This window comes from uncultured Bradyrhizobium sp. (genome assembly GCF_936928535.1).
Lineage (GTDB): Bacteria > Pseudomonadota > Alphaproteobacteria > Rhizobiales > Xanthobacteraceae > Bradyrhizobium.
The window spans coordinates 1-55,888 of the sequence record NZ_CAKZHY010000121.1; the positions used below are offsets into that span (position 1 = coordinate 1).

At 64.0% G+C, this 55,888-nt stretch carries 51 protein-coding genes and 1 pseudogene (1 of these 52 cut by a window edge); 25 read left to right on the forward strand and 27 right to left on the reverse strand.

Annotation, left to right across the window (positions count from 1 at the left end; genetic code table 11):
• Positions 1–86: 86 nt before the first annotated feature.
• From Q0687_RS24625 to pqqA, 7 genes are all read right to left on the reverse strand, one after another.
• Positions 87–764 carry a DUF4286 family protein gene (locus tag Q0687_RS24625; protein ID WP_298882621.1) on the reverse strand — a complete coding sequence of 226 codons (678 nt, stop codon included), beginning with the start codon at positions 762–764 and terminating at the stop codon, positions 87–89.
• Between the two features lie 27 nt (positions 765–791).
• Positions 792–1,778: a prolyl aminopeptidase gene (gene pip / locus Q0687_RS24630; RefSeq protein ID WP_298882623.1), complete on the reverse strand. Its 987-nt coding sequence runs from the start codon at positions 1,776–1,778 to the stop codon at positions 792–794.
• Positions 1,768–2,961, reverse strand: a complete 1,194-nt coding sequence (gene pqqE, locus Q0687_RS24635; RefSeq protein ID WP_298882625.1) for a pyrroloquinoline quinone biosynthesis protein PqqE — start codon at positions 2,959–2,961, stop codon at positions 1,768–1,770. Before pqqE ends, pip begins: the two co-directional genes overlap by 11 nt.
• Positions 2,958–3,269 (reverse strand): pyrroloquinoline quinone biosynthesis peptide chaperone PqqD, encoded by a 312-nt coding sequence (pqqD, locus tag Q0687_RS24640; RefSeq protein ID WP_298882627.1) that lies wholly within the window; start codon positions 3,267–3,269, stop codon positions 2,958–2,960. Before pqqD ends, pqqE begins: the two co-directional genes overlap by 4 nt.
• A gap of 12 nt (positions 3,270–3,281) precedes the next feature.
• Positions 3,282–4,061 (reverse strand): pyrroloquinoline-quinone synthase PqqC, encoded by a 780-nt coding sequence (gene pqqC / locus Q0687_RS24645; protein ID WP_298882629.1) that lies wholly within the window; start codon positions 4,059–4,061, stop codon positions 3,282–3,284.
• A complete protein-coding gene (gene pqqB, locus Q0687_RS24650; RefSeq protein WP_298882631.1) occupies positions 4,058–4,987 on the reverse strand; it encodes a pyrroloquinoline quinone biosynthesis protein PqqB in 930 nt (309 codons plus the stop codon). Before pqqB ends, pqqC begins: the two co-directional genes overlap by 4 nt.
• 134 nt (positions 4,988–5,121) lie before the next feature.
• The gene (gene pqqA, locus Q0687_RS24655; protein WP_045002119.1) at positions 5,122–5,202 is read right to left on the reverse strand and encodes a pyrroloquinoline quinone precursor peptide PqqA; all 81 of its coding nucleotides are present in this window, start codon (positions 5,200–5,202) and stop codon (positions 5,122–5,124) included.
• A 249-nt stretch (positions 5,203–5,451) separates the two neighbouring features.
• Between pqqA and Q0687_RS24660 the strand changes: the two genes are divergently transcribed.
• The 5 genes from Q0687_RS24660 to tarD all read left to right on the forward strand — a co-directional run bounded on the left by Q0687_RS24660 (position 5,452) and on the right by tarD (position 9,329).
• Positions 5,452–5,709 carry a hypothetical protein gene (locus Q0687_RS24660; RefSeq protein WP_194479875.1) on the forward strand — a complete coding sequence of 86 codons (258 nt, stop codon included), beginning with the start codon at positions 5,452–5,454 and terminating at the stop codon, positions 5,707–5,709.
• Between the two features lie 184 nt (positions 5,710–5,893).
• Positions 5,894–7,294 (forward strand): amidase family protein, encoded by a 1,401-nt coding sequence (locus Q0687_RS24665; RefSeq protein ID WP_298882642.1) that lies wholly within the window; start codon positions 5,894–5,896, stop codon positions 7,292–7,294.
• Between the two features lie 2 nt (positions 7,295–7,296).
• Complete coding sequence (locus tag Q0687_RS24670) at positions 7,297–7,773, forward strand: glutathione peroxidase (RefSeq protein ID WP_298882644.1); 477 nt, start codon at positions 7,297–7,299, stop codon at positions 7,771–7,773.
• Entirely contained in the window at positions 7,770–8,027 is a 258-nt protein-coding gene (locus Q0687_RS24675) for a DUF3297 family protein (RefSeq protein WP_092237479.1), read from the forward strand. The genes Q0687_RS24670 and Q0687_RS24675 overlap by 4 nt, the downstream gene beginning before the upstream one ends.
• Positions 8,028–8,159: 132 nt before the next feature.
• Entirely contained in the window at positions 8,160–9,329 is a 1,170-nt protein-coding gene (gene tarD, locus Q0687_RS24680; protein WP_298882656.1) for a D(-)-tartrate dehydratase, read from the forward strand.
• A gap of 169 nt (positions 9,330–9,498) precedes the next feature.
• On the opposite strand, the gene Q0687_RS24685 is transcribed toward tarD, so the two are convergent.
• Both Q0687_RS24685 and Q0687_RS24690 read right to left on the reverse strand, forming a co-directional pair.
• A complete protein-coding gene (locus tag Q0687_RS24685; protein WP_298882658.1) occupies positions 9,499–10,851 on the reverse strand; it encodes a malonyl-CoA decarboxylase in 1,353 nt (450 codons plus the stop codon).
• Between the two features lie 279 nt (positions 10,852–11,130).
• Positions 11,131–11,928, reverse strand: a complete 798-nt coding sequence (locus Q0687_RS24690) for a helix-turn-helix transcriptional regulator (protein ID WP_298882660.1) — start codon at positions 11,926–11,928, stop codon at positions 11,131–11,133.
• Positions 11,929–11,988: 60 nt separating this feature from the next.
• Here Q0687_RS24690 and Q0687_RS24695 point away from each other — a divergent pair, with 60 nt between their 5' ends.
• On the forward strand, positions 11,989–13,161 hold the full coding sequence (locus Q0687_RS24695; RefSeq protein ID WP_298882662.1) for an MFS transporter: 1,173 nt from the start codon (positions 11,989–11,991) through the stop codon (positions 13,159–13,161).
• 94 nt (positions 13,162–13,255) lie between these two features.
• Here the strand turns inward: Q0687_RS24695 and Q0687_RS24700 are convergent, their stop codons facing one another.
• Positions 13,256–14,104: an SDR family NAD(P)-dependent oxidoreductase gene (locus Q0687_RS24700; protein ID WP_298882664.1), complete on the reverse strand. Its 849-nt coding sequence runs from the start codon at positions 14,102–14,104 to the stop codon at positions 13,256–13,258.
• 269 nt (positions 14,105–14,373) lie between these two features.
• A complete protein-coding gene (locus Q0687_RS24705) occupies positions 14,374–15,633 on the reverse strand; it encodes a hypothetical protein (protein ID WP_298882666.1) in 1,260 nt (419 codons plus the stop codon).
• Between the two features lie 418 nt (positions 15,634–16,051).
• On the opposite strand from Q0687_RS24705, the gene Q0687_RS24710 reads away from it, so the two are divergent.
• Positions 16,052–18,304, forward strand: a complete 2,253-nt coding sequence (locus Q0687_RS24710) for a cation:proton antiporter (RefSeq protein ID WP_298882669.1) — start codon at positions 16,052–16,054, stop codon at positions 18,302–18,304.
• A gap of 232 nt (positions 18,305–18,536) precedes the next feature.
• On the opposite strand, the gene Q0687_RS24715 is transcribed toward Q0687_RS24710, so the two are convergent.
• Positions 18,537–21,689, reverse strand: coding sequence for a multidrug efflux RND transporter permease subunit (locus tag Q0687_RS24715; RefSeq protein WP_298882673.1), 3,153 nt, complete (start codon positions 21,687–21,689; stop codon positions 18,537–18,539).
• A 10-nt stretch (positions 21,690–21,699) separates the two neighbouring features.
• Positions 21,700–22,893, reverse strand: a complete 1,194-nt coding sequence (locus tag Q0687_RS24720; RefSeq protein WP_298882676.1) for an efflux RND transporter periplasmic adaptor subunit — start codon at positions 22,891–22,893, stop codon at positions 21,700–21,702.
• A 386-nt stretch (positions 22,894–23,279) separates the two neighbouring features.
• On the opposite strand from Q0687_RS24720, the gene Q0687_RS24725 reads away from it, so the two are divergent.
• Positions 23,280–24,980, forward strand: a complete 1,701-nt coding sequence (locus tag Q0687_RS24725; RefSeq protein ID WP_298882678.1) for an alkaline phosphatase family protein — start codon at positions 23,280–23,282, stop codon at positions 24,978–24,980.
• Between the two features lie 16 nt (positions 24,981–24,996).
• Entirely contained in the window at positions 24,997–26,340 is a 1,344-nt protein-coding gene (locus Q0687_RS24730) for a cytochrome c peroxidase (protein ID WP_298882680.1), read from the forward strand.
• An 8-nt stretch (positions 26,341–26,348) separates the two neighbouring features.
• On the opposite strand, the gene Q0687_RS24735 is transcribed toward Q0687_RS24730, so the two are convergent.
• Both Q0687_RS24735 and Q0687_RS24740 read right to left on the reverse strand, forming a co-directional pair.
• The gene (locus Q0687_RS24735) at positions 26,349–26,990 is read right to left on the reverse strand and encodes a glutathione S-transferase family protein (RefSeq protein ID WP_298882683.1); all 642 of its coding nucleotides are present in this window, start codon (positions 26,988–26,990) and stop codon (positions 26,349–26,351) included.
• 35 nt (positions 26,991–27,025) lie between these two features.
• Positions 27,026–28,090, reverse strand: coding sequence for a hypothetical protein (locus Q0687_RS24740; RefSeq protein WP_298882686.1), 1,065 nt, complete (start codon positions 28,088–28,090; stop codon positions 27,026–27,028).
• A gap of 362 nt (positions 28,091–28,452) precedes the next feature.
• Here Q0687_RS24740 and Q0687_RS24745 point away from each other — a divergent pair, with 362 nt between their 5' ends.
• A complete protein-coding gene (locus Q0687_RS24745; protein WP_363323987.1) occupies positions 28,453–28,737 on the forward strand; it encodes a pilus assembly protein TadG-related protein in 285 nt (94 codons plus the stop codon).
• A 43-nt stretch (positions 28,738–28,780) separates the two neighbouring features.
• Here Q0687_RS24745 and Q0687_RS24750 read toward each other — a convergent pair.
• Positions 28,781–30,274: pseudogene (locus Q0687_RS24750) on the reverse strand (NAD(P)/FAD-dependent oxidoreductase).
• Between the two features lie 105 nt (positions 30,275–30,379).
• A complete protein-coding gene (locus Q0687_RS24755) occupies positions 30,380–30,829 on the reverse strand; it encodes a cupin domain-containing protein (RefSeq protein WP_298882689.1) in 450 nt (149 codons plus the stop codon).
• A 186-nt stretch (positions 30,830–31,015) separates the two neighbouring features.
• Here Q0687_RS24755 and Q0687_RS24760 point away from each other — a divergent pair, with 186 nt between their 5' ends.
• On the forward strand, positions 31,016–32,041 hold the full coding sequence (locus Q0687_RS24760) for an AraC family transcriptional regulator (RefSeq protein WP_298882690.1): 1,026 nt from the start codon (positions 31,016–31,018) through the stop codon (positions 32,039–32,041).
• An 18-nt stretch (positions 32,042–32,059) separates the two neighbouring features.
• Here the strand turns inward: Q0687_RS24760 and Q0687_RS24765 are convergent, their stop codons facing one another.
• Entirely contained in the window at positions 32,060–33,919 is a 1,860-nt protein-coding gene (locus tag Q0687_RS24765) for an ATP-binding protein (protein WP_298882691.1), read from the reverse strand.
• Between the two features lie 237 nt (positions 33,920–34,156).
• Between Q0687_RS24765 and Q0687_RS24770 the strand changes: the two genes are divergently transcribed.
• On the forward strand, positions 34,157–35,485 hold the full coding sequence (locus tag Q0687_RS24770; protein ID WP_298882693.1) for an FAD-binding oxidoreductase: 1,329 nt from the start codon (positions 34,157–34,159) through the stop codon (positions 35,483–35,485).
• A gap of 7 nt (positions 35,486–35,492) precedes the next feature.
• Positions 35,493–36,419: a glyoxylate/hydroxypyruvate reductase A gene (locus Q0687_RS24775; protein WP_298882696.1), complete on the forward strand. Its 927-nt coding sequence runs from the start codon at positions 35,493–35,495 to the stop codon at positions 36,417–36,419.
• A 14-nt stretch (positions 36,420–36,433) separates the two neighbouring features.
• Here the strand turns inward: Q0687_RS24775 and phaZ are convergent, their stop codons facing one another.
• On the reverse strand, positions 36,434–37,657 hold the full coding sequence (phaZ, locus tag Q0687_RS24780; RefSeq protein ID WP_298882698.1) for a polyhydroxyalkanoate depolymerase: 1,224 nt from the start codon (positions 37,655–37,657) through the stop codon (positions 36,434–36,436).
• Positions 37,658–37,778: 121 nt separating this feature from the next.
• Here phaZ and Q0687_RS24785 point away from each other — a divergent pair, with 121 nt between their 5' ends.
• On the forward strand, positions 37,779–38,435 hold the full coding sequence (locus Q0687_RS24785) for a glutathione S-transferase family protein (protein ID WP_298882699.1): 657 nt from the start codon (positions 37,779–37,781) through the stop codon (positions 38,433–38,435).
• A gap of 278 nt (positions 38,436–38,713) precedes the next feature.
• Here the strand turns inward: Q0687_RS24785 and Q0687_RS24790 are convergent, their stop codons facing one another.
• Positions 38,714–38,938, reverse strand: a complete 225-nt coding sequence (locus tag Q0687_RS24790; protein WP_298882701.1) for a hypothetical protein — start codon at positions 38,936–38,938, stop codon at positions 38,714–38,716.
• A gap of 186 nt (positions 38,939–39,124) precedes the next feature.
• On the opposite strand from Q0687_RS24790, the gene Q0687_RS24795 reads away from it, so the two are divergent.
• The 5 genes from Q0687_RS24795 to Q0687_RS24815 all read left to right on the forward strand — a co-directional run bounded on the left by Q0687_RS24795 (position 39,125) and on the right by Q0687_RS24815 (position 43,982).
• Positions 39,125–39,478: a hypothetical protein gene (locus Q0687_RS24795; protein ID WP_298882704.1), complete on the forward strand. Its 354-nt coding sequence runs from the start codon at positions 39,125–39,127 to the stop codon at positions 39,476–39,478.
• Between the two features lie 186 nt (positions 39,479–39,664).
• Positions 39,665–40,510 (forward strand): AraC family transcriptional regulator, encoded by an 846-nt coding sequence (locus tag Q0687_RS24800; RefSeq protein WP_298882707.1) that lies wholly within the window; start codon positions 39,665–39,667, stop codon positions 40,508–40,510.
• Positions 40,511–40,644: 134 nt separating this feature from the next.
• Positions 40,645–41,571, forward strand: coding sequence for an SMP-30/gluconolactonase/LRE family protein (locus Q0687_RS24805; RefSeq protein ID WP_298882710.1), 927 nt, complete (start codon positions 40,645–40,647; stop codon positions 41,569–41,571).
• A gap of 154 nt (positions 41,572–41,725) precedes the next feature.
• On the forward strand, positions 41,726–42,319 hold the full coding sequence (locus tag Q0687_RS24810) for a GNAT family protein (RefSeq protein ID WP_298882714.1): 594 nt from the start codon (positions 41,726–41,728) through the stop codon (positions 42,317–42,319).
• A gap of 16 nt (positions 42,320–42,335) precedes the next feature.
• Positions 42,336–43,982: a GMC family oxidoreductase N-terminal domain-containing protein gene (locus Q0687_RS24815; protein ID WP_298882717.1), complete on the forward strand. Its 1,647-nt coding sequence runs from the start codon at positions 42,336–42,338 to the stop codon at positions 43,980–43,982.
• Between the two features lie 185 nt (positions 43,983–44,167).
• On the opposite strand, the gene Q0687_RS24820 is transcribed toward Q0687_RS24815, so the two are convergent.
• On the reverse strand, positions 44,168–45,010 hold the full coding sequence (locus Q0687_RS24820; RefSeq protein WP_298882720.1) for a MoxR family ATPase: 843 nt from the start codon (positions 45,008–45,010) through the stop codon (positions 44,168–44,170).
• Between the two features lie 94 nt (positions 45,011–45,104).
• Positions 45,105–45,350 carry a GlsB/YeaQ/YmgE family stress response membrane protein gene (locus Q0687_RS24825; protein WP_298882723.1) on the reverse strand — a complete coding sequence of 82 codons (246 nt, stop codon included), beginning with the start codon at positions 45,348–45,350 and terminating at the stop codon, positions 45,105–45,107.
• A 123-nt stretch (positions 45,351–45,473) separates the two neighbouring features.
• Here Q0687_RS24825 and Q0687_RS24830 point away from each other — a divergent pair, with 123 nt between their 5' ends.
• From Q0687_RS24830 to sseA, 3 genes are all read left to right on the forward strand, one after another.
• The gene (locus Q0687_RS24830) at positions 45,474–46,649 is read left to right on the forward strand and encodes a VWA domain-containing protein (RefSeq protein ID WP_298882725.1); all 1,176 of its coding nucleotides are present in this window, start codon (positions 45,474–45,476) and stop codon (positions 46,647–46,649) included.
• A gap of 139 nt (positions 46,650–46,788) precedes the next feature.
• Complete coding sequence (locus Q0687_RS24835) at positions 46,789–47,202, forward strand: rhodanese-like domain-containing protein (RefSeq protein ID WP_298882728.1); 414 nt, start codon at positions 46,789–46,791, stop codon at positions 47,200–47,202.
• Positions 47,203–47,334: 132 nt separating this feature from the next.
• The gene (sseA, locus tag Q0687_RS24840; protein ID WP_298882731.1) at positions 47,335–48,186 is read left to right on the forward strand and encodes a 3-mercaptopyruvate sulfurtransferase; all 852 of its coding nucleotides are present in this window, start codon (positions 47,335–47,337) and stop codon (positions 48,184–48,186) included.
• 3 nt (positions 48,187–48,189) lie between these two features.
• Here sseA and Q0687_RS24845 read toward each other — a convergent pair whose 3' ends face one another.
• Positions 48,190–48,969 (reverse strand): hypothetical protein, encoded by a 780-nt coding sequence (locus Q0687_RS24845; RefSeq protein ID WP_298882733.1) that lies wholly within the window; start codon positions 48,967–48,969, stop codon positions 48,190–48,192.
• Positions 48,970–49,335: 366 nt separating this feature from the next.
• Between Q0687_RS24845 and Q0687_RS24850 the strand changes: the two genes are divergently transcribed.
• The gene (locus Q0687_RS24850) at positions 49,336–50,508 is read left to right on the forward strand and encodes a L,D-transpeptidase (RefSeq protein ID WP_298882735.1); all 1,173 of its coding nucleotides are present in this window, start codon (positions 49,336–49,338) and stop codon (positions 50,506–50,508) included.
• Between the two features lie 67 nt (positions 50,509–50,575).
• On the opposite strand, the gene Q0687_RS24855 is transcribed toward Q0687_RS24850, so the two are convergent.
• Complete coding sequence (locus Q0687_RS24855) at positions 50,576–51,538, reverse strand: D-2-hydroxyacid dehydrogenase family protein (RefSeq protein ID WP_298882737.1); 963 nt, start codon at positions 51,536–51,538, stop codon at positions 50,576–50,578.
• A gap of 132 nt (positions 51,539–51,670) precedes the next feature.
• Complete coding sequence (locus Q0687_RS24860; RefSeq protein WP_298882740.1) at positions 51,671–51,880, reverse strand: hypothetical protein; 210 nt, start codon at positions 51,878–51,880, stop codon at positions 51,671–51,673.
• Between the two features lie 234 nt (positions 51,881–52,114).
• Between Q0687_RS24860 and ettA the strand changes: the two genes are divergently transcribed.
• Together ettA and Q0687_RS24870 are read left to right on the forward strand one after the other, a co-directional pair.
• Positions 52,115–53,764 (forward strand): energy-dependent translational throttle protein EttA, encoded by a 1,650-nt coding sequence (gene ettA / locus Q0687_RS24865; RefSeq protein ID WP_298882743.1) that lies wholly within the window; start codon positions 52,115–52,117, stop codon positions 53,762–53,764.
• A 7-nt stretch (positions 53,765–53,771) separates the two neighbouring features.
• Positions 53,772–54,998: a lytic murein transglycosylase gene (locus Q0687_RS24870; protein WP_298882746.1), complete on the forward strand. Its 1,227-nt coding sequence runs from the start codon at positions 53,772–53,774 to the stop codon at positions 54,996–54,998.
• A gap of 183 nt (positions 54,999–55,181) precedes the next feature.
• On the opposite strand, the gene Q0687_RS24875 is transcribed toward Q0687_RS24870, so the two are convergent.
• Together Q0687_RS24875 and Q0687_RS24880 are read right to left on the reverse strand one after the other, a co-directional pair.
• Positions 55,182–55,466, reverse strand: a complete 285-nt coding sequence (locus Q0687_RS24875; RefSeq protein ID WP_298882748.1) for a hypothetical protein — start codon at positions 55,464–55,466, stop codon at positions 55,182–55,184.
• A gap of 239 nt (positions 55,467–55,705) precedes the next feature.
• Positions 55,706–55,888 carry the 3' portion of a hypothetical protein gene (locus Q0687_RS24880; RefSeq protein WP_298882751.1) on the reverse strand. 144 nt of this gene lie beyond the right edge of the window, so the window shows 183 of its 327 coding nt (coding positions 145–327); the start codon falls outside the window, past its right edge — the gene reads right to left on this strand; the stop codon is at positions 55,706–55,708.

The following is a 55,888-nucleotide window of genomic DNA, read 5'->3' on the forward strand; positions in this document are numbered from 1 at the left end:
TTGACGTGTCAACCATGTCTCCGAACACCTGTCAGTCATGTCTCCGGACTGAACACTACGCCGGCAATGACGACGTTGGCCCCGCGTCAGCTGTGCGCGATATCGCTCTTGGCGAGGTCCCACATCAGGTTGTAGGTGCCGACAGAGACCGGCAGCGGGAAGGGCGCGGCCGCGGGGCCGGTGAAGCGTTCGGCGATCACGGCGGAGACCGCGCCGACATGCGTGCCGTCGATCAGCACGAACCAGTCGCGCGCGCCTTCGTTGCGCACTGCCGGGATATCGCCGGTCGCCTCCGACAATTCCGGCTCGGTCTCGAGCAGATGCATCGAGATGATGCCTTCGCGGTCTTGCGGCGCCAGCTTTTCTTGCAGTGCGTCACGCCACGCCCCCGCATTATCAGGCGTGGGGCGCAGCCGCACCAGGCCGAGCGCGGCGCCGCGGCCGGTACCCTTGCTGATGGTGATGCGTGCGACCACGCGCAGCATGTTCTTGAAATGCGCCATGGTCCGCCGCGACCATTCGGTCTGGTTGGCAAGCCGCGCGCGGTAGGCCGGACTGTCGAGCACCTCGAGCGTCGCGGTCGAGTAGAGCGAGAGATATTTGGGATTGGCCGCGTGCGCGACGTAGCGCCGTGCTTCGAGAAAGCCCTCGATCGCGACGCGCTCTTCCAGATGCTCGCGATCGTACCAACGGTTGAAATCGGCTTCATCTGATGCGTCGATGTTCATCGACGTCAGCAACATGCCTGTCCCGGCGAGCGGCATTGTTCTTGTTGTCCTTGCTTCCGCGCGTTAGCGCGTGGCCTTCGAGGCGAGGTCGGCGATCGACTTCATGACCGCATCTCGTACGCCGGCATCATAGAGCGAATGTCCGGCTTCTTCCACGATCCTGATCTCGGAGCCCGGCCAAACCTTCGCGAGGCGCGCGGATGTCTCAGGAGGGCACAACAGGTCGTAGCGGCCTTGCACGATAATGCCGGGAATGCCGGCGAGCAGGTGAGCGTTTCGCAACAACTGATCTTCGCTCATGAAGGAGTCGCTCGCGAAATAATGCGCCTCCATGAACGGCGTCGCCGGCAGCGTGCGCCAGACATTCAGTGACGCAAGATCAATGCGCGTCTTGGCCGCCTTGTGTTCGGATAGCGCCCGCTCGGTGTCGTGCCACGCCCGCGCCGCCGGACCATGCACGGCGGGATCGGCATCGAGGATGCGGCGATAATAGGCCTGCACCGGTCGCGCGCGTTCCTCCGGCAGCAGCACGCTGAGGAAATCCTCGTGCAGCGCCGGATAGAATTGCGCGAGGCGCGAGGTGAAGGCGGTCTCGACATCGGCCTGCGTGCCCAGGAAGGTCGCGCGGAGCGCAATGCCGCAGACGCGCTCGGGATGGGCCTCTGCATAAGCCAGCGCCAACGTGGCGCCCCAGGAGCCGCCCACGACCATCCAGCGTTCGAACCCGAACTTTTCGCGGATGTTCTCCATGTCGGCGATCAGATGCGCCGTCGTGTTGCACTCCCGCGATCCCTTGGGACGGCTGCGGCCGCAGCCGCGCTGGTCGAACAGCACGGCGTGCATGCGCTCGGGATCGAACAGCCGGCGATGGTCGGGTTGGCAGCCGGAGCCCGGCCCGCCATGCAGATAGATCGCAGGAATGCCGCCTTCGCGGCCGACGCTCTCGACGTAGAGCTCATGGCCGTCGCCGACGTCGAGCATGTCCGATGTCAGCGGTGCAAAGGGATCGGCGCGCCTGGCGGCGGTGCCTGCGTCGGCGTCAGGCGTCATTCCCGGATTCCAGAGTGCCGCCGGCGAAGTTGCGATAGAGGAAGCGGTTGGTCTCGCCCTCGGCCTCGCGCTCGGCCTGCTTGAAGATGGTCTCGTGCAGCGGCGACAGCGCGCAGGCCGGATCGGTGTTGGCGGCGTCGCCCGTCAACGCAAAGGCCTGGCAGCGGCAGCCGCCGAAATCGATCTCGCGGAACTCGCAGCTCTTGCACGGCTCCTTCATCCAGCCGGTGCCGCGATAGCGGTTGAAGGCGTCGGAGTTCTGCCAGATCCAGGCGATCGAATGATTGGAGCGCACGGATTCGAAGTCGAGCCCGGTGATGCTCTCGGCGGCGTGGCAGGGCAGCACCTTGCCCGCTGGGGAGATATTGAAGAACTGCCGGCCCCAGCCGCCCATGCACTTCTTCGGCCGCAGCGCGTAATAATCAGGGACGACGTAGTCGATCGCGAGCGTGCCCTTGAGCCGCTCGCGTGCCTCCTCGACGAGGCGGGTGCACTCGTCGAGCTGCGCCACGGTCGGCATCAAGGCGGCGCGGTTCTTCAGCGCCCAGCCGTAATATTGCACATTGGCGACCTCAAGCCGGTCGGCGTCGAGATCGACAGACATCTGAATGATCTCAGGGAGCTGGTGCAAATTCTGACGGTGCATCACCGCGTTCACGGTGAGCGGCAGGTCCAGCTCGCGCGTCCACTTCGCCACTTCGAGCTTCTTGCGATGGCCGCCCTTGTAGCCGGCGACGCGATCGGCGAGGCCTTCCTCGATGCCCTGGAACGAGATCTGCACATGGCAGAGCCCGGCATCGGCGAGCTCGCTCAGCTTCTCGCGCGTCAGCAGCACGGCCGAGGTGATGAGGTTGGTGTAGAGGCCGACGTCGCTGGCATGTTTCACCAGCTCGACGAGGTCCTTCCGCGCGGTCGGCTCGCCGCCGGAGAAGTGCACCTGGAGCACGCCGATCTCGGCGAGCTCGCTCAAGACCTTCTTCCACTCGTCGGTGGTGAGCTCCTTGCCCGAGCGGTCGAGCTCGACCGGATTAGAGCAATACGGGCATTGCAGCGGGCAGCGATGGGTGATCTCGAGCAGCACCGCGAGCGGAATGCCGAAGCTCTCCGCCGTCGAGCGCTGTTTCTCCAGCACCGCGAGGCTGTCGCTGGCGTCAGGCGGAATGGTCGGGAGCACATCGCTCATGGCGTCTTCTCCCTGACCTCAGTCAGGAAGCCCTTGTCGGCGAGATCCTGCAGCATCACGATGACATCGGCCAGGATCGCCTCCCGCGGCGCGGCGTATTTCGCCGCCAATTGGTCGGCAATTTCTCCGACATTGCGCTCGCCATTGCAGAGCTGCAAGACCTCGACGGCAATTTCGTCCGGCGCCAACACGCGTTCCGGCGCCAGGATCACCCAGACCTTTCGCGTCTCGTCATATTTCAGCTTGGCATGCCGCGGCAGCACGGGGCGGCTTGTCTCGCTGACGCTGATGTTCCGCGGCCCGGCCATGGCTTGAGTTCCTCAGCTCGCTTTGGGCACGAACGCGCCCGGCGGAATGTTGCCTTCGACATAGGCGTGCTGGAGCGCATCGAGCTGCACCCACAGCACGTTGGTCTTGAAGATCAGCGCGTTGCACACCTGCGCGCGCTGCTCCGGGGTCGTCGCATGCATCTTGACATAGTCGAGCGCGAAGTTGGCATCACGCGGCGCCTGCGTCAGGCGGCGCTTGAAATAGCTCATGATGTCAGGATTGACGAAGTCGTAGTGCGCCAGCATGCCGGAGATGCGCTCTTCGTGCAGGTTCGGCGCGAACAATTCCGTGAGCGAAGAGGCGATCGCCTCCAGCGGGCTCTTCTCGCGGCAGTAATGGACATAGGCCTCCACTGCAAAACGCGTGGCCGGCAAGATGCCCTCGGTCGATTCCACATAGGCGGTGTCGAGGCCGAGGCCTTCGGTCAGTTTCAGCCAGCGCTCGATGCCGCCCTCGCTGCCGACATCGCCGTCATGGTCCTCGATGCGGTGACGCCACTCCAGCCGCGTGGCGCGATCGCGGAAGCGCGAGATCACCACCGCGTCCTTGATCGGGATCGTGCTCTGGTAATAGTAGCGGTTCAGCGCCCAGGCCTGCACCTGGCCCTTGTTCAGCTTGCCGCCGTGCAGCAGCTTATGGAACGGATGCAGGCTGTGATAGCGCGTGGCGCCGATATGGCGCAGCGTTGCCTCGAGTTCCTCGGCCGAATTCAGCCTGATGTCCCTGCCGACAGAGAGCGCAGTCATTCCAGTCATGGACGCAGCATTCACAGCACGATCTCCGTTCCGTCGGCCGGTATCTGCCATCCTGCCGCCTCTGACGTCTTGCGTTCAGGCGAGGAGGGCAGCAGCGCCGGGTTCGAGTTGTTGATATGCAGAAACATCTTCCTGTCGATATTGAGATCTGCCAACCGTGCAATCGCACCATCGTCGCCCGACATCGCCACGTGACCCATGCTCTTGCCGGTCTTGTGGCCGAGGCCGGCTTTGATCATCTCGTCGTCCCGCCAGACCGTGCCGTCGAAGAATACCAGCGCAGCGCCGTCGATCTCGGCCTTCAGCGCATCGGTGACCTCGGCGCAGGCGGCGATGAAATAAAAGTACTTGCCTGACGATTTGTCGGTGACCTTGAGGCCCAGCGTATCGCCATCGCCGCTCTCGCCGCCCGGATGCGCCTTGCCTTCGAGATACCAGGCCGATTTGCCCGGCACAGCGAAGGGCCGCACCTCGAGCCCTGAGCGCGCCCCATCAGGCAATCGCGGCTCAAAGGGCTCGCCGATTTCGATCGGCTGGCGCTTGACGGTCTTCTCGTTGAGCACGTTGAAGATGCTGTTGCTGGCAAGGATCGCCAGCACCTTCTCATGTGCGTAAACCGTGAAGGGCGAGCCCTCGCGCATCGAGAGCAGGCCGGCGACGGCATCGACTTCGCTGTTGGTCAGGATCACGCCCGCAACGGGCGAGTGGCGCAGCGCGCCCGCCTTGGGATGCAGCTGCGGCGTGGCATTCAATTGCTGGCGCAGATCTGGGGAGGCGTTGATCAGGAACCAGTGCTCGCCATCGCCGCTGAAGGCGACCGAGGCCTGGGTTCGAGAAAGCTCTTGGCCGTTTTCACGGGCCGCGCGGCAGCCCTCACACCCGCAATTCCATTGCGGGACTCCGCCGCCGGCCCCGGCGCCCAGGACGACGACGCGAAGCATTGATACGTCTCCTGGAAGCAACGTCGCGAGGTGGATCCTCAGATCAAACAGGCTTGGACGACACAGTTTCCATCGACCAGAAACTGATCGTGACCGAAAGACCCACCTGCGCAGAACGCTTGACTACCAACCGCTTACTTGCGGGTGGCGCTCACATACATGTTGATTTCCATGCCGCAGGGCACTTCGACGATCTTGGGGGTTTTCCAGGCCATTTTGGCTCTCCATTTTCGCGATTTCGGACGTGTCCGCCCGGGGTTAAATTACTGCGGGCGTAAAAGTTCGCCAGTGAAATTTTCCCGAGCACAGCCATATTGCGCCGCGACATACAGGGCGGGAACAGTACTTTCTGGTGATACGGCCTTGCGTCTGGCGCATTCGGTCGCGAACCCTGTCCTGATAAAGCAGTTGTGAGTGCAGTGCAGCTTTCAATCCGGTACAGGCCGCTTTAGCTGGATCTCGTGATGCCCAAATATTTCTTCAATACCCGTATCGGCGATGAGCTGATCGTGGACCCCGACGGTGAGGATCTGCGCAATCCCGATCGCGCCTGGGAGGTCGCCCGCCAGATGATCCTGGAGGTGGTGAAATCCGAAGGCGCCCAGCCGGCACTGCTCGAGGCGGTCATCGAGGTGACGGACGACGATGGCGAGATCGTGCTGGAGTTTCCCTTCAGCGAAGCGCTGCTGGACATGCCGGACGAGTCCGCGACAAGGCATTAGGGCCCCCAACTCTCTCCCCGTCATTGCGAGGAGCCTTTGCGACGAAGCAATCCAGCCTGCCTCCCCGGGAACATTCTGGATTGCTTCGCTTCGCTCGCAATGACGGGGAAGGTTATCCCTGCGAAATCCGCATGGCTTTGCTGCGTTCCCGGCGCTAAAAGACGCCGGTCACACGGAGCAAGTCATGCAAGATCTCTGGCGCCTGTCGGCCGCCGACCTCGCTACCCTCGTCAGGTCCAAAAAGGTCTCCGCCCGGGAGGCGGCCAAGGCTGGTCTCGACCGCCTGGATGCCGTCAATCCCAAGCTCAACGCCGTGATCGACCATCGGCCGGAGGACGTGCTCAAGCAGGCCGACGCCGTCGATGCCGCCATTGCCAGGGGCGAGGACCCCGGCGTGCTCGCGGGCGTCCCCGTCACCATCAAGGCCAATGTCGACCAGGAGGGCTTTGCCACCACCAATGGCCTGAAGCTTCAGCGGGACCTGATCGCGCGCGAGGACAATCCTGTCGTCGCCAATTTCCGCAAATCCGGCGCGGTTCTGCTTGGGCGCACCAATTGCCCGGCCTTCTCCTATCGCTGGTTCACCACCAACCTCGTCCATGGCGACACCAAGAACCCGCGCGATGCCGCGCTGACCCCGGGCGGCTCGTCCGGCGGCGCCGGCTCGGCGGTTGCGGCCGGCATCGGCGCCATCGCCCACGGCACCGACATCGCCGGTTCGATCCGCTATCCCGCCTACGCCTGCGGCGTGCACGGCCTGCGCCCGACCCTCGGCCGCATCCCCGCTTTCAACCCCGCGCTGCCGGAGCGCCCGATCGGCCCGCAGATCATGGCGGTCTCGGGTCCGCTGGCCCGCACCGTGAATGACTTGCGCATTTCGCTTGCCGCGATGTCGGCGCGCGACGTGCGCGATCCCTGGTATGTGCCGGTGCCGCTGGAAGGCCCCGCGCGCGAGAAGCGCGCCGCGATCTGCCTCAACCCGGACGGCCTTGCCACCACGCCCGAGGTGAAGGCCGCTGTGAGCGACGCCGGCAAGCGTCTCGAGCGCGCGGGATGGACCGTCGAAGTGATCGAGAACACCCCGCCGATGCGCGAAGCCGTCGAGTGGCAGCGCAAACTCTGGCTCGGCGATGCCTTTGAGGCGCAGCTCGAAATGGCGGAACGCGAAGGCGATCCCGGCGCGCTGGCGTGCCTGCGCGGTATCAGAGCCAAGGTCACGCCGATGGACCAGGCAAACTACGCGAAGGCACTCACGCGTCGGGCCACGCTGACCCGCGACTGGATGCTGTTCTTCGAGACATACGCCGTGGTGCTGACGCCCGTGTCCGGCGAGCTGCCGTTCCCGGATCATCTCGATCGCAAGGACACGGCGTCCTTCGAACGCGTCTGGGAAGCGCAGCTGCCGCAGATCGCCATTCCCTTCATGGGCCTGCCGGGCCTCGTGGTCTCCACCGGCCTCGTCGGCAAGACACCGGTCGGCGTGCATATCGTCTCCGGGCGCTACCGCGAGGATCTCTGCCTGCTCGCCGGCGAAGCGATCGAGGCGGGCGGTGTGCCGGCCTCGCCGATCGATCCCGTAGGTTAGCGATGCCAGAGATTTACGACTTCAAGGCCAATTCGCTTGCCGGCGAGGAGGTGTCGATGCGCGCCTTCGAGGGGCAGGTGCTCTTGATCGTCAACACCGCGAGCAAATGCGGCTTCACGCCGCAATATCGTGGCCTCGAGGATCTGCACCGCGACCTGTCGCCACGCGGCTTCTCGGTGCTGGGCTTTCCCTGCAACCAGTTCGGCGCGCAGGAGCCGGGCCAGGCGAACGAGATCCAGGCGTTCTGCTCCACGAATTACGACGTCACCTTCCCGCTGTTCGAGAAGATCGACGTCAACGGCGCCAATGCGCATCCCCTGTACGAGTACCTGAAACGTCAGCAATCCGGATTGCTCGGTTCCTCCATCAAATGGAATTTCACCAAATTCCTGGTGGACCGTGCCGGCAAGGTGATCGCGCGCCATGCGCCGACCGCCCGTCCCGAAGGATTGCGGAAGCAAATCGAGACCCTGTTATGAGCGAGACATCCATGAGCGACGAATTTCCGGACCGCCTGTCGGTCGACCCCAACAGCCCCTATTACAACGCGGACATCCTGTCGCGCGACGTCGGCATCCGCTTCAAGGGCATCGAGAAGACCAATGTCGAGGAATACTGCATCAGCGAAGGCTGGGTCCGCGTCACCGCCGGCAACGCCAAGGACCGCTACGGCAATCCGCTGACCATCAAGGTGCATGGGCCCGTGGAGCCGTATTTTAGGGATAAGAAGTGACGGCGAAGCCGTCATTCCGGGGCTCGCGAAGCGAGAACCCGAAATCTCGAGATTCTCAGGTGCGCAACTGCGCACCGTAGTTCGATGCTGCGCATTGCCCCGGAATGACGCATTAAAAATAAGGCCACGCCCATGTCCGTCCGCATCGTCGACGTCCGCGAGATCACCAAGCCGATCTCATCGCCGATCCGCAACGCCTATATCGACTTCACCAAGATGACGACCAGCCTCGTTGCGGTCGTCACCGACGTGGTGCGCGAGGGAAAACGCGTCGTCGGCTACGGCTTCAACTCCAACGGCCGCTACGGCCAGGGCGGCCTGATCCGCGAGCGCTTTGCCTCGCGCATCACGGAGGCCGATCCGAAGTCGCTGCTCAACGCATCAGGTGACAATCTCGACCCCGACAAGGTCTGGGGTGCGATGATGACCAACGAGAAGCCGGGCGGCCATGGCGAGCGTTCGGTCGCGGTCGGCACCATCGACATGGCGGTGTGGGATGCGGTGGCGAAGATCGCGGGCAAGCCGCTGTTTCGCCTGCTCGCGGAACGCCACGGCGTCGCAGCCAATCCGCGCGTCTTCGTCTACGCCGCCGGCGGTTATTACTATCCCGGCAAGGATCTCTCGATGCTGCGCGGTGAAATGCGCGGCTATCTCGATCGCGGCTACAACGTCGTGAAGATGAAGATCGGCGGTGCCCCGATCGACGAAGACCGCACGCGCATCGAGGCGGCGCTGAAGGAGATCGGCAAGGACGCGCAGCTCGCCGTCGACGCCAATGGCCGCTTCAATCTGGAAACCGGCATCGCCTATGCCAAGATGCTGCGGGACTATCCGCTGTTCTGGTACGAGGAGGTCGGCGACCCCCTCGACTATGCGCTGCAAGCCGCGCTCGCCGAATTCTATCCCGGCCCGATGGCCACGGGCGAAAACCTCTTCAGCCACCAGGACGCCCGCAACCTCATCCGCTACGGCGGCATGCGTCCGGATCGCGACTGGCTGCAATTCGATTGCGCGCTGTCCTATGGTCTGTGCGAATACCAGCGCACGCTGGAAGTCTTGAAGACCTATGGCTGGTCGCCGAGCCGCTGCATTCCGCATGGCGGCCACCAGATGTCGCTCAACATCGCAGCCGGCCTGGGGCTTGGCGGCAATGAAAGCTACCCCGACCTGTTCCAGCCCTATGGCGGCTTCCCGGACGGCGTCCGCGTCGAGAACGGCCACATCACTATGCCCGATCTCCCCGGCATCGGCTTCGAGGGCAAGTCCGATCTCTACAAGGAGATGAAGGCGCTGGCGGAGTAGCGAGTCGCGTTGAGACGCGACGGCCGCGCCAATTCCTCGGTGTCGTCCCGGCGAAGGCCGGGACCCATAACCCCAGCGAGGTGTTATCGCGCGAGCCGGCAACTCCGAGTCTTCGACAAACCCAATTCGGTGGCTATGGGTCCCGGCCTTCGCCGGGACGACACTGCGCCTACGACAGCCGCATATCCAGCAGCCTGCGCCCCTCGCTCTTGAGCAGCTTCTTCACCGCGCTCGAGGCCACGACCTCGCCGTCATTGGCGTAGGCTTCGTGGTTCTTCTCGATGTCGTCGAGGCGGTAGAGGTAGTTGACCATCACGCCGGCGGATTCGCGCAGGCCCTTGGGCGAGAGGTCGCCCAGCCAGTTGATGCGCTCGAGCCGCGCGCCGTTGCCGAGGTGGAAGCGGGCGACGGAATCGATCAGGCGGCCCTTCGACGTGCGCGCCTTCAGGAAGTAGTGGGCGGCGAGCGGCTCGATCAGGCCGCGCAACTGCGTCGTCGATTCCGGGTTCTCATACCATTTGGGATCGTCGAGGCGCTTGAGGATCTCGCGGTCCTCGTCCGTCACCGGCAAATCCTTGTCCTGCTTGATCCATGGCATGAAGCCGGGCACCGGCGACAGCGTCACGAAGGTGTCGAGCTTCGGTGTTTCGCGACGCAGCTCCTCGACCACCTGCTTGATCAGGAAGCTGCCGAAGGAGATGCCGCCAAGGCCACGCTGGGTATTCGAGATCGAATAGAACACGGCGGTGCGGGCCTTCTCGATCGGCAGATACTGGCGATCGACCGCGAGCAGCGGCGCGATCGCGCCGGGAATGGTCTCGGTCAGCGCCACCTCGACGAAGATCAGCGGCTCGTCGACCATCGCGGGATGGAAGAAGGCGTAGCAGCGGCGGTCGACCGGATCGATGCGGCGGCGCAGATCGTCCCAGTCCGAGATCTCGTGCACGGCCTCATAGCGGATGATCTTTTCGAGGATGTTGGCCGGGGTCGACCAGTCAATCCGGCGCAGCACGAGAAACCCCCTGTTGAACCAAGACGAGAGAAGATGCGAGACGTCGCGGTCGAGCGCGGCGAGATCGGTATGTCCCTTCATCATGCCGAGCAGATCGGCCCGCATGGCGACGAGATCGCCGGTGCCGCCAGGCGCCCGGTTGAGTCGGCGGATCAGCTCCTGCCGCCGCGGCTCCGAGGCGAAATGCAGCGCGCTCGCGTCCTCGTCGCTCGGCTCGGTGCGCCATTTTTCGATCGCGCTGCTCAGGCGTTCCCGGTCCGGGCCGAAATCACGCATCAGCCCTTCGAAGAAGGCGCGGCGTCCCGCCGCATCCAACTCCCCGTAGATGTCGAGCACCTCGCGCGCCATGGCGGTGCCGGAGGCTTCGCCGCGGCCCGACAGCAGCGCATCGCAGAGCGCGATCAGGCCGTCGGCATCCTGCTTGGCGTCGGTGGAATCCACCCGGCGCAGCAGCGTGCGGCCGCGCTCGGAAATGGTGGCGAGCAGGTCGGAGAAGAAGGCATTGGCCATCTGGGCTTTTCGTATCCGGGTTTGTGAGGTGCGGAAGTTTACACGGGATTTAGGCGGAAGCCGATCACAATCAAGCGGAGGAATGCGGCATCTTTAGTCGGGCCGTGCGTTTGGAGAATGAGGCTATGCCGGTGCTGATGCCACACGAAAGCTGCCGTAGGGTGGGCAAAGCGAAGCGTGCCCACGACTTCTTTCCACTGGAGAGAGATGGTGGGCACGGCGTAAGAGCGCCTTTGCCCACCCTACGAGTTCTCGCAATGACGTGGAGAGAGCGGGGGGCTACCCCTTCCCCGCAAACTTCGTCGGCGTCCGTCCCGTCACCTGGCGGAACGCGGCCGAGAACGCCGGGACGCTGGCATAACCGAGTTGCGTGGCGAGCTGCTTCACCGAGACATTCGCATCGGTCGACAGCCTCTGGATCGCCGCGGCGATCCTTGCGCGCTGGCACCAGCTCTTGAAGCTCAGCTGCGTCTGGCTCGAGAACAGCCGCGACAGCGTGCGCGCGGAGGTGCCGACCTCGCGCGCCAGCGTGTCGATGTCGTGCAGGCCGGTGGGATCGTCGAGCACGATCATCGCGGCGCGGCGGCAGCGCGGCTCGTGCGGCAGCGGCACGAAGGTCGCGGAATCCTCGGCCTGATGCAGCTCCAGCATTACCAGGCGCACCAGCAGCTCGGTGCGCTCCTCGGTGTTGCGCGGGTCGAACAGCGCCAGGATCGCCTGGTTCAGCAGCGGCGACACCCGCACCACGAATTCCCGGGTCAGCCCCTCATAGCGCTGCTCGCGCTTGAGCCAGGCGAGATCGAAATAAAGCGTGCGCATCTCGATGTCGGCGAGCAGGTCGATGGCATGTTCGAGCCCGGCCGGCACCCAGACCGCGCGGTCCGGCGGCACCAGCCAGCGTCCGCCGGGCGTCGTCACCTGCATGGTGCCTTTCGCCGCGTAGATCAGCTGCGACTCGCGGTGCATGTGCGGGTCGATCCGCATGCCCTTGGGGTAATCGCGCGCAACCAGGTGCACGCCCGCGGTGGAGCGGTGATTGCCCAGGACTTCCCGGATTGGCGCTTTGACGACAGTCATTGGCAGCATCCCGTCAAGGCGAGGACATATAACTCATTTCGGAGCAGGAGAGGATTCCGAATGAACAGCCCCGTCAGGGTCATCAGTTTCGTCAACGCCGGTCATTTCGTCGATCATTATGCGATGCTGATCTTCGCCGCCGCCGTGATTATCATGGGGCCGGCGCTCGGCATGGCCTATTCGGAACTGCTTCCCTACGCGACCCCCGGTTTCATCGCCTTCGGCGCCGGCTCGCTGCTGACCGGCTGGCTCGGCGATCGCTGGAGCCGCCGCCACATGATGCTGATCTTCTTCGTCGGCATCGGCGCCTCCATGATCTCGGTCGGCTTCGTGCAGACGCCGCTGCAGCTCGGCGCCGCGCTGCTCGCGATCGGCATCTTTGCCTCGATCTATCACCCCGTCGGCACGGCGATGATCGTGTCCTATGCCGAGCGGCTCGGCCGCGAGATGGGCATCAACGGCGTCTGGGGCAATCTCGGCGTGGCTTCGTCGGCGCTGGTCACGGGCGTGATCGGCCAGTATCTCGGTTGGCGCTTTGCCTTCATCATTCCCGGTATCGTCACCATCCTGATCGGCGTCGCCTTCGCGATGCTGGTGGTGCACGAGGATCGCAAGGGCAGCAAACAGGCCGCCGCGCAGGCGCGGGTGGCAAAACAGGACATGTGGCGCGTGGTGCTGTCGCTGCTGATCGTCGTGATCGCGATCTCGACCACGTTCAACGCCGTCACCGTCGCGCTGCCAAAGCTGTTCGCGGAGCGGCTCGCGGATCTCACGAAAAGCCCGGCGCTGTTAGGCGTCATCGCCGCCTGCGTCTACGTGTTCGGCGCGATGACGCAGTACACGATCGGCCGGCTGCTCGACCGTTATTCGCTGAAGACGGTGGCGCTGCCGCTATCCTTCATGCTGGCGCCGTTCTTGTATCTGGCCGCGAGCTTGGACAATCTGCCGCTGATTTTGGTGTCGATCGGCATCGTCATGGGCGCATTCGGGCAGGTCACGGTGAACGATGCCATGGTCGGCAAATACACCAGCGAGGAATGGCGCTCGCGCGCCTATGCGGTGCGCTATTTCATCGGCTTCACCGCGGCCGGCGCGTCGGTCGGCCTGGTCGCCTGGCTCTACGAACGGGGCGGCTTCGTCACCATGCTGCATGCCTTCGCCGGCCTGTGCCTGCTGGCGATCGCAGCCGCGATCATCCTGCCACGCGAAATCCGGACGCCGGCGGCAGCGTAACCCTCTCCCCCGTCATTGCGTGGAGACCTTGCGACGAAGCAATCCAGGCTGTCTCCGCGGCGCGCGTTCTGGATTGCTTTGCTGCGCTCGGCGCTCAATGTTTCGGGTTGCGGCCGCGGATGTGGTCAAAGCCTTGCTTGATTGCGGCGAAGCGCGCTTCGACGATCGGCTCGAATTCGAGGTCGGTGAAGATATAGGGCCAGTCGTTTTCGACGCCTTCGCGGACGAGTTCGCCGACATAAATGGGATCGATACCCTGAGAGACGCGCTCCCGGATCATATTGATCTGCTCGGCACGCGGGCCCGACGTTGGCGGGGCAGGGACCGCCCCCTCGAAGCGCTTGGGGAGGTTGCGTCCTGAGTTCATGATCTGGGTGCGGATGAACCCGGGACACAGCACGGATACGCCGATCCCGCGCGGGGCGAGTTCAAGCCGCAGGCCCTCGGACAGCGCGACCACACCATATTTTGAAACGTTGTATGCATTGCTCGCCCCAGAAATGAGGCCCGCGATCGAGGCCGTGGAGACGATATGTCCACCCTCGCCATGTTGTTCGATCAACGGCCCGAAGATCTCGATCCCCCAAATGGTCGCCATCAGGTTGACGCTCAGGGTCCAATTCCACGCCGCCTCGGTCCAGGTGCCATAGGGCCCGCCGCCGCCAACGCCCGCATTGTTGACGAGGATGTGCACCTTGCCGTAGCGGGCGGTCGTGGCTTCGGCGGCCGCCACCAGTTCGGCTTTGAGTGAGACGTCGGCCTTCACGCCCTCGACATCGACGTTGGTGAGCCTCAATTGCCTGAGCGCCGCGGACAGAGCTTCTTCTTCAATATCACAAAGCATCACTTTCGCCCCCGCCTGGGCGAAAGCGGTCGCGATCCCCAGGCCAATGCCTGACGCCGCACCGGTCACGAACGCAATCTTTCCAGCGAGTTCTTTCATCCGCATTCTCCTCCGGCAAGCCCGAGACGCTTGCAACTTCAAGTGTTCGCGGACGGTATATGATCGCACTTTCGAGCGATTTGGAAGCGCGTCGGATGACTGCGTCAGGCCGTTCGCGTCATTTGCGGGGTCCCTGAACGCGGGGGTCTCTTTGATCTTCCCCGATCCGCCGCAGGTCGTGCAGAAACCTTCGCCTGAGCGAACCGGGTGCATGTCGAAATCAAAAAAGCCAAGAGAGAGAGGCCGCGACGAGACGTATCGCGGCTCGACTACGGAAGTCCTCTTGTCAGCGTAAAGGGATTGAACCCACGTTCGGCGAGAGCAGCCCACGACGCTGCGCCAAGATGTGACAATCGGAAATAGAGCCGCGGCTTGGTCGGATCGGTGTCCAACACGAACCCGGTCGGTAACTCGCGGGCAGTTGTGGCATAGAACCCGCCATCCGGCGACCTCTGGGATTCGATGACAGAGATCAACGAGTTTGCCCTCCCGGTCCTGCCGAGCAATTTCATTAAGAGAGCCATTTGGCTCGTCCCTTCGGTCCACACACCGTCTCGGTCTTCACCGTAAGAAAAGCCCCCGTCGACACTCATTCGCTGTTCGGCGGTCGAAATTGCCGATGCAAATTTCTCGACCGCTCCGCGGAGCGCTGTTAGAGGCCAGACCTGAGCATCGAGAGCCAAGGTCGGATTGTGGGTGACGCCGTCTTCAGCGGTCCCTGCAGCGAAACAGGCGCACGCCGGATTCCACATCGAATTGACGAAGTGTTCAGCAGCCGTTGCCTTGTCACGCCAGCGCGAATCCCCCGTACGGATCGCAAGAAGGCCAAACGCGGCGGCGAGATCAGTATTATGTTCAGTCGACTTCCACATCCGCACTTCCGGCGTTGGTTCGTGCCCAAACGTACCGCCCGTGAAACCGCCAGTACCGCGCGTATCGGCCCATTGCGCGACCCAGGCGCCAAGCCGTGCTGCACCATCGCGGAACCGGAGGCGTGTGTTCACATCATCAAGCGACAGCAACGCCAACATGGCCCATGCCATGTTACCGACATCGCTGCCCACCTGATATCGATCCTCCAACCATTTGTTTTGAGCATTGTCCCACCACCCCGGAAGTTTGACGGGGCCATTGGCGACCACACCCGCGGCGTAAGCGTTCCGCAGCCGTCCATCATGCCAGGTGCGGTCGTTGTCGATGGCCCAGAGAATCGCCGAGCCAATCCGATGCGCTTTGTCTTGCTCACCGCAACCGACCAATGCGATGGCGGCTACCGCATTGTCATAGAGGTAGGCGGCGCCATGCAGAGGCCCCGATTCGACGGTCGGGTAGCTGGGCAGGAACAACGGCCCTGATGGCGGTGCTTTATCGATTAGACCAGCGAGGTATCCGCACGCTGACGTTTTTGGGGCTGTTGAAGCCTGCAGTGGAGCGGAAGCCATCATGATTGCGACATTCGCGACGACCCAAGTGTGAAGGCAGAGCCCGCGACATCGGTAGAAGCAACAAGCGATCAGTGCCGATAGCATTTCGCTGCCTCTCACGCCTTTTCAACCAAGTTAGGCTTTGGGGCATCGGAAAGAAAGCCGGTCAGGATCGAGTAAAGACATCGTGCCTTCATCTTCAACGGGGGACCAAGTTTGCTCGATCGCAATTCTTCGTATGCGGCGCATCCTTCGAGACGCCCGCCTCTGGCGGGCCCTCAGGATGAGGGTTGGGTGTGTGGTCGCTGTTTAGCGGGCGCCGACGCCGTTTTAGCCTCATCCTGAGGAGACCGCGGAGCGGTCGTCTCGAAGGACGAGGCGTGCGCGCAGGTCGCTCAAAAAGCTCCTATGCGATCACCCTGCCTAAGCGCGCCGCGAGGACAGGGAACCCGCGCCACCTCCCGCAAGTTCTATCCTTTGAGGCCCCGGCACCTGCCGGGACGGAACGGGGGAAGACGCCTGCATGCAGTGGAGCCTGCTCCGACCGGTCGGTCTTGTCCCCGCGGCGCTTGTCCTCACCACGATGGCCGCCAGCGCAGAGGGCGGTAAATCGGCCGGTCCCTCCGAATTCCTGCTGGTGACGCAGATCGTGCTGCTGATCGCGGTGGGGCGCGGCCTCGGCGAGATCATGCAGCGCATCGGCCAGCCCTCGGTGATCGGCGAATTGCTCGCGGGCATCATCTTGGGGCCCTCGCTGTTCGGCTGGATCTGGCCGGAGGCGCAAGCCGCGATCTTTCCGAAAACACCCGAGCAGAAGGCAATGCTCGACGGCATCGCGCAAGTGGGCATCCTGCTGCTGCTTCTGCTCACCGGCATGGAGACCGATCTCAAGCTGGTGAAGAAGGTCGGCAAGGCCGCGATCGCGATCTCGATCGCCGGCATCCTCGTGCCCTTCGCCTGCGGCTTTGCGCTCGGCGAATTCCTGCCCGAAGCGTTGCTGCCGAGGCCCGAGCAGCGTCTCGTCGCCTCGCTGTTCATGGGCACGGCGCTGTCGATCTCTTCCGTGAAGATCGTCGCCGTGGTCGTGCGCGAGATGAACTTCATGCGCCGCAATGTCGGCCAGATCATCGTTGCAACCGCTATCATCGACGACACCATCGGTTGGATCATCATCGCGGTGATCTTCAGCCTCGCTTCGCAAGGCACGCTGGATATCGCTTCGGTTGCCAAGGCCGTGCTGGGCACGCTCGTCTTCCTCGCCGTCAGCTTCACCATCGGCCGCCGGCTGGCGTTTCAGCTGATCCGCTGGGCCAATGACAACCTTGTCAGTGCGGCCGCTGTGATCACCGTCATTCTGCTGTTGATGGGCGTGATGGCGCTGATCACCCATGCGATCGGCGTGCACACCGTGCTTGGGGCCTTCGTCGCCGGCATTCTGGTCGGGGAGTCGCCGATCCTGACGCGGCAGATCGACGAGCGCCTGCGCGGGCTGATCTCGAGCTTCTTCATGCCGGTGTTCTTTGGCCTCGCCGGCCTCAGCGCCGATCTCTCGGTGCTGCGCGATCCCAGCCTTTTGATGCTCACGGGCCTTCTGGTCGTGATCGCCAGCGTCGGCAAGTTCGGCGGCGCCTTTGTCGGCGGCACTGTCGGCGGCCTGAGCACGCGGGAGTCGCTGGCGCTGGCGAGCGGCATGAATGCGCGCGGCTCGACCGAGGTCATCATCGCCACCATCGGCCTTTCCATCGGCGTGCTCAGCCAGAACCTGTTCACGATGATCGTGACGATGGCGATCGTGACCACGATGGCGATGCCGCCGATGCTGCGCGCGGCGCTGGCGGAGCTGCCGATGAGCAAGGAGGAGAAGGAGCGGCTGGAGCGGGAGGAGTTCGAGAAGCGCGGCTTCGTCGCCAATCTCGAACGTCCGCTGCTGGCCGTGGACGAAAGCGTCAACGCCACTTTCGCTGCTCACATCGCGGGCTTGATCGCCGGCATGCGTGGTTTTCCGGTGACCGTGCTGCACATCGGCAAGCGCGCGAAGGAGCAGGCTGAGGAGGAGAGCCACGAGGCCGTGGTGAAGAAGGCCGCCGAAACCGTCTCCGCGAATGCCGAGGGCGACACCGGCAGCGTCGACGTCGTCACCCGTGCCAGACGCGCGGAGCTTGGCGAGACCATCGCCGACGAAGCGCGTAAGGGCTTTGATCTCCTCGTCGTCGGCGTCGACAAGGTTGCCGCAAAGGATCGCTTCGATCGCAAGATCGAGGACATCGCCGCCAAGTTCGAGGGGCCGCTCGCAATCGTCGCCGCCAAGGGCAAGCATTTGAAGCAGCCGGTGCCTGATAGCCTCAACATCCTCGTTCCCGTCTCCGGCAGTACTGTCTCCAAGCGCGGCGCGGAGGTCGCCGTCGCGCTGACGCAGGCCGGGTCAGGCTCGCTGCGCGTGATCTATGTGGCGACGACGCGCGACAAGGGCGCGCAGCGCGGCGCCTCTCGCGGCCTCGGTCAGGAAGCCGGCATCCTGAAGGACGCGAGCGATCTCGCCGCGCGCTACGACGTCGACATCACCACCACGCTGCGCGTGAACCGGGCGCCGGAGGCGGCGATCCTGCGCGAGATCGAGACCACGGACGTCGATCTCGTCGTCATGGGCGTCGACCGCATCCAGGCCGATCACCTCTCCTTCGGCGGCGTCGCCGATGCGGTGCTCAGGCAGTCGAAAGTCTCGGTGCTGCTGGTCTCGAGCGGCGAGGCGCGGCAGGTGCCGAGCGAGAAGGCCTAGATAACGGCGCTCACCCTCTCCGCCGTCATTGCGACGAGCCCTTGCGACGAAGCAATCCAAACTGCCTCCTCGGAGGGACTCTGGATTGCTTCGCTGCGCTCGCAATGACGGAGACGCACACGGCCCATGATGCCATTATGCACCTGTTTTGCCCGACGCCACAAGCTATTTTCTGTAAAAACGAAATTCCTCGTGCTATCCCAATCCCATCCCTACTGTGCATGGGGTTGTTTTACGACTTCACCTCCACCGGCTGGCCCTTCGGCGCCTTCTTCGAGGCGCGCCAGTTCTCGAAGCGCTGCACCACCACGAAGAAGGCCGGCACGAACAGCACCGCGAGGCAGGTCGAGGCCAGCATGCCCGAGAACACGGTGATGCCGATCGACTTGCGCGCGCTGGCGCCGGCGCCGGTCGCGATCACCAGCGGCACCACGCCGAGGATGAAGGCGAACGACGTCATCAGGATCGGGCGGAAGCGGGCGCGCGCGGCCTCGATCGCACTTTCCAGCACCGGCTTGCCGTCGCGGTTATGCAGCTCGAGCCCGACCTCGACGATCAGGATCGCGTTCTTGGCCGACAGCGCGATCAAGAGGATCAGGCCGATCTGGCAATAGAGGTTGTTGTCGATCTTGAGACCGGACAGGATCAGCGTCGGCCCGAGTAGCGACAGCGGCACGGCGAGGATCACCGAGATCGGCGCGTACCAGCTCTCATACTGGCCGGCGAGCACCAGATAGACCAGCAGCATGGCAAGGCCGAACACCCAGTAGATCTGGTTGGAGACCGCCTTCTCCTGGTAGGACATCGCGGTCCATTCGTAGCCGGTGCCCGGTGGCAGCGTCTTGTCGCCGATCTCCTCCATCAACTTCAAGGACTGGCCGGACGAATAGCCCTGCGCCGGCAGGCCGACGATGGTGGAGGACGGGTAGAGATTGTAGAGGCTGATCAGCGACGGTCCCGTCACCGGCGTGATGGTGGCCACCGTGCCGATCGGGATCATGTCGCCGTTCTGGTTGCGCACCTGCATGTTGGCGATGTCGCGCTCGGTGACGCGGAATGCCGGATCGGCCTGGGTGTAGACCTGGAACACCCGGCCGAACTTGTTGAACTGGTTGACGTAGGACGAGCCGAGATAGGTCGACAGCGCCGAGAACACCGCATCCGTCGTCACATGCAGCGTCTGGGTCTTGATGCGGTCGATCTCGACATTGAATTGCGGCACCGACGAGCGGAACGAGGACGAGACCCGTTGCAGCGCGCTCTGGCTCTGTGCATTGGAGACCATCGCGCCGGTGATGGCCTGCAGCTTGGCGAAATCGCTGTTGCCGTCGCGCAGCTCGACCTGCATCGAGAAGCCGGCCGCGTTGCCGATGCCCTGGATCGGCGGCGGCGGCAGCACCAGCGTGCGCGCCTCCATGATGGTGGCGACCCTGTCGTTGAGGCCGTAGACCAGCGAGCGCAGGTCCTCGCCCTTGCCGCGCGCGTTCCAGTCCTTCAGGATGATGTAGGCGACACCGGCATTGGCAAGGCTCGCGCTGTTGTCGAGCGCGGAGATGCCGGCGATGGTGATCACCTGCTGGACGCCGGGCGTGTCCTTGATGATATCGGCGGCCTTGTCGAGCACCCTCTGGGTTCGCTCGAGTGAGGCGCCATCGGGGAGCTGCACGGCTGCGATCAAATAGCCCTGGTCCTCGATCGGCAGGAAGCCGGTCGGGACCCGCGACAGACCGTAGCCGCTGAGCCCGATCACGAGAAGCGCGAATGCCACCGACACGGTCGCGTGCTTCACCAGAAATGTGATCAGCCGAGTATAGCCCCGCTCGACCTTGTCATAGACGGCGTTGAATCCGCGGTAGAAGAAATTGCGCTTTTCCGGCGGCACCGCCGGCCGCAGCCACAGCGCGCATTGCGTCGGCTTCAGGGTTGCCGCGTTGATGGCGGACAACAGCGCGGTCGCCGCGATCACCAGCGCGAATTGCGAATAGATGCGGCCGGTGAGGCCGGCGAGGAACGAGGCCGGCAGGAACACCGAGATCAACACCAGGGTGATGCCGACGATCGGGGCGAACAGCTGGTCCATCGCCCTGATCGCGGCGTCGTGCCCGTTCATGCCCTGCTCGATATTGTGGGCCGCGCCTTCCACCACGACGATGGCGTCGTCGACGACGATGCCGATCGCGAGCACGATCGCAAACAGCGTCGACATGTTGATGGTGAAGCCGAGCGCCGCCATCGCGGCGAAGGCGCCGATGATGGTGACAGGCACCGTGGTCGCGGGCACCAGCATTGCGCGCCAGTCCTGCAGGAACACCAGGATCACGACCAGCACGAGGAGGCCGGCCTCGATCAGGGTCATATAGACCTCGTGCACCGAGGCGTTGACGAATTTCGTGGTGTCGAATGGCGTGTCGTACTTGATGCCCTCAGGAAAGCGCTTGGCGAGCTCGACCATCTTCTTCTCGACGGCCTGCTCGACTTGAAGCGCATTGGCGCCGGGCGACTGGAACACGCCGATGCCGGTGGCGGGCTGCTTGTTCAGCGAAAAGATCTGGCTGTAGGTCTGCGCGCCGAGCTCGACCGAGCCGACGTCGCGTACGCGCGTGACGTCGCCGCTTGTGCCGGTCTTGACGATGATGTTCTCGAACTGGCTGGTGTCGTCGAGCCGGCCGTTGACGTTGAGCGTGTACTGGAACGCCTGTCCGGGCGGTGTCGGCGGCGCGCCGACCTGTCCGGCCGAGACCTGCTGGCTCTGCTGCTGGATCGCCTGGATGACGTCCTGCGGCACCAGCCCGCGCGCCTGCAGCTTGTTCGGATCGAGCCAGATCCGCATGGAATACTGGCCGGCGCCGAACACCGTGACGTTGCCGACGCCGGGCAGGCGGGAGAGCTCGTCGCGAATGTTGATGGTGGCGTAGTTGCTCAGGTAAAGACTGTCGAACCGGGAGTCCGGCGAGGTCAGCGTCACGAACAGCAGGATCGAGGTCGATTTCTTCTGAACGGTGACGCCCTGGTTCTGCACGGACTGCGGCAATTGCGACAGCGCGCTGGAGACGCGGTTCTGCACCAGCACCTGCGCGAAATTCAGATCCGTTCCGATCTTGAAGGTCACTGTCAGCGTGTAGGTGCCGTCGGAGCCGCTGTAGGACTGCATGTAGAGCATGTCCTCGACGCCGTTGACCTGTTGCTCGATCGGCAAGGCAACCGTGTCGATCACGGTCTTGGCGCTGGCGCCGGGATAGCGCGTCGTCACCTGCACCGTCGGCGGCACCACGTCGGGATATTGCGCGATCGCGAGGTTGAACAGCGCCACGCCGCCGATCAGGATCATCAGGAGCGCGATGACGTTCGAGAGGACCGGCCGCTCGATGAAGAATTTGGAGATCATGGCTGGCGCCTCACTTGCTCGAGGCCTGCGGTTGCTCGATCTTGGTCAGTTGCGGATCAATCTTCTGGCCCGGGATCACGCGCAGCAGCCCCGCAATGACCACGCGGTCGTCAGGCTGCAAGCCGCTCTCGATCACGCGCAGGCCATTGTCGGCGGGACCGGTCTGCACCTTGCGCTGTTCGACCACGTTGTCCTTGTTGGCCACCAGCAGATAGCGCCCGCCCTGGTCGCTACCGAGCGCGGTGTCGGGGACGAGCAGGGCGTTCTTGTCCTGGTCGAAGGGCACGCGGACCCGGACGAAATAGCCTGGCAGCAGCACCCTGTTGGCGTTGGGGACGACGCCGCGCACGGCGAGCGTGCCGGTCGATGAATTCAGCGTCGGCGCGACATAGTCGAGCCTGCCTTCATGCGGATAGCCGGTCTCGGTCTGGAGGCCGACCTCGATCGGGAATTGCTTGAGGTCGGCGGGGGTCAGTCCGCGGCGTTGCGCCTCGGCGCGGATGCGCAGCACATCCTGCTCGTTGACGGTGAAGTTGACCCAGATCGGGTCCATCGCAACAATGGTCGCAAGCTGCGTCGGGGAGGAGGCGCCGACGAGCTCGCCGATCGAGACCATGTGCGCGCTGACGATGCCGTCGAACGGCGCGCTCACCTTGGTGTAGCTGTAGTTGAGCTCGGCGATCCTGGTGTTGGCCTGAGCCTGCTGCAGGTTGGCCTGGGCGTTGTCGCGGGTCGACGTCGAGGTATCGAGCGTCGCCTGCGAGACGGCCTGGCGTTGCACCAGATCGACCTGCCGCTTGTAGTCGGCCTCAGCCTGCCTGAGCGAGGCCTGCGCTCCGGCCTCGGCAGCCTGCGCTTGGTCGAGCTTCAGCTTGTAGGTCTCGGGCTCGATCGTGAACAGCTGGGTGCCCTGCTTGACGAAGGTGCCGTCGGTGTAGTCGATCGTTTGCAGAAAGCCCTGCACGCGTGCGACGAGATCGACGCTCTTGATCGGCGCGGTGTTGCCGGTTGCCTCGACATAGCGCGTGACAGGGCGCTGCACGGGTGTGGCGACATCGACCTTCGGTGGCGGCGGCGCCACAAAGGTGTTCTTGTCCTCGCAGCCTGCCAGCACCATCGAGGCCGCCGCGGCGGCCAGGGCCCGCCCAATATGTTTCCGCGCGCCGCGAAATCGTGCGGGACGGACGGGATACGCTGAGGTCATTCGGTGGCCCCCGATGGCTGACTGTCGGTGCGGCAGGCTACCAACAATTGCCTGACCGTGGAACACCATAGCCATGGCAGTTGCGGCCCTTGCACTGCAAACATCGGCGTGGCCTCTGACAGTTTTGCCATGACAAGCCGCTTTTCACTGCGCGCATGATCGACCAGAATTGTGTCAAAGGCCGTCCGACGGAAAATGAGAGCGGCCGGTGTCGACCCCGGCGCACATGCTGGGGCCTTGGATTTGCGAGCGCTGCATTTTCGCTGGTTCGGTCCGCAAAAGTTTTTGTCCCAACAACTGCGCAAAGTGTCTTTGCGTCAAACTGACACAGCTTTGTCACCCGTGATCGCTAGGGTCTCGCCGTCACTCCTTCGGGGCAAGCAAAGATGAAATCCAAATTTTTGACGTCGGCTGCGATTTTCGCGGCCGCGACGACACTTGCGTGCAGCATTCCGGTGCTAGCCAACGACTTCGATCGGGACCACGATGGCGATCATCGCCATCCGCACATCATGCATACCGAGACGCCGATCAAGCATCTCGTGATCATCTTCAACGAGAACCGCTCGTTCGACCATTATTTCGCAACCTATCCGAATGCCGGCAATCCGCCGGGCTCGATTCCCTTCGTGCCGAAGCCGCATACGCCGAAGGTCAACAATCTCGCCAACGCCAATTTGCTGGTGAACAACCCGAACAACAATCCGGCCAACGGCACCGGCGCAACCGATCCATTCCGGCTCGATCGCACCCAGGCCAATACGCGCTCGCAGAACCACGCCTATACGCCTGAGCAGCAGGCCGTCGACAACGGCAAGGAAGATCTGTTCCCGAAATTCACCGGTCGCGGCACTGCCGGCGGCGCCGGCGCGTTTGGCACCAATGGCCAGGTGATGGGCTATTTCGATGGTAACACCACCACGGCCATGTGGAATTACGCCCAGCATTTCTCCATGAGCGACAACGCCTGGACTGACACGTTTGGTCCGTCGTCCCCGGGTGCGCTCGAGGTGGTCTCGGGTCAAACCAACGGCGCCGTGAATATTGTCGGCGTGTCGACGCAGACCGTTCCCGATGGCCAGGGCGGCCTGACCCTGATCGGCGACACCGATCCCGGCAACGACGTGTGCTCGAGCACGACCAGCACGGTCCTGATGAACGGCAAGAACATCGGCGATCTGCTCAACGACGAGCACATCAGCTGGGGCGGCTTCATGGGCGGCTTCGATCTGACGCTCAAGAATGCCAACGGCACGACGGGTTGCGCTCGGAGCACCCTGTCGACGGTCGTCGGTGCGGCCACCGCCGACTACATCCCGCACCACGCCTGGTTCCAGTACTACAAGTCGACCGCCAACCCGACCCATGCGCGACCGAGCTCGGTACGTGCGATCGGTCATACCCATGATTTCAACGGCAAGGTCGATCCGGCCAACCACGCTTACGATCTCGAGGACTTCTATGCCGCGGTGAAGGCGGGCCATCTTCCGGCCGTCTCCTACATCAAGTTGTCGGCCTATCAGGACGGTCACGCCGGATATTCCGATCCGCTCGACGAGCAGGCCGGTACCGTCGAGGTGCTCAACTTCCTGCAGAAGCAGCCGGAATGGCGCGAGACCGCGGTCATCATCACCTATGACGACTCCGACGGCTGGTACGACCACCAGTACGTCGCGCCGAAGAGCGCTTCGTATGATCAGACTGCCGATCAGGTCAATGGTCCGGGCCTGTGCGGCCTCGGCGCCGGCAAGCAGCCGGCTCCGAACGGCCTCAACGGCAAGCCGGTAAACGGTCGCTGCGGTCCGGGCACCCGCATCCCCTTCATCGTGGTTTCGCCCTACGCCAAGAACAACCACGTGAGCCGCACCTACATCTCGCAGGCGTCCGTCGTGCGGTTCATCGAGGACAATTGGCTGCACGGCAAGCGTCTGGGTGGCGGCTCCTTCGATGCGACCTCGGGATCGATCATAGACCTGTTCGACTTCGATCAGGATCACAGCCACGACTTCCGCACCGACGCGCTGTTCCTTGATCCGACCGCGGGCACGGTCATCGTCAGCCCGCCGGACGAACACCACCACCACTAGTCCGACAGGACGCCATATGCACAGCCGCACTTTGTGGCTCCTCGGCGCCGGCCCGCTCTCGCTGGCCGGCGCCGTCTTTGCGGTCGAGACGCGGGGACTGGCCGAAGCGAGCCCCTCGGGCCTCAACCCGAATCCGGTTCATCTCTATCGCTCACCGGTCGAGCCGCTCTCCGCGATGGCGCAGCTTGGCAAGGCGATCTTCTTCGACGCGTCGTTGTCCTCGTCCGGCGCGCTGTCCTGCGCATCCTGCCACAGCCCGGACCATGCTTATGGCCCGCCCAATGACGGCCCGGTGATGCTCGGCGGCGCCAGCCTGTTGCGGCAAGGCGCACGCGCCGTTCCGTCGCTGACCTATCTGGAGCGCCAACCGAATTTCAGTATCGGCCCCGAAAAGGCCGACGACGACAACGTTATGGATATCGCGCAGATGGCGGCGCTCGGCCAGCAGGCCGTGCGCACCACCAAGACCGCGGGCGGCACCGGTGCCTCGGCGAACATCGTGCCGCAAGGTGGGCTGTTCTGGGACGGTCGCGCCGACACGTTGCAGGATCAGGCGCTATTCCCGTTGCTCGATCCCAACGAGATGGACGGCGGGAGTGCCGAGATCGTGGCCGACAAGCTGCGCAGCGCGCTTTACGCCCAGCGCTTCGTCGAATTGTTCGGCGCCGGCGTGATGAGAAATCAGCGGCTTCTGATTGCGGAGGCGATGTTCGCGGTCGCGCGTTACCAGGTGGAAGAGCAGAGCTTCCATCCCTACAGCAGCAAGTATGATCATTGGCTCGAAGGCAAGGCGCGGCTCTCCGAGAGTGAGTTGCGTGGCCTGCAATTGTTCAACGATCCTGACAAGGCCAACTGTGCCGGCTGCCACACCTCGGCGCCGTCCCGCGATGGCCTGCCGCCGCTCTTCACCGACCATCAATACGAGGCGCTCGGCGCGCCGCGCAATGCCGCGCTGGCCGGCAACGGGGATCCCGGCCATTTCGATCTCGGCGTCTGCGGCCCGCATCGAACCGACATGCCCGAGCAGACGCAGTATTGCGGCATGTTCCTGACGCCGACGCTGCGCAACACCGCGACGCGTCACGCCTTCTTCCACAACGGCGTCTTCAGGACGCTCGAGCAGGTGCTCGATTTCTACAATTTCCGCGACACGAATCCGGAAAAGGTGTTTCCGCGTGCTGTCGACGGCACGGTGCGGAAATATGACGACCTGCCCAATAAATATCACGCCAATGTCGATGTCACTGATCCGCCCTTCGATCGTCATCTCGGCGACAAGCCGGCCATGACGGAGCAGGACGAGGCCGACATCATCGCGTTCCTGAAAACGCTGACGGACGGATACAAGGCGGAGAACTAGGCGAGCTCCTACAATCCCGGTGATCTCGCCGCCCAGGCCTTGGTGGCCTGGCAGCTTTCCATCGCTCTCGCGTAGGCAGGGCGTGCCGTCGTGCGGGCGAGATAGTCCCGCTCGGTCGGACCGGGGACGTAGTTGCCCGTTCGCAGGCCGAGCAGGAGGGCGTAGCTCACCGAGATATCGGCAGCCGTGAAGCGGTCGCCGGCCAGATAGGGGCAATGCGCGAGACGGCGGATGACCAAGCTCAGCCGGCTCTCGAAAGTCTCGCGTGCCCAGTGCGTGACGCGGGCATCCCGCTCGGCTTCGGGCGCCAGTTCGCGACCGACAAAGACTGTATTCATCGGTCCGGCGAGCCCCGCTTCGCCCAAATGGAGAAATTGCAGATAGGACGCGAAGGCGGGATCATCAGGGGCAACGGCAAGTGAAGCTGAGCCGTGGCGGGCGAGCAGGTACTGAAGAATCGCGATCGATTCGACCATGACCGTCTCGCCGTCCTGCAGTGCGGGAATGAAGCCTGCGGGGTTGATTGCGAGGAAATCGCGATCGTCCTCTACGGCCAGCAGATCGACCGGACGCAGCCGATAAGCCAATCCCAGCTCCTCAAGCAACCAAACCACGCGGAAGCCACGACCTTCGCCATAGACGGTGAGCATAGTTACGGGTTCCTGCCTCTTGACGGGTTCACGCCTTAGCGCGGTTTGATCTCCGCATATTTCACCATCGCCTTGTCGAACTTGCGCTTGAACAGCCACATCGCGCCCAAAATCTCGCGGAAGCTGGCTGAGCTTCGCGCCCTGTCGAGCTTGCCGAAGGCGAAGATACTGTTGTTGCGCAAGTGTTTCATGATGGTGGGGTTGGACACCCTGTAGTTCAACAGGTCGCCCGACTTCAGTGCCGACCGCGTGGGCGTCGGGATGATCTGGATCAGCTCGAACAGCTTCATCTGTTCGATCGGATCAGGCAGCGTTTTCACGATCCCGGGGATTTCGGCAAACAGCTCGGCATGCGCGTTCATCAGGCCGTCGCGGACATTGGTCCAGTGATTGAAACGACGGTCGGTGCCGCGGGACCGCGCCTCTTCCTTGTCGTCGCGCGCGCTCAATGCGGGATCGGCGGCCGCGATCGTGCCCTTGATCGCCTCCCATTTGCGCTGGCCATTGCGGTCCTCGGACGGGCCGGTCTGCAGGCTGCCCATATAGGTGTTCGAGCGTGCGTTGCGGACGTTCTGCTTGCCGTTCGTCTCGGCATAGTACAGCCCCAGGCTGATACGGCCTGCGGCCTCGGCATCAGCGGGTGCAAGCCCTTTGGCGCGCGCAATCGCGACGCCGAGATCGACGACGTCCTTGAACGGTGTCGACGAATTCTGGGCGCTCGCGGGCGGTGCCTCCATGATCTCGAAGATGTCGGCGTATTCGTCGACTAGCGGCTCGATCGCGGCGTCGAAATAGGCCGGAGGGATCCCGAACTTGTTCGGCTTGCCAATCCGCGACGGCATGGCGTCGGTCAGATCCTTGTAGGTGCTGATGACGGCGACGCGCGCGAGATAGAGCGCCTGGCCCGGCAGGTTCGGCAGGGGCTGCTTCGTCTCGATCTGGTTGCGCCGCTCGGCAAGGATCGCCTTGAAATCGCCGAGCGCGTGCTCGTAAGCAGCGAGTGCCTCCAACTGCGCCGGAGTTTGTGCGCCTTGGCTCGAAGCGGGCGTTACAAGGAACAGGGCCAGCGCCGCGGCGGCAGCATAACATCGTGTTCGCATCGCGGGTTCCCGGAGTCTGCCGATTCGGCTCTCGTGGAGATCGTAAGCCTCAAGGACGCGGGCTGGCGAGGGGCAGTCGAGGATGGCTGGCCGGTTCGTCAAACGCCGGACAAGGCCGTTCGAACTTGCAGGTAACAAACAGGGGCCTGGCTTTTCACCGGGCACCTTTGCGATTCGGTAGCGCCCGACTTGCACAATGTACCGTCCTGTCCCCCCGGGGCAATGCGAGGGCTTTACGCGAAGTTCATCAATTTCGCGACCACGCGCCGGTCCTGGGTCTGTTCCGTCTCATGACCTTATTAGCTCCCGTCAATCATTTTCCCGCGAACTGTCGAGAAGGCCTGGCAATGCCGGATGTTGGAATGGTGCGGCGCTTCGGCCGGCTGCTCTCGCGATTGCATCGTAATGCCCGTGCGAATGTCGCCGCCACCTTTGCGATTGCGATTGTGCCGCTCATTGCGTCGATCGGATGCGCCATCGACTACAGCATGGCAACGCGCATCAAGGCGAAGCTGCAAAGTTCCGCGGATGCGGCGAGCGTGGCCTCGATCTCGGTCAACTCGGCGGGATACAACGCCGCGATGGCGATGACGTCGAACGGATCGGTTGCACCGCGAACACACCTGCCGACATCACGGCGGCCCTGAACGCGATGTTCAATCACGCGGTCCAGGAGGCGCGCATCACCAACTAGACTGCGGCCCGGTACTCCGGCGCTGACGCCAGGAACTTGGCGTAGGCATCGGCGTCGGGTGGCTGGAAGTGGCCGGCGAGTCCGCCGCGCTTTTGCGTTTTTGTGCCGATATCGGCCATCAGCTCGTCGAAATGACGGTAGTGATAGGGCGCGACGCACAGGCCACCATAGACGCCGGCGGCCGGCCGCTCGACGCGCTTGAAGTGCAGCATCATCTCGATGTTGTCGCGCATCTCGCGCTGCGTCGGCTGGTTCTTGAGCTGGCCGTCGGCATAGCGCACCAGCCAGTTCGCGGCGAGATCGGCGCAGAGCACGGTGCAGAACGACGAGTTGAAGCCGACGAAGCCGAGGTCGGGCAGGTCAGGATTCGCGATCAGGCGGTAAAGCCGGTACTGCCCGTCCGCATCAACAAGCTTTTGCTGATAGGCCTCGGGCAGGAAGGGCACGCCGAGCTTGTAGCCGATCGCGAGAACAGCAACGTCGGCCCCGATGCGCTCGCCGCCGCTCATCACGATGCTGTCGCCTTCATAATGATCGAACGTGCCGAACACGGCCTTGATGCGGCCGTCGGCGACCATCGGGTAGAAGCCGGGCGTTGCGATCGGCACCGAGCAGTTGACGCCATCCTCGATCCGCTCCTTCGGCACCATCTTGCACTTGCCAAGCTTGAGCTGGGCCTTCAGCAGGCTCTCCAGCCCGCGCCAGTTCGCCCAGACCAGCGGCGCCGTGAGACGGTATGCGAGCCGTGACATCGCGCCGATGCCCCATCCCGGAAACATCTCCTCCTGCGCGCGGATGTAGAGGATGCGCTTGAAATTCACGAGCCCGCCAATGAAATAGGGGATGCGCCAGACCGGCTCGCGCATCACGATGGTGACCTCGCGCGCACCCGATTTCACTGCGTTGACGGCGATGTCGGTCGCCGACTTCGATCCGCCGAGCACGACGACGCGGCGTCCTTTCGCAAGCTTGGGATCGCCGTATTTCGACGAGTGCAGGATTTGCCCGCCCTGGTCCAGGAAGCTGCCTTCGCCGCGGCAATGCAGCTCGCGCGGCTCGTTGAACTGCCCGGTGCAGACAGCGACGAAGTCGAAGTCCTCGTTCGTGGTCGCGCCGTCTTTGTTCGCAAGCGCGAGCGTCCAGCCGGGCTTGCCATCGGCGCGCCGTGCCATGCCGGCGACCGCCGTGTTGAGCCGCAGCATGCGGTCGAGGCCGAAGCTTTTGGCATAGTCGGCGAGATAGGCATGGACCTGCGGCCCGGTCGGCCATTCCGGTTAGGTATCGGGCATGGCGCGATCGGTGTAGCGGTAGAGATCCTTCGGGCTCTGCGTCTGCACCTCGGGATAGGAGCGCGCCGGCTCCCAGACGCCGCCGAGATCGCCACTGCGCTCGACGACGGTGACGCGGTGGCCGCGGGTGGAGAACGCCTTTGCGGTGGCGAGGCCGGAAACGCCGGCGCCGATCACGCAGACATGCTTGGGGCTGACCATGGGATGGCTCGCAATCGATGTGTTTTGCGCGCAAGCGGCCGCGTTCGGCCGCAAGGTGCGGCCGGCCGAGCTGCAAGCAGGTGAAAGCGACGAGGAGGCGGACGGCTAGTCGTTGGCCTCGGGCGGCAGGAAGTCGACCTCGTGCTGCGCCGAGATGCGCACGACCTCAGCCGGGTCGGTCAGATTATGCAGCTGGTTGAACAGCGCCTCCAGCTTCTGCATCGGCGAGACCCAGAACAGTGCGCGGCACGGCTTGTCGGACTTGTTGAAATAGCCGTGCGGGATGCCGCGGGGCATGCGCACGAGATCACCGGCATGAGCCTTGACCCATTTTCCGTCGAGCTTGAGGTCGAGCGTGCCTTCCTGCACCAGGATGAACTCGTCCTGGGTCGGGTGGATATGCACCGGCACGAACTGGCCGGGATCGCTGTTGGTCTCGAACGCGAAGGTGGAGTCGGTGACGGCCTTGGGGAAGTAGACCTGGCCAAGGATGTTCCAGCTTTTGCCGCCGTAGCCCGTGCCGTTTGCAGTAATGCCCTTTTCGAGTGCAGTCATGGCTCGCCTCCTGTTGAATTCCGGCGAGGATGGAGCTTCAGCCACGCGGGCGCGCCTGTCTATCCGCTAAACGAATCCGTCACGGCTGTTGCCATGCAGCACGACGATTTTGCGACACGGCCCTTTTCGCATCCCCGGAACTATTATAGGCTTAAAGCAATTCCGCGACGCGAAGCATGGTCGACGATGTCCGCAGCCGTGCAGGAAATCAGCGCAAGGGCGTCCGCAGCCGGACGGCTCGCGGCGTTCGCTCGCGTCACCACCGATGATGTCGACGAAGCGGCCGAGCAGATCGGCCGCATCTTCTGCCCGCACGATCTCAAGCCGGCGCAGGTTCGCGCATCGGGATTTTCGGCCCGGCACAATTGCGCGGCTTATGACGGCTTTTCCATCAATTACGTTGCGTATGGCGGGACCGTCAGCATCGATCCCGGCTGCCTCGATCGCTTCTTCCTTGTCCAGATCCCGCTCGCGGGCAGCGCCTATATTCATGCCGGCGCCAGCGGTTTCGATGTCGCGCCTTTCAAGTCGGCTTCGCTGCTGTCGCCGACCATCCCGACGCAGATGACGTGGCGTGACTGTGCGCAGGCGATCCTGCTGGTCGACCGCCGCATGGTGGAGCAACGTGCCGCGGCGCTGTCGGGCAGGGCGGTCGGTGCAGTGGAGTTCGACCCCGTGATCGACCTGAGCGCCCCCTCCGGGCGCCATCTGCAGGCCAGCCTTGCCGAGCTGATGATGCTTGCCGAACGGCTGGGGCCATCAGGCAGGCTTTCACCGACCGCGATGGCCGATTGGCGCGAGATGCTGCTCGATCACCTGCTCAATGGCCAGCGTCACGGCCAGTCGGATGCGATCAGGACGTTCTCGGGTCAATCCGAACGTCTGCCGCGCGCGCTCCGCGCTGCGCGGGACCATCTTGCTGATAATGCCGATGAACCGCTCGATCTCGCGCAGCCGGCCTGCGCGTCAGGCATCGGCATTCGTGCGCTCCAGCTCGGCTTCCGTCGTCACTTCGGCGTATCGATCTCGGAGATGCTGCTCGATATCAGGCTCGTCGGTCTTCACACCCGTCTCGCGCAGGCGCCGCCAGGCGCCTCAATCACCGCCATCGCGTTCGACCTCGGCTTCACGCATTTGAGCCGCATGGCCGGCGCTTACCGCGCGAAGTTCGGTGAGACGCCCTCGGCTACGCTGCGGCGGCGGACGAGCTAGCGAGAGCTGCCGGGAGATCTATCTTCCTGATCGTGTGACGCCATCTTCGGCGGCCTGCCTGCGCAAGAAACCTTCGAGATCGGCCTGCACCGAATAAGGTGTCGGGATCGCATCGCCCGCGGCATCGACCGCGGTGTCGAGCGAGCGGCGCAGCATGCGTGCGAGCTCGGCCTTGCGGTAGGGCTTTGCCAGCAGCGGCGCGCCCGTGGTGCCGCTTCCCGGCGCGTGCGGGGCCTCCTGGGCATAGCCTGAGGTGAACAGCACCCGCAGCGAGGGCCGTGCCGCCACCATCTGATCGGCGAGCTCCCGCCCGTTGATGCCGCCGGCCATCACGATGTCGGTGAACAGCAGGTCGAACGGCGTGCCGCTGGCCGCAATCGCAAGCGCTTCGGTCGCGTTTGCGGCGGGGATGACCTTGTAGCCAAGGCTTTCGAGCTGGACCGTGACGTATTGGCGGACGTCGCGGTCGTCCTCGACGCAGAGGACGGTCTCGGTGCCGCCCACGATCTTGCGCGCATCATAGCTTGCGGGACGCAACGCGCTGGTCTCGGCCTTCGGCAGATAGATCGTGAAGGTGGTGCCGCGGCCTTCTTCGGATTTGACCTTGATGCCGCCGCCGGACTGCTTGACGAAGCCGAACACCATGCTGAGCCCGAGACCGGTGCCTTTGCCGACCTCCTTGGTCGAGAAGAACGGATCGAAGATCCGTTCGACGTGCGCCTGCGAAATGCCCGTGCCGGTATCGCTGATCTCGATCTCGACATAGTCGCCGGCGTAGCCGGCACCGACCGCCATGGCCTCGCGGACACCGAACACCACGTTGCGCGTCGTCAGCGTCAGGCGGCCGCCTTCCGGCATCGCATCGCGGGCGTTGATCGCGAGATTGAGCAGCGCTGCGCTGAGCTGCCCGCGGTCGGCGTAGACAAGCCAGATGTTGCCGTCGAGCTTCCTGATGATCTCGATCTTCTTGTCGAAAGTTGCCAGCAGCAGCTTTGACAGCTCTTCGAGCAAATCATTGACGTCGATATCGGCCGGCTGCAGCGCCTGCTTGCGGGCAAAGGAGAGCAGGCTCGAGGTGAGCGCGGCGCCGCGGTCGGCGGCCTCGCTGATCAGCTTGGTGATGCCAGCGAGCGGCGGATTGTCCTTCACGGCCTCGGCCAGGATTTCGATCGTGCCCGTGATCACCGTGAGCATGTTGTTGAATTCGTGCGCGATGCCGCCGGTGAGCTGGCCGACCGCCTCCATCTTCTGGGACTGGATCAGTTGCTCCTCGGCCGCGCGCTTCTGCGTCAAATCCTTGACGAAGACGTTGATGACGGTGCGGTCGCCGATGCGGAGTGCGGTGCTCGACGCCTCGATCAGGATTTCGTCGCCGGTCCGGTGCACGAGGCTTGCCTCGAAGCGAATGCCGATGGGCGTATCGGACAGTTCCGGCAGCATGCGCATCATGCGCTGCCTGAAGCCTGAGCGCAGCGGCTCGGCGACGAGCAGCTCGACGACGTCGGCGCCGAGGGCTTCGGTGCGCGACCAGCCGGTCAGGGCCTCGGCCTGCGGGCTCCACTCCAGGACAATGCCGGTCTCGTCGGTCTGAATGAAGGCGTCGAGCGCGGTCCTGATGACGGCTTGCGTCATCTGCGAGCTGTCCGTGTATGCCTGTGCCTGGTCAGGCCTTTGGGTGATGCGCTTCTGCTGTGAGCTTGCGATGCTGCGCGCGCAGATGCGTGCGAGCAGCACCGCCGCGGCGCCGCTTGCGAGCAGGGCAGCAATCTGGGCAACGCCGAATCCGGTGCGGGCCACGGCATACGAGACGAAGAGAGCCGCGGCGGTCACGACGGCCTGCGCGGCCATCGCAAGTGTCAGAAGCCCCCTGAGTTTCATGGTCTCACACCAAAGACGACAACCGCCCGGCCGCCCGGTCCCGGGTGCCGCTTGATTTGAGCTACAGACTCCGCGCGGCGGCGTCGAGGGGCAATTTGCGGTCGTGCCGGGCGTCCGCCTCTCCCTTGGGTTCAACCTGCGGGCGAATCGGTCTGACGCGGAGGGCGCGCATGCGAGCAATGCGATTGACAGCTCTATCGAGGCGTGATCGTTCGAACTGACCGCCAGGAGTGCATCATGTCCCCGCCGCTCAACCGTATAAACAGCGACGAACGCCTGCCGGCGCAGGCCGATGTCGTGGTCATCGGCGGCGGCGTCATCGGCGTCTCCGCGGCCTATCATCTCGCCAAGAAGGGCCTCTCGGTCGCGCTGGTGGAGAAGGGCCATGTCGGCGGCGAACAGTCGAGCCGCAATTGGGGCTGGTGCCGTCAGCAGGGCCGCGCGCGTGAGGAGATCCCGCTGGCGCGCGAGGCGCTGCGGCTGTGGGAGGACATGCAGAACGACGCCGGCGTCGACGCCGGCTTCCGTCGTACCGGCGTCTTGTTCCTGACCAAGAACAAGGATGAGCTTGCGAGCTGGGAGCGCTGGGCAGCGGTCGCACGCGAGATGCAGGTGCATTCCACCGTGCTGACGCCGGCCGAGGTCGCCGAGCGCATGCCTGGAAATACCGACCAATGGGTCGGCGGCCTGCACACGCCGAGCGACGGCCGTGCCGAGCCGTCGATGGCAGTGCCTGCGCTGGCCATCGCTGCGCGCAAGCATGGCGTCACGCTTCATCAGGGCTGCGCCGCGCGCGGGCTGGAGACGACAGGCGGGCGCGTCAGCGCCGTCGTCACGGAGAAGGGCACCATCAGGACCCAGGCCGTGCTGCTGGCTGGTGGCGCGTGGTCGTCGCTGTTCTGCCGCCGCCATGGCATCGAATTACCGATCGGCCTTGTCAACGCCACGGCATGCCGGACCACGCCAGGCCCGGAGATCACGTCAGGCGCGCTCGGCACCGATCTCTATTGCATCCGCCGCCGCCTCGACGGCGGCTTCACGCTGGCGTTGCGCAACCGCGGCACGGTCGAGTTGTCGCCCGACCTGTTCCGCTACGCACGCACCTTCTGGCCGACCTATCAGCATCGCAAGAACGGCTTGAAGCTGTCGTTCGGCAAATCGTTCTTCGACCAGATCATGCGCGGCACCAGCTGGAGCTTTGACAAGCCGTCGCCGTTCGAGACCGAACGCGTGCGCGATCCCGAACCCGACATGTCGCTGGTCACTGCGGCGCTGGCCTCGCTGATCAAGGCGAACCCAGAGCTGAAGGACATCGAGATCGCGGAAGCCTGGGGCGGCACCATCGACTGCACGCCGGATACGATCCCCGTGATCTCGCCAGTGGACGCGCTGCCGGGCTTCTTCCTCGCCACCGGCTTCTCCGGCCACGGTTTCGGTATCGGGCCCGCGGCCGGCAAGCTCGCCGCCGACATCGTGACCAACGCAGCGCCGCTGGTCGATCCCGCCGCCTACAGCCACAAGCGCATGATCGACGGCCGGCGGCTCGCGCCGGTCAGCCCGTTCTGAGGCCCGCATGACGGTTCTCTACAAGGCCAATCTGGTGCGCGGCGCGGAATGGGCGACCTTCTTCGCCGAGCGCGCGCCCGACATGCCGTTCCGGCTGTGGCCCGACGTCGGTGATCCCACTGAGGTGCGCTATCTCGTCGCATGGGTGCCGCCGGATGATATCGCAGCGACGTTCCCCAATCTCGAGCTGGTCTTCTCGGTCGGTGCCGGGGTCGACCAGTTCGACATCACAAAGCTGCCGTTGCATGTTCCGCTGGTTCGCATGCTGGACCCCGGCATTACCGAGACCATGGTCGAATACGTGACCATGGCGGTGCTGGCACTCCATCGCGACCTCCTGCACTTCATCGTCCAGCAGAAGCAGCAGGTCTGGCGCGAGATCCGGATCACGCCGGCCAGGCGCCGGCGCGTCGGTGTGATGGGCCTCGGCCAGCTCGGCCAGACCGTGCTTGAACGTCTGAAGGCGTTCGGGTTTCCGCTATCAGGCTGGAATCGCTCGCCGCGCGAGATCGAAGGCGTTACTTGCTACGCCGGTGCGGACGCCTTGCCGAAATTCCTCGCGCAGTCTGACATTCTCGTCTGCCTGCTACCGCTGACGGATGAGACTCGCGGCATCCTCAACGCCGATTTGTTCGCGCGCCTGCCGCGCGGGGCGGCGCTCGTCAATGTCGGGCGTGGTCCGCATTTGATCGAGGCCGATTTCCTCGCGGCGCTCGACAGCGGCGCGCTGTCAGGTGCGGTGCTCGATGTCACCGATCCCGAGCCGTTGCCGGCAGGCCATCCATTCTGGAGCCACCCGCGCATCCTGCTGACGCCGCACAACGCGAGCATGACCAGCCCGGACAGTGGCGTCGATTTCGTGCTCGAAATCATCGCACGACACCGGCGCGGCGAGGCACTGCCGGGCCTGGTCGATCGCACGCGTGGTTACTGAGCCGATCGCGCGCCTTACGAATTCACGTGCACGAAATCCCGCAGCAGCGGATAGATCTCGTTGTTCCAGCGCTTGCCGGAGAACACGCCGTAATGGCCGACGCCGGCCTGCATGTGATGGACGCGGCGATAGGCGCGCACGCCGGTGCAGAGGTCTTGCGCAGCTAAGGTCTGGCCGATCGAGCAGATGTCGTCTTTCTCGCCTTCGACCGTCATCAGCCCCATGCGACCGACGGCCCTGGTGTCGACGGGGCGGCCGCGATGCATCAGCTTGCCTAGCGGCAAGAGGTGCTCCTGGAACACGTCGCGCACGGTCTCGATGTAGAACTCGGCCGGCAGATCCATCACCGCGAAATACTCGTCGTAGAAGGTCTTGATGCTCGCCGCCTTCTCCTTCTCGCCCTTGGCGATGTGGTTGGCGAGGTCCATGTGCTGCTTGATGTGGCGCTCGAGATTCATCGAGACGAACGCCGTGAGCTGCACGAAGCCGGGATAGACTTTCCGGAATGCGCCGCGGCACTGCACCGGCACGTAGTTGATCAAATTGCGCTCGAACCATTCGATCGGCTTGCTCTTGGCGAATTCGTTGACCTTGGTCGGCTGGATCCGCGTGTCGATCGGCCCCGCCATCAGCGTCAGCGTTGCCGGGCGCGAGGGATGATTGCCCTCGCACATGATCGCGGCGGCTGCGAGCGCCGAGACCGAGGGCTGGCAGATCGCGACCATGTGCGGGCGCGGGCCGAGCTGGCCGAGGAAGTCGATCAGATGTTCGGTGTAGTCGTCGAGCCCGAAGCGGCCTTCGCTGCGCGGAATGTCGCGCGGATTGTGCCAGTCGGTGATGTAGACGTCGTGGTCCTGCAGCAGTGTCTTCACGGTGCCGCGGAGCAGCGTGGCGAAATGGCCGGACATCGGCGCCACCAGCAGCATGCGCGGTTGATCGCTCACACCGTCCTTCTTGAAATGCAGCAGCGAGCCGAATGGCGTCGCATAGGCGATCTCCTCGGTCACGCCGACCTCGCGATTGCCGATCATTACGCTGTCGATGCCGTAGGCCGGGCGGTCATAGGTAAGGGTGGAGCGCGAGATCAGCTCCAGCGCCGCCGAGAGCCGGCCGACCACCTGGTCCGACATCCCCTGCGGCACCAGATTGAGGAATCTGAGCGCGGACGAGGCGCCCGCCCGAAACGGTGCCGTCAAATCCATCTGGTTCTGAAAAGCCTGATAATACATCGACATCATACTGAAGCGCTCGCCTGTCCGCTGCTGCCATGCAATATCGGAGCCAGACGAGAGAGGGCCGCCGTTCGAATTGGCACGTCGCTTGCTGCGTGTTTGGCCGGAAACGTGAGGGAAGGGCCCTATGGCGAAGGCGACACTGACCATCAGCAGCAAGAACTATTCGTCCTGGTCGCTGCGTGGCTGGCTGCTGACGAAGTTTTCGGGGCTTGATTTCGAGGAGATCATCACCGCGCCCGATGACGCATCGGCGCGCGCTGAAATCCTGTTGCTGTCGTCCTCGATCCTGGTGCCCTGCCTGCGGCACGAGGGCGCGACGGTCTGGGATACGCTGGCCATCGCCGAATATCTCAATGAGGTGATGCCATCAGCCGGGCTGCTGCCTGATGATCGCGTCCAGCGTGCGCATTGCCGCTCGATCTCGGGCGAAATCCATTCCGGCTTCACGACGCTGCGCGCCTCGTTGCCGGTGAACCTGAAGGGGCACTTCCCCGGCTTCAAGATCTGGTCGCGCGCGCAGGCCGACATCGACCGCGTCTGGTTCATCTGGCACGACTGCCTGGCGAAGTCAGGCGGCCCGTTCCTGTTCGGCGAGAAGCGCACCATGGCGGATGCGATGTACGCCCCCGTGGTGACGCGCTTCGTCACCTACGACGTCAAGCTCGAGCCTGACCTGAAGGCCTATGCCGACACCATCATGGGCATGGACGAGATGAAGGAATGGATCGCAGCGGCAAAGGATGAGCCGGCCGAGATCGAGGAACTCGAGGTCGAATATTAGGCAGCGCCGGGCGGTTTGCCTGATTCCGGAGCGGACGTGGCCAGCGTCCCTCGCCGACCTCTATGTCTTTGCAAATATTAACCTTTGACGTCGGTATCGAGAGCGGCGATTTCATGCGCTGCGCAGATCTTGTGCGTGCCGACGCGGCGATGCCGACATCTAGCCGTGAACAGCCGCGTACGGAGCCATCAGGCTGATTCGGACGTGGTTCGTTCGGGCCGCGTTCCGTTCGTTAAAAGTGGAGCGCGGCCCCGTTGCATTTTGAGACAGACGCGTCGTCAGGCCGCGCCGGAATGCTTCACGCGCGGCACGCGCCAACCGATGACGGTGGCTTCCACCGGGACGCCGGCCGCGTGGTTTTGCCAGCGGCCCTCGACATAGCGGCAGGCAAAGGGCAGCTGGTACGTCCCGCTATGGTCCTCACACAGCACTTCGACCGGCAAGCCAGGCGGCGGTTCTCCGGCGCCATCGAATTCCGCCAGACGTCTATCGCGCGTTGCCATTCCAAAAATCTCCCCTAAGCAAAGCCGCGGAAGGAGCGCCCAACTTCTTCCGCGCGCGGTTCAATGTTCCCCGTCCAAAGGGAACATGCCAAGCTCAACGCGAGAATGCGGTGCGAGTGTGGTAGCCTCCCGCGGCTCTGCGCAATCGGCGCACATTGCCGTGATCGATTTTAATGAGGAACCTTGATGCTGCGCCGGATCGCTCCTGTTTGCTTCGCCATGTTACCGCTCGTCGCGCACACAGAGGTGGCGGCGCAGGACGTTCCCGGCATCGAGATCTGCACCGTCGAGAAGACCATGGAGCGGCGCACCAGCTGCCTGCAGAGCAATGTCGATTTCCTGCAGAAGACCATCACCAAGCTTAATCTCGATCATCAGCAGAAGATCGATGCGGCCAACCGCCAAATCGATGCGTTGAAGGTGACGCTCGCCGGCCTGCAGAAGACCATTGGCGATCTCCAGGCCGCACAGGCGAAGCAGGCTGAGGATTTGAAGAAGAAGCAGGACGCGCCGCCGCCGAAGGATGCGAAGGACAAGTGAGAACGTAGGGTGGATTAGCGCAGCATAATCCACCTCGTTGGTCTCCGCGACGGGAAAGGTGGTGGATTACGCCTTCGGTTAATCCACCCTACGATTGCAGCGTTCGCGGCTCGACCGCAATCCCGATCAAGCGAGGCGCGCGGTGACAGCGCTTCATCGTCCCGCTTCGAATGAGAGCCTTGACCCATGAACCCGGCCCAGCGCGCACTCTGGTACATCGAAAGCCATCTGGCTGAGCCGATGACGCTCGACGAGATCGCTGCGATCGGAGGCGTGTCGCGGTTCCACATGGTGCGCGCGTTTGCCGCAGCCACCGGTTTTCCGGTGATGCGCTACGTGCGGGCGCGACGGCTGAGCGAGGCGGCGCGAAGTCTTGCCAAGGGCGCGCCGGACATTCTCAGCGTTGCGCTGGAGGCGGATTACGGCTCGCACGAAGCATTCACCCGCGCATTTCGCGACCGGTTCGGCGCCACGCCCGAAGCGATCAGGGCCGCGGCATGCACCCACCAGCTCAACCTTCAGGAGCCGATCCTCATGGACTCCACGCGATCAGACAGCCTCAAAGCCCCGCGTTTCGAATCCGCCAAGGCCTTCCTCGTTGCGGGGATCGCCGAACGCATCTCCTGCGACAACGGCGCGATCATCCCGGGCATGTGGGCCCGCTTCCACCAGGAGCTCGCCGACATTCCCGCGCGTATCGGGCAAAGCAAAGATCAAGTCGCCTACGGCGTCTGCTGCAACGGCGATGATTCCGGCAATTTCGATTATATCGCCGGCGTCGAGGTCAGCGATTTCTCCGATCTTGCGCGCCGCTTCGGCCGTATCCGCATCCCCGAGCAGCGCTACGCGGTGTTCACTCACACCGACCACGTCGCCTCGATCCGCCGCACCGTCAACGCGATCTGGAATCAATGGCTGCCATCCTCGGGCTGCAAGGCCGAGGATGCGCCGAACTTCGAGCGCTACGACGAAAAGTTCGATCCCGTGACGGGCAATGGCGGCTTCGAGATTTGGATACCAGTGCGGGGGTAGCGCGCAACGCAGCATTGCGCCCGCTTGCTTGGCAAGGGGGACCTACTTTGTCATAACCGCTGGCAAAACTTGCCAGCGGGGCCCGTGCCGGACATCCCTAGCAAGCCATAACAAGCAGCCCGGAGGGTCCCGCCATGTCCAACATCCGCGTCATCGCCACCGACCTTGAATTTCCCGAAGGGCCGGTCGTGATGCCGGATGGTTCGGTGGTGCTGGTGGAAATCCGCGGCCAGCGCCTGACCCGCGTTTACCCCGATGGCCGCAAGGAGATCGTCGCCAAGGTCCCGGGCGGCCCGAATGGCGCCGCGCTCGGTCCAGACGGAAAAATCTACATCTGCAACAATGGCGGCTTCTCCTGGATCCCCACTGGCAAGATGATCATGCCGGGCCCGCAGCCCGAGGACTATCTCGGCGGCTCGATCCAGCGCGTCGATCTGCACACGGGCAAGGTCGAGACCGTCGTGACCAAATGTGGCGAGCACGATCTGCGCGGGCCGAACGATCTCGTGTTCGACAGGCATGGTGGCCTGTGGTTCTCCGATCTCGGCAAGCGCCGTCCCCGCGAGATGGATGTCGGCGGTATGTATTACCTCAAGCCCGGCATGACCGAGATCGTCGAAATCCTGCACGGCGTGCTGCCGGCCAATGGCATTGGTCTGTCGCCCGACGAAAACACGGTCTACATCGCGGAGACGCCGACGGCGCGGCTCTGGGCCTACGAGCTCTCCGCGCCCGGCGTGCTCAAGCCGCGCGAGGTGATCTATCGCGGCGAGCGGGGAAAACCGATCTGCGGCCTCGGCGGCTACCAGATGTTCGACTCGCTCGCGGTCGAGGCAAACGGCAATGTCTGCGTCGCCACCCTCGTTTCCGGCTGCATCTCGGTGATCGCGCCTGACGGCACCCTGGTCGAGCAGGTCCCGACCGGTGACCGCGTCACCACCAACATCGCCTTCGGCGGCCCCGAGCTGAAGACCGCCTACATCACACTGTCCGGCAAGGGCGAGCTCGTCGCCATGGACTGGCCACGCGGCGGTTTGCCGTTGAATTTTCTGAATAAGTGAATGTAGATGGCCTACACATTCCGCCGTCATTCCGGGATGCGTGCGCAAGCACGCAGGCTCGGAATCCATTGGGCCACAGAGTTTGTGGCTGAATGGATTCCGGGTTCGCGACTGCGTCGCGCCCGGAATGACGGTGGTCATTATGGAGCGAACAATGCCCTGGCCTGAACCCATCACCCTGCGCGGACAGCACGCCCGTCTCGAACCGCTGTCGAAAGCACATCTCCCCGGGCTGACCGAGGCCGTGAAGGACGGCGAGCTTTCAAAGCTGTGGTACACGGCGATCCCGCTGCCGGAGAACATGGGCAAGGAGATCGACCGCCGCTTGGGCCTCCAGGCCGCGGGCTCAATGCTGCCGTTCACCGTGTTCGATGCCGGCGGCAATATCGTCGGCATGACCACCTACATGAACATCGATGCCAACAACCGCCGGGTCGAGATTGGTTCGACCTGGTACGGCAAGAGCGCCCAGCGCGGCCCGCTCAACACGCAGTGCAAGCTCTTGCTGCTCACCCACGCCTTCGAGACGCTGAACTGCATCGCGGTGGAATTCCGCACGCATTTCTTCAACCACCAGAGCCGCCGCGCCATCGAGCGCCTCGGCGCCAAGCAGGACGGCATTTTGCGCAGCCACCAGGTCGCGCCGAACGGCACGCTGCGCGACACCGTCGTGTACAGCATCACCGCCGCCGAATGGCCGACGGTGAAGGCGCATCTGGAATATCAACTCAACGAAAAGCCGCGCTAGGGGCGGCCGAGGCACCATGGATAGATTTGACTATGTGATCATCGGCGCGGGTTCGGCCGGCTGCATCCTCACCTCCAGGCTCAGCGAAGATCCCAACACCAGCGTTTGCGTGCTGGAAGCGGGCCCGAGCGACTGGCACCCCTACATCCATTTGCCGGCGGGTTTCATCAAGACCTTCCATATGAAGAGCATCAACTGGGCCTACCAGCAGGAGCCCGGGCCCTACACCAACGGGCGCAGCATCTATGCGCCACGCGGCAAGACGCTCGGCGGCTCGTCGTCGATCAACGGCCACATCTACAACCGTGGCCAGCGCATGGATTTCGACACCTGGGCGCAGATGGGCAATCGCGGCTGGGGCTATGCCGACGTGCTGCCTTACTTCCGGCGGCTGGAGAAGCGGGTCGGCGAGGGCGACAACAATTTTCGCGGGCGCGACGGCAATCTCACCGTCACCACGATGGACTGGCGCGATCCGCTCTGCGAAGCCTTCATGGAAGGCGCGGTCTCGCTCGGCATTCCCCGCAACCCCGATTACAACGGCAAGACCCAGGAAGGCGTCTCCTACTGTCAGCGAACCATCGAGAAGGGCCTGCGCGTCTCCGGCTCGACCGCGTTCCTCAAGCCCGCGATGAAACGGCCGAACGTCCACGTCCACACGCACGCGCACGCGACCGAGATCATCTTCGAGGGCAAGCGCGCCGTCGGCGTGCGCTACACCAAGGGTGGCCGCGGCGGCACGCCGGTGGAGGTGCGCGCCAACAAGGAAGTGATCCTCTCCGGCGGCACCTATAATTCGCCGCAGCTTTTGCAGCTCTCCGGCATCGGCTCGCCCGACCTGTTGAATGCTCACGGCATCCAGGTGCGTCACGCGCTGCCGGTCGGCGAAGGCCTGCAGGACCATTACGCCCCACGCACCGTGGCGCGCGTCAAAGACATCAAGACCATCAACGAGCTGCGTCGTGGCTGGCGTCTCTGGGTCGAGGCGATGAAATGGGCGACTCAGCGCAAAGGCCTGCTCTCACTGTCGCCGACCATGGTCTATTGCTTCTGGCATTCCGGCGAGAGCGCCGACTCGTCCGATCTCCAGCTCACCTTCACCCCCGCGTCCTACAAGGAAGGTGTGCAGGGCCAGCTTGAGGACGAACCCGGCATGACGGTCGCCTCCTGGCAGCAGCGCCCGGAGAGCCGCGGCTATGTCCGCATCCGATCCGCTGATCCGTTCGCGCCGCCGATCATCCAGACCAATTATCTCGATGCCGAGCTCGACCGCCGCGTCATCGTCGGCGGCATGAAGCTCGCGCGGCGGCTGTTGAAGTCCGCGCCGCTGTCGCCCTATTACGCCTACGAGGATTTCCCTGGCCCCAACATCAACACCGACGACGAATTCCTGGCGGCAGCCACCGAGCGCGGCACCACCACGTTCCATCCCGGCTGCACCTGCCGCATGGGCCCGGCGGACTCGACCTGGGCCGTCGTCGACGACCAGCTCCGCGTCCACGGGTTGGAGGGTCTCCGCGTCATCGACGCCTCAGTCATGCCCCGCATGATCTCGGCCAACCTCAACGCCTCCACCATGATGATCGCCGACCGCGCCTCCGACCTGATCCGCGGCAAGGCCCCGATGGAGGCTGCAAGGATTCCGGATACGGCGGTGGCGTGAGGGCACAACTGGATTACTTCGTCGTTAAGCTCCTCGTAATGACGTGGAGCGAGTGTGCCACACACTCGCTATCGTAGGGTGGGCAAAGCGAAGCGTGCCCACGCCTCTCGCGTATCGCTACCGAGTGGTGGGCACGGCGCTGTGCGCCTCTGCCCACCCTACGGCACCGTGCCACTCGAGAAGCCTCAAACTTCCCGTCGGCTCAAGAACGCCAGCCGCTCGAACAGATGCACGTCCTGCTCGTTCTTCAGCAGTGCGCCGTGCAGCGGCGGGATCAGTTTGCGCGGGTCGCGTTCGCGCAGCTGCTCGACGCTCATGTCCTCGTTGAGCAGCAGCTTCAGCCAGTCGAGCAGCTCCGAGGTCGACGGCTTCTTCTTCAGGCCAGGCACCTCGCGCACCTCGAAGAAGATGCGCAGTGCTTCCTCGACCAGGCGCTTCTTGATGTTGGGGAAGTGGACGTCGACGATGCGACCCATCGTGTCGGCGTCGGGGAATTTGATGTAGTGGAAGAAGCAGCGGCGCAGGAAGGCGTCCGGCAGCTCCTTCTCGTTGTTGGAGGTGATCATCATGATCGGGCGCTGCTTCGCCTTGATGGTCTCGCCGGTCTCGTAGACATGGAATTCCATGCGGTCGAGCTCGAGCAGGAGATCGTTCGGAAACTCGATGTCGGCCTTGTCGATCTCGTCGATCAGCAGCACCGGGCGCTGCTCGGCCGTGAAGGCCTCCCACAGCTTGCCGCGCTTGATGTAGTTCTTGATGTCGGACACCCTGGCATCACCGAGCTGGCTGTCGCGCAGGCGCGACACCGCGTCGTACTCGTAGAGGCCCTGCTGCGCCTTGGTGGTGGACTTGATGTGCCAGGTCAAAAGCGGCGCGTTCAACGCCTTCGCCACTTCCTCCGCCAGCACCGTCTTGCCGGTGCCGGGCTCGCCCTTGATAAGGAGCGGACGCTCCAGCACGATCGAGGCATTGACGGCGACCTTGAGATCATCGGTCGCAACGTAGTCCTTGGTGCCCGTAAATTTCATTGCGCGTCCTTGTTGGTCGTCATCCCAGAGCATTGCTCTGGTTGCGACATGGGAACGGCCGCACATGGCGGCCGTTCCTGGTTCGGTCAGGCTTTCAGGCCCGTCTTATCAGCGAAAGGATGACCAGCACAATCACCGCGCCGATCGTGGCATCCACGATGGAGCCGATCGTGCCGGTGGCGAGCTCGATATGCAGCTGGGGCAGCACCCAGCTGGCCACCAGCGCGCCGATGATGCCGACGACGATGTTGCCGATCAGCCCAAATCCCGCCCCGTGGACAATCTTGCCGGCCAGCCAGCCGGCAATCGCGCCAATGATGAGTGCTGCGAGAATACCCATTGCATTAGTCCCCAAAACAACCCTGTGAGAGAGGCAATTCTAGAGCAAAATGCCTCCCGGTCCAGCGCTCGGCGCTGCCCTCCGCCCCTTGACGTTGGCCACCCGACGGGCAATCTGTCACCCATGTTTCTGCAATTCTTCACCTCTCTGCGCGATGCGCAGGTCCCCGTGACGCTGCGCGAATACCTCACGCTGATGGAGGCGCTCGACGCTGACCTATCGGATTATTCGGTCGAGAATTTCTACTATCTGTCACGCGCCTCGCTGGTGAAGGACGAGCGCAACCTCGACAAGTTCGACCGCGTCTTCGGCACGGTGTTCAAGGGGCTGGAAAGCCTGCTCGACGCCATGGAGAAGGCGGAGATCCCCGAGGAGTGGCTGAAGAAGCTCGCCGAGAAATATCTGTCCGAGGAAGAGAAGAAGCAGATCGAAGCCATGGGCTGGGACAAGCTCATGGAGACGCTGAAGAAGCGCCTCGAGGAGCAGAAGGGCCGCCATCAGGGCGGCTCGAAATGGATCGGCACCGCAGGCACCTCGCCGTTCGGCGCGCACGGCTACAATCCCGAAGGCGTTCGCATCGGCCAGGAGAAGAACCGCAATAACCGCGCCGTGAAGGTGTGGGACAAGCGCGAGTTCAAGGACCTTGACGGTAATGTCGAGCTCGGCATCCGCAACATCAAGGTGGCACTGCGGCGGCTGCGCAAGTTCGCGCGCACCGGCGCGCCCGACGAACTCGATCTCGACACCACCATCCGCGAGACCGCCAATCACGGCTATCTCGACGTCCACATGCGCCCCGAGCGGCGCAATGCGGTGAAGCTGCTGGTGTTCTTCGACATCGGCGGCTCCATGGATTCGCATATCGAGCAGGTCGAGGAGCTGTTCTCCGCGGCGAAGAGCGAGTTCAAGCACATGGAGTATTTCTACTTCCACAACTGCCTCTATGAAGGCGTGTGGAAGCAGAACAAGCGCCGCTTCACCGATCGCACGCCGACCTGGGACGTGCTGCACAAGTACCCGCACGACTACAAGGTCGTGTTCGTCGGCGATGCCTCGATGTCGCCTTACGAGATCATGGTGCCCGGCGGCTCGGTCGAGCATGTCAACGAGGAGCCGGGCTCGGTCTGGCTCGACCGGATCATCCGCACCTATCCGCATACGGTGTGGCTGAACCCGGTCGCGCAGAAGCACTGGGACTATTCGGAATCCACCACCATCATCAAACGCATCTTTGCGAACCGCATGTATCCGATCACGATCGAGGGTCTGGAACATGCGATGAAGGAATTGACGCACTAGCTGCATCCATCGTCATTCCGGATGGCCGCACGCGTCCGATCCGGAATCTCGAGATGGGGAGCGTGACGATCGAGGTTCCGGGTTCGCTCGCTTCGCGACCGCCCCGGAACGACGAATGAAGAGAAGAAGGGAGAACCACATGCCCCAAAACATCACCCGCGGCATCAAGCAGCTTTGCGACGAGGCCAATGCCGAGATCGAGACCCTGTCAGCCAAGGACGCCATCGAGATCTCCAAGAACGGCGACGTCGTCATCGTCGATATCAGGGACCCTCGCGAGATCGAGCGCGACGGCCGCATCCCCGGTGCATTCTCCTGTACGCGCGGCATGCTCGAATTCTGGATCGATCCGCAGAGCCCGTATGCGAAGCCGATTTTCCAGGAAGACAAGAAGTTCGTGTTTCATTGCGCTGGCGGCCTGCGCTCGGCGCTCGCGGCCAAGACCGCGCAGGACATGGGTCTCAAGCCCGTCGCCCACATCGCCGGCGGCTACGCCGCCTGGCGCGATGCCGGCGGTCCGACGGAAGCCTGGGAGCCGAAGAAGAAGGGGTAGGGCTCGCTCTCTCCACCCGTCATTCCGGGGCGCGCGCAGCGCGAGCCCGGAATCATTCATCCACCGACTCTGCCGCACGATGGATTCCGGGTTCGTGCTGCGCACGCCCCGGAATGACAAGGAAAAATACGCATGGCCACCGATCCCCTCGTCTCCACCGAATGGCTCGCCGCCCATATCAACGATGCCAACGTCAAAGTACTCGATGCCAGCTTCAAGCTGCCGGGCGTGCTGCCTCTGCCGAAGGATGATTATCTCGCAGCCCATCTGCCTGATGCTGTGTTCTTCGACGTCGATGCGGTGTCGGATCATTCCAATCCGCTTCCGCACATGTATCCGAGCGCCGAGCAGTTCGGCCGCGATGTCGGTGGTCTCGGCATCTCCAACGCCGACACGGTCGTGCTCTATGATGCCGGCGGCTGGGTCGCCGCGCCGCGCGCGTGGTGGATGTTCCTGGCCTTCGGTCACAGCAATGTCCGTATCCTCAATGGCGGCCTGAAGAAGTGGCGCGCCGAGGGGCGCCCTGTCGAGAGCGGCGAGGTCAAGCCGAAGGCTGCGAGCTTCAAGGCCAGCTACGATCCGAAGCGCGTGCGCAGCATGCAGCAACTGATCGCGAACGTTGAAAGCCGTGCCGAGCAGGTGATCGATGCCCGCGCTGCCGATCGTTTCGAGGGGCGCGCACCCGAGCCACGCGCGGGCATCCGCTCCGGCCACATCCCCGGCGCCCGCAACGTGCCGTATGTCAAGCTGTTCGATGCAGCGACCGGCACGATGAAGCCGCTCGAGGATCTGCGCGCTGCCTTCACCGGCGCCGGCGTCAAGCTCGATGCGCCGATCGTGACGAGCTGTGGCTCCGGCGTCTCCGCCGGCGTGCTGACGCTCGCGCTGTATCGCCTCGGCATCACCGACACCGCGCTCTATGACGGCTCATGGTCTGAATGGGGCCAGGAGGGCGGCCCGGCGATCGCGACCGGCCCGGCGTAAGGTTTAGCGCGTGCGCGCAGCCGTCGTGGCGAGCGTCTGCTGCTGTTGTCCGAACGGATCGAGCGCCTGGTTGACCTGCGGAGGCGGCGCGCGCCGCACGATGCGGTGACGCTTCTTCGGCTTGTGCGCGCGGGGCTTGTTCTCTTGTGTCGCGCGGTCAGCCTTAGGCTTCGCTGGGACGAGGTCGTTCAGCGCGGCGACCTTGGCCGCTGTAAGGTCGCTCACGCGCGAGGCCAGCGCCGGTGTTGCGGTTCGCGGTACATCCGTGGCTGATATCGCCGGGGCCGGCGGCGTCGTGGCGACGGTGGCAGTCGTGTCGGCCGGAGTGAGTGTGTCAGTGGGCGCGGGAGCCGCGGCCTCGGTCCTGAGCGGCTCAGAGGCTGACGCTTCGGTGGCGAGCGGAGCCGTCTCGGCAGCCGGTGCGATGGCGGCGACCTGAATCTCGGGCTTAGGCTCAGGCTGGGCCTCAAGCGTTACTGCAGCCATCTGCTCGGGCGCGGTCTCGACCGCGGGCTGCCCGATGCTCGGGACCTGGTCGGCTATTACGGGCGCCGGTTCGCTGGCCTCAGGCGCGGGCGGCTCCACACGGAGCGCCGCGAGCACGGGCTGGGCCGGCTCGGGGCTTTGCGCGAACACCTGCTCCTGCGGGCCGTTCCGCCAGGAGGGGTTGCTGACATATTGTTCGTGGCTCGCCCGCACGAGCGCGGCGGCGCCTAGGCCGAACACCAGGATGGAGGTAGACAACAGGATCGCGGCAAGCAGGAAGCGAAAGCCGGGAAGCATTGACAGGTCGCGAATTTCCGCCCCGGCGGCGTATGGCCAGGGCCCATGAGCCATCTGAACGCGGTGACGGTACTGAATGCCGCCTTCGCCACGCGGGGGATTCGAGCTCAAATCGTGGCGAATCAGGCTGATTCGACCATATCGCAACGTCTTCGCACCGTTGCGTAAAAATCGGGGCTGATACCCCGGCAATCTACGGCGTGATGCGATTTCCGCCCCGTGATGCAACGGGGCAACTGTGTGCGATTGCATCACAAATTGCACAATCGAGCACAAATCAGCCTGTTATGTCTTGAATGTGCCGCTATCTTCGGTCATCTGGCCGTCAACGGCTCGGACGGGGCCCGGGGACTCACAAGAGCGATGATGATCAAACATTTTCTGACGATATGCGCTGCCGCAACAGTCGCTGCGGCGGGAACCTCTCTTGCACAGGCCCAGAGCTATCCGGTTCAGCAGGCGCCGAGCTATGGCGCTCCGACCGAATACCGGCCCGGCGACCGCACCCCGAATTTCGACTCGCTGGATGACGACGACGCGATGCCGCAGGCCTCACTGCCGCCGCCCGGTCCGGCTGACGATCCGCGCTACGCGCGCCCCGCCGGCCCGCCGGTCTACTCCGCGGCCCCACCGCAGGGCCCGGTGATGTCGCCGGATGATCCGCGTTACGGCCGCCCGGCTGGCGCTCCGCCGGTCTACTCGGCTAACCCGCCGCAGGGTCCGGTGATGTCGCCCGACGATCCGCGCTACGGCCGTCCTGCCGCTCCGCCCGCGGTCATCTACGCCGACCGTCCGGGCCAGGCGCCCGGCGGCGATGGCATGCGTCCGCCGGAAGGCGTTGGTGGTCCGGCGGCGACCGGAGCTATTCCGCAGCAGGACAGCGCTGGCCGGCCGATGTCGGTCGCTGCGCTGCCGCCCGAGGAGCAGCCCGATGCGGCCCCGGCGCAGCTGGCGCCGAACCTGCGCCGCCAGGAGGTCGCGTTCCAGACCAAGGAGCCGGCTGGCACCATCGTGGTCGATACCCCGAACACCTATCTGTATTACGTCCTCGGCAATGGCCGTGCGATCCGCTACGGCGTTCGCGTCGGTCGCGACGGTTTCACCTGGACCGGCGTGCAGAAGATCACTCGCAAGGCCGAGTGGCCGGATTGGCATCCGCCGGCGGAAATGATCGAGCGCCAGCCCTATCTGCCGCGCTTCATGGCCGGTGGTGAAGGCAATCCGCTCGGCGCCCGCGCGATGTATCTCGGCTCGACCGTCTACCGCATTCACGGCACCAACCAGCCCTCGACGATCGGCAAGTTCGTCTCCTCCGGCTGTATCGGCATGTTGAACGAGGACGTCACGGATCTGTTCGATCGCGCCAAGGTCGGCACCCGCGTCGTCGTGATGCCGGGCAACCCGCCGCAGGCAACCGCCTCGGCCGCGCCTGCGCCTGGTGCTGCTGGGCCGGCTCCGATGGCCGCCCAGGCAGGCCCCGTGCCGGGCACGCAGCCGACGGTGGTGCCGCCGCTGCCTGCGCCGGTCACCGTGCGCTAAGCGCTTAGCGACTATTCAAATTGCGTCAGATTGCGAAGGGCGTGCCAGTGGCACGCCCTTCGTCGTTTCAGGCCAGCTTGCGCGGCAGCTCGCTGCCCTTGGTCCAGGCGTCAATCGCCTCGACCATCTGGCCGTAATGGATGCGCAAGCCGTCCTCGGTGGCGTAGCCGAGATGCGGCGTCAGCACGAGATTGTCGAGCTTGCGGAAGGGATGCTCTGATGGCAGCGGCTCGACCGAGAACACGTCGAGGCCGGCACCCGCGATCTTGCGCTGCTGCAAGGCTTCCAGCAGCGCCTGTTCGTCCACGATCGGCCCGCGCGCCGTGTTGACGAGGAACGCGGTCGGCTTCATCCGCGCCAGATCGGCGCGGCTGACGAGACCGCGCGAGCGATCGCTCAGCACCACATGGATGGTGACGATGTCGGCCTTGGCGAACAGCTCCTCCTTGGTGGCGTAGCCGACACCGGCGGCCGCGCACTTCTCCGGGGTGAGGTTCGGGCTCCAGGCGATCACGTTCATGCCGAACGCCTTGGCGATGCGCGCCATCTTGGTGCCGAGCTTGCCGAGCCCGACGACGCCGAGCGTAAGGCCCTCGATCTCGACGCCGGCGAAGGTCTGCCAGGGCGCACCAGCATGCATGCGTGCATTCTCGCGGCCGATGCCACGGGTCAGCTCGAGGATCAGGCCCATAGCCAGCGGCGCGGTCGGATCACGCGAATATTGCGTGCCGCCGATCGCGACACCGCGTCCCTTCGCGGCCTCCATGTCGATCGATGCGTTACGCATGCCTGACGTAAGCAGCAGCTTCAGCTTGGGCAGCTTGTCGAACAGGCCTTTCGGGAACGCGGTGCGCTCACGCATCGCGCAGATGATCTCGAAATCGGCGAGCGCGCTGGCTGCGGCCTGCTCCGAGGCAAAGGGATGGCTGAACACGGTGGTGTCGATCCGATCGGAGAGTTTCGACCAGTCGGCGACGTCGAGGGCGAGGTTGAAATAGTCGTCGAGAATTGCACAGCGCAGCCGCGTCATCTGCATCGATCCATGGCGAGAGTTGATAGCGCCGGCGGGGGGCGCCATTGTCGGAACCGGGCCATGGTTGCGCGCAATCAGCCTCGCGCGCAAGCAGTCTGGGTCTTCAAAAATCCGACAGGGACGGGCGGTTCAGCGGGGCTTCAACCGGATCGGCGCATCCATGCCGTGCTTGGCGCGCCAGGCGGGACCGGGGCCCCGCATGTAATGCAGTTCGGGCCGGTAGGGGTTGAAGGCGGTGGCGAAGAAGCGCTTCCAGAAACCCTTGATCTCCAGGACGAGCGCGTTGGCGCGACCGGCTGCTGCCGGAACGGGAAGGGAATGGGTCTCGATCAGAGCCATGATGGGCCTCGCTGTGCTCCCCGATCATTCTGAGCAGGGGGCGCTGTTGCCGCGCGAAACCGAGCTTTGGCCTGATTGATTAAAAGATGGTTTCAATTGTCCGGATCGAGCTCCGGATGGTGTCCGACCAGTATTCATCCGTGGTGAACGGAGGGAAAACATTGCCCTTTGGGGGCGGGATCGCTACATCGGCGGCTAAGCAAATCCCCTCAAATTGAAGGTTTCACGGGACCCATGGCGCGCCAGTTCATCTATTTCATGCAGGGCCTGACCAAGAGCTACCCGACCCGGAAGGTGCTCGATAACATCCACCTTAGCTTCTACCCGGATGCCAAGATCGGCGTTCTCGGCGTCAACGGCTCCGGTAAGTCAACCCTGCTCAAGATCATGGCGGGCCTCGACAAGGAATATACCGGCGAGGCCTGGGTCGCCGAGGGCGCCCGCGTCGGCTATCTCGAGCAGGAGCCGCAGCTGGATCCGAAGCTCTCGGTCCGCGAGAACGTCATGCAGGGCGTCGCCAAGCAGAAGGCGATCCTCGACCGCTACAACGAGCTCGCGGTCAATTATTCGGACGAGACCGCCGACGAGATGACCAAGCTGCAGGACGAGATCGAGGCCCAGGGCCTCTGGGATCTCGACAGCAAGGTCGACCAGGCCATGGACGCGCTGCGCTGTCCGCCGGACGAGGCCGACGTCACGAAGCTCTCCGGCGGTGAGCGCCGCCGCGTCGCGCTGTGCAAGCTTCTGCTCGACCAGCCCGAACTGCTGCTGCTGGACGAACCGACCAACCATCTCGACGCCGAATCCGTGTCGTGGCTGGAAGGCCATCTGCGCAACTATCCCGGCGCGATCCTGATCGTCACCCACGATCGCTACTTCCTCGACAACGTCACGGGATGGATTCTCGAACTCGATCGCGGCCGCGGCATCCCCTACGAGGGCAACTACTCGTCCTGGCTGGTGCAGAAGCAGAAGCGCCTCGCGCAGGAAGGCCGCGAGGACGCTGCGCACCAGAAGACGCTCGCCCGTGAGCAGGAATGGGTCGCATCGTCGCCAAAGGCACGGCAGGCCAAGTCGAAAGCGCGCTACCAGCGCTACGAGGAACTGCTCAAGCAGGCCAGCGAGAAGCAGACCCAGACCGCGCAGATCATCATTCCCGTGGCTGAGCGGCTCGGTGCCAACGTGGTCGATTTCGAAGGCCTCAGCAAAGGCTTTGGCGATCGGCTCCTGATCGACGATCTCACCTTCAAGCTGCCGCCCGGCGGCATCGTCGGTGTCATCGGTCCCAACGGCGCCGGCAAGACCACGCTGTTCAGGATGATCACGGGGCAGGATAAGCCGGACAAGGGCACGATCACGATCGGCGAGACCGTGCATCTCGGCTATGTCGACCAGTCGCGCGACGCGCTCGACGGCAAGAAGACGGTCTGGGAGGAAATCTCGGGCGGCAACGAATTGATCCTGCTCGGCAAGAAGGAAGTGAACTCGCGCGGCTATTGCTCGTCGTTCAACTTCAAGGGAGCCGACCAGCAGAAGAAGGTCGGTGCGCTCTCCGGCGGTGAACGCAACCGCGTGCATCTGGCGAAAATGCTCAAGTCCGGCGCCAACGTGCTGCTGCTCGACGAACCGACCAACGACCTCGACGTCGACACGCTGCGCGCGCTGGAAGAGGCGCTGGAGGATTTTGCCGGCTGTGCCGTCATCATCAGCCACGATCGCTGGTTCCTCGACCGTATTGCGACCCACATCCTGGCCTTCGAGGGCGACAGCCATGTCGAATGGTTCGAAGGCAACTTCCAGGACTACGAGAAGGACAAGATGCGCCGGCTCGGCCAGGACAGCATCATCCCGCATCGCGTGAAGTACAAGAAGCTGACGCGGTGATGGCGGCATGATGCGGCGGGCGCTCATCGCTTCGGTGATCGTGATCACTTGCGGTTGGTCGTCCGCCCACGCCGCCGATGCTGCATTCACGCAGTTCATCGGCTCGCTCTGGCCGGAGGCGCAAGAGGCTGGCGTCTCGCGTGCGACGTTCGATGAACAGACGCGCGGGCTCGAGCCTGACTACAAGCTGCCCGACCTGATTCTCCCCGGGCGTCCCGCGACCGGCGCGCCCTCGCAGGCCGAATTCGTGCAGGTGCCGGCGGACTATGTCAGGGAAGCCTCGATTGCCAACCTCGCGGGCGAGGGGCAGCGGCTGCTGCAAAAATACAATGCCGCGTTGACGAAGATCGAGAAGAGCTCTGGCGTGCCTGCAACGGTCATGCTGGCGATCTGGGGCCGCGAGACCGATTACGGCCGCTATAAACTGCCATACGATCTCGTCCGCGTGCTGGCGACGCAGGCCTATGTCGGCCGGCGCAAGGACACCTATCGCAACGAGTTTATCCTCGCGCTGAAGATCCTTGGCGAAGGCGTGGTGAGCCGCAAGGACATGACATCGTCATGGGCGGGCGCCACGGGGCTGACGCAGTTCCTGCCGTCCGAATATTACAAGCACGGCGTCGATTTCGATGGCGATGGCCGGGTCGACATCTGGCACTCGGTGCCGGATGCGCTGGCCTCGGCCGCGCAGCAGCTCGTCAACAAGGGTTGGCAGAGCGGCGTACGCTGGGCCTACGAGGTGCAGGCACCGGCGAAAGTCGATTGCACTGTTGGTGTGCCTGAAGTGACCAAGCCGATCGGCCAGTGGTTGCGCGAAGGCTTTGTGCCGGTGCGCGGGCAGAAGCTGAGTGCCGCAGAGCAGGCCCAGCCGGCCTCGCTGCTCCAGCCGGAAGGCGTCTATGGTCCTGCATTCCTGACCACGAAGAATTACTTCGTCATCAAGGAATACAATTTCTCCGACCTCTACGTGCTGTTCGTCGGTCATCTCAGCGATCGCATGACGAGCCCGTTGCCGTTTGCGACGCCATGGTCGGCGTCGAAGCAGCTGCGTACGAAGGACGTGGAGGCAATGCAGCGCGGGCTCACGCGCGTTGGATTGTACAAGGACAAGATCGACGGCAAGGCCGGCATGCAGACGCGCGCCGCGCTCGGCGCTTATCAGAAATCGGCGGGGCTCAAGGTCGATTGCTGGCCGAGCGAAGAGGTGCTGCGCTCGATCCAGGCCGCGCGCTAAAGCATGATCCGGTAAAGTGCGAAGCGGTTTTCCGGAAAGATCATGCTCTAACAAGGAGCTAAAGCGCGATGACGATTCAATCCGATCTCATCGCGCTTTAGCTGGATTTCAAACGAAAAAAAACCGGCCGATGGTCTCGGCCGGGCTTCGATCGTAGCGCTTGGTCGGCGCCGTGCGATCAGATCAGTAGCAAACGCGAACCGGGCGAACGACCCAGCCGTAGCCGTCCCAATAGCGCTGACGCTGCCAGTAGCAGGGCGGCGGGGGCGGGCCGGGCTCGGCGACGTAAACCGGACCACCATAGGCCGGACGGCTTGAGGCGATGGCGCCGCCGATGATCGCGCCGCCGAGCAGGCCGGCAGCAATGCCGACGCCGACACCGTCATGGGCCTGGGCGGACGGCGTGGCAGTCACCAGCGAACCGGCAACCGTCGCGACCGTGAGGGCGGCAACAATAGTCTTCTTCATGCTTCTGGCTCTCCTGGGAGAAGGACGTCCCTTGTTAGGAGCGTCCGGGGTTCAAAGGTTCACGCACACTGTGAGGGAATTGGCCTTGCCGCTAGGAAGCGCGCAAATGGTCAATCCACGGTAAACGCACAGGGAGCTGTGACGAGAAAAAGCGGTCTTTTTCAGGCCTTGAGATGAACGGCGCATCCGTAGTGAACCGGCCCGACGGAAGCGGCTCGAACGATCCGGCTTAATGCGCCTCAGCCACAGACTCGGACGCGACGGACGCGCCAGGCGTAGCCGTCCCAGAAGCGCTGCTTCTGCCAGACGCAGCCACCGCCGTAATAGTCGTCGGCGACGTAGCCGGGACCGGGTGCGTAATAGCGGGGCGGATAGTAGCCGGGGCCGTAGCCGTAACCGGGGCCTGGTCCGTAATAATACGG

Bases quoted from the DNA above. Each gene is read 5' to 3' on its own strand.
- Q0687_RS24625 (WP_298882621.1), bottom strand. From the start codon at position 764: ATGCCGCTCGCCGGGACAGGCATGTTGCTGACGTCGATGAACATCGAC.
- pip (WP_298882623.1), bottom strand. From the start codon at position 1,778: ATGACGCCTGACGCCGACGCAGGCACCGCCGCCAGGCGCGCCGATCCC.
- pqqE (WP_298882625.1), bottom strand. From the start codon at position 2,961: ATGAGCGATGTGCTCCCGACCATTCCGCCTGACGCCAGCGACAGCCTC.
- pqqD (WP_298882627.1), bottom strand. From the start codon at position 3,269: ATGGCCGGGCCGCGGAACATCAGCGTCAGCGAGACAAGCCGCCCCGTG.
- pqqB (WP_298882631.1), bottom strand. From the start codon at position 4,987: ATGCTTCGCGTCGTCGTCCTGGGCGCCGGGGCCGGCGGCGGAGTCCCG.
- pqqA (WP_045002119.1), bottom strand. From the start codon at position 5,202: ATGGCCTGGAAAACCCCCAAGATCGTCGAAGTGCCCTGCGGCATGGAA.
- Q0687_RS24660 (WP_194479875.1), top strand. From the start codon at position 5,452: ATGCCCAAATATTTCTTCAATACCCGTATCGGCGATGAGCTGATCGTG.
- Q0687_RS24665 (WP_298882642.1), top strand. From the start codon at position 5,894: ATGCAAGATCTCTGGCGCCTGTCGGCCGCCGACCTCGCTACCCTCGTC.
- Q0687_RS24670 (WP_298882644.1), top strand. From the start codon at position 7,297: ATGCCAGAGATTTACGACTTCAAGGCCAATTCGCTTGCCGGCGAGGAG.
- Q0687_RS24675 (WP_092237479.1), top strand. From the start codon at position 7,770: ATGAGCGAGACATCCATGAGCGACGAATTTCCGGACCGCCTGTCGGTC.
- tarD (WP_298882656.1), top strand. From the start codon at position 8,160: ATGTCCGTCCGCATCGTCGACGTCCGCGAGATCACCAAGCCGATCTCA.
- Q0687_RS24685 (WP_298882658.1), bottom strand. From the start codon at position 10,851: ATGGCCAATGCCTTCTTCTCCGACCTGCTCGCCACCATTTCCGAGCGC.
- Q0687_RS24690 (WP_298882660.1), bottom strand. From the start codon at position 11,928: ATGACTGTCGTCAAAGCGCCAATCCGGGAAGTCCTGGGCAATCACCGC.
- Q0687_RS24695 (WP_298882662.1), top strand. From the start codon at position 11,989: ATGAACAGCCCCGTCAGGGTCATCAGTTTCGTCAACGCCGGTCATTTC.
- Q0687_RS24700 (WP_298882664.1), bottom strand. From the start codon at position 14,104: ATGAAAGAACTCGCTGGAAAGATTGCGTTCGTGACCGGTGCGGCGTCA.
- Q0687_RS24705 (WP_298882666.1), bottom strand. From the start codon at position 15,633: ATGCTATCGGCACTGATCGCTTGTTGCTTCTACCGATGTCGCGGGCTC.
- Q0687_RS24710 (WP_298882669.1), top strand. From the start codon at position 16,052: ATGCAGTGGAGCCTGCTCCGACCGGTCGGTCTTGTCCCCGCGGCGCTT.
- Q0687_RS24715 (WP_298882673.1), bottom strand. From the start codon at position 21,689: ATGATCTCCAAATTCTTCATCGAGCGGCCGGTCCTCTCGAACGTCATC.
- Q0687_RS24720 (WP_298882676.1), bottom strand. From the start codon at position 22,893: ATGACCTCAGCGTATCCCGTCCGTCCCGCACGATTTCGCGGCGCGCGG.
- Q0687_RS24725 (WP_298882678.1), top strand. From the start codon at position 23,280: ATGAAATCCAAATTTTTGACGTCGGCTGCGATTTTCGCGGCCGCGACG.
- Q0687_RS24730 (WP_298882680.1), top strand. From the start codon at position 24,997: ATGCACAGCCGCACTTTGTGGCTCCTCGGCGCCGGCCCGCTCTCGCTG.
- Q0687_RS24735 (WP_298882683.1), bottom strand. From the start codon at position 26,990: ATGCTCACCGTCTATGGCGAAGGTCGTGGCTTCCGCGTGGTTTGGTTG.
- Q0687_RS24740 (WP_298882686.1), bottom strand. From the start codon at position 28,090: ATGCGAACACGATGTTATGCTGCCGCCGCGGCGCTGGCCCTGTTCCTT.
- Q0687_RS24745 (WP_363323987.1), top strand. From the start codon at position 28,453: ATGGTGCGGCGCTTCGGCCGGCTGCTCTCGCGATTGCATCGTAATGCC.
- Q0687_RS24755 (WP_298882689.1), bottom strand. From the start codon at position 30,829: ATGACTGCACTCGAAAAGGGCATTACTGCAAACGGCACGGGCTACGGC.
- Q0687_RS24760 (WP_298882690.1), top strand. From the start codon at position 31,016: ATGTCCGCAGCCGTGCAGGAAATCAGCGCAAGGGCGTCCGCAGCCGGA.
- Q0687_RS24765 (WP_298882691.1), bottom strand. From the start codon at position 33,919: ATGAAACTCAGGGGGCTTCTGACACTTGCGATGGCCGCGCAGGCCGTC.
- Q0687_RS24770 (WP_298882693.1), top strand. From the start codon at position 34,157: ATGTCCCCGCCGCTCAACCGTATAAACAGCGACGAACGCCTGCCGGCG.
- Q0687_RS24775 (WP_298882696.1), top strand. From the start codon at position 35,493: ATGACGGTTCTCTACAAGGCCAATCTGGTGCGCGGCGCGGAATGGGCG.
- phaZ (WP_298882698.1), bottom strand. From the start codon at position 37,657: ATGATGTCGATGTATTATCAGGCTTTTCAGAACCAGATGGATTTGACG.
- Q0687_RS24785 (WP_298882699.1), top strand. From the start codon at position 37,779: ATGGCGAAGGCGACACTGACCATCAGCAGCAAGAACTATTCGTCCTGG.
- Q0687_RS24790 (WP_298882701.1), bottom strand. From the start codon at position 38,938: ATGGCAACGCGCGATAGACGTCTGGCGGAATTCGATGGCGCCGGAGAA.
- Q0687_RS24795 (WP_298882704.1), top strand. From the start codon at position 39,125: ATGCTGCGCCGGATCGCTCCTGTTTGCTTCGCCATGTTACCGCTCGTC.
- Q0687_RS24800 (WP_298882707.1), top strand. From the start codon at position 39,665: ATGAACCCGGCCCAGCGCGCACTCTGGTACATCGAAAGCCATCTGGCT.
- Q0687_RS24805 (WP_298882710.1), top strand. From the start codon at position 40,645: ATGTCCAACATCCGCGTCATCGCCACCGACCTTGAATTTCCCGAAGGG.
- Q0687_RS24810 (WP_298882714.1), top strand. From the start codon at position 41,726: ATGCCCTGGCCTGAACCCATCACCCTGCGCGGACAGCACGCCCGTCTC.
- Q0687_RS24815 (WP_298882717.1), top strand. From the start codon at position 42,336: ATGGATAGATTTGACTATGTGATCATCGGCGCGGGTTCGGCCGGCTGC.
- Q0687_RS24820 (WP_298882720.1), bottom strand. From the start codon at position 45,010: ATGAAATTTACGGGCACCAAGGACTACGTTGCGACCGATGATCTCAAG.
- Q0687_RS24825 (WP_298882723.1), bottom strand. From the start codon at position 45,350: ATGGGTATTCTCGCAGCACTCATCATTGGCGCGATTGCCGGCTGGCTG.
- Q0687_RS24830 (WP_298882725.1), top strand. From the start codon at position 45,474: ATGTTTCTGCAATTCTTCACCTCTCTGCGCGATGCGCAGGTCCCCGTG.
- Q0687_RS24835 (WP_298882728.1), top strand. From the start codon at position 46,789: ATGCCCCAAAACATCACCCGCGGCATCAAGCAGCTTTGCGACGAGGCC.
- sseA (WP_298882731.1), top strand. From the start codon at position 47,335: ATGGCCACCGATCCCCTCGTCTCCACCGAATGGCTCGCCGCCCATATC.
- Q0687_RS24845 (WP_298882733.1), bottom strand. From the start codon at position 48,969: ATGCTTCCCGGCTTTCGCTTCCTGCTTGCCGCGATCCTGTTGTCTACC.
- Q0687_RS24850 (WP_298882735.1), top strand. From the start codon at position 49,336: ATGATCAAACATTTTCTGACGATATGCGCTGCCGCAACAGTCGCTGCG.
- Q0687_RS24855 (WP_298882737.1), bottom strand. From the start codon at position 51,538: ATGACGCGGCTGCGCTGTGCAATTCTCGACGACTATTTCAACCTCGCC.
- Q0687_RS24860 (WP_298882740.1), bottom strand. From the start codon at position 51,880: ATGGCTCTGATCGAGACCCATTCCCTTCCCGTTCCGGCAGCAGCCGGT.
- ettA (WP_298882743.1), top strand. From the start codon at position 52,115: ATGGCGCGCCAGTTCATCTATTTCATGCAGGGCCTGACCAAGAGCTAC.
- Q0687_RS24870 (WP_298882746.1), top strand. From the start codon at position 53,772: ATGATGCGGCGGGCGCTCATCGCTTCGGTGATCGTGATCACTTGCGGT.
- Q0687_RS24875 (WP_298882748.1), bottom strand. From the start codon at position 55,466: ATGAAGAAGACTATTGTTGCCGCCCTCACGGTCGCGACGGTTGCCGGT.